Consider the following 55,618-nt stretch of genomic DNA (forward strand, 5'->3'; position numbering starts at 1 on the left):
CGGGCAACGATCCGGCAACCTTCCACCGGCTGGAGGACCGGCTCTCTGGCCTCGCACGGCAGATCGAGACACTGTCGGATCGCCGTGCGCCGCAGCACGATGCGTCTGACGAGATGGCAGAGCGGCTGGAGCTTTTGACGGCCCGGATCGAACAGCTCTCCGCCGAACAGGGCGCCGTTCGCATCGAAGAGCGTCTCGACCAGCTCTCCTATATGCTGGAAAAGGTTCAGAGGCCCGCTCCGGCCCCGGAACTCACCGGCTACCTCGCTGACATCTCGCGCAAGATCGACGCGCTGGACGGCGGCGCGGGCAATGATCGCCTTGCCGACCGCTTGGAAATCCTCGCCCAGCGGATCGAGGAGCTGGACGCCCCGGCGCCAGTCGCGATGATCGACGACAGTGCGCTGCGCAACCTGGAAGACCGGCTGAATGCCGTCGTTGACCGGCTGGAAGAGACGAGCTCGACAGGACCTGTCGGCGGCGAAAGCGCCAGCCTTAAGGGGCTCGAAGACCAGATTGCTCACCTCTCTGCCCTGATCAGCCAGCCTTCGCCTGCCGATCCGGAAGTTGCCGGACGCATCTCGGCGCTCGAGGACTATGTCGCGACCAGCGACGAATACATCATCGAGGCAGCCCGTCAGGCAGCCGAAACTGTCATGGCCAACTTTGCGCATCGGTTCCCGGCCGGAAGCCAGGCCGCTGCCGCCGACATCTCCGCCCTTTCGGCTCTCTCCGACCATCTGCGGCAGCTCGAAGACTATACCCGCCACTCGGAAGAGCGCACCCATCGCACCTTTGAAGCGCTGCACGACACGCTCGTCCAGATCGCCGGCCGCCTCGACGACCTGCATCACCCGGAGCCAGCGCCGCTCTTTGCCCAGGCGCCATTGCCCACCCCGCAGCCACTCCGGGCCGCCGAAAGCCCGGCTGCTGTGCAGCCTCCGCGCATGGTTGCCGAGCCGGCTCCTCAGTCCTCGCACCCGATCGACGAGGAACTGCTGGCAGCCGCCGACGACTTTGCCCAGACCATGACGGCGCTGCCTGTGATCGATGCGGCGCGCGAGAAGAAAGCTACCAAGCCGAGCCTGCTCGCCGGCCTCGGCAAGAAACTGATGCCGGCCAAGAAGGCGCCGAAGGCGACCGTCGAAGCACGGCCCGCCGTCGATCCCGCGCCGTCGGTCGATGCCGTCGACGTGCTGCCGCCTGACGATGCCAATGAACTGCTGGAGCCCGGTTCGGGTGCGCCTGATGTGCGCAAGATCCTTGAGCGCGTGCGCGCCAGCCAACAGGCTGCCAAGTCTGGCCCGTCGACCGACGAAAGCAATGACCGCACCGACTATATTGCCGCCGCACGGCGTGCCGCCCAGGCGGCCGCCATGGAGATGGACCGCGCCCAGAAGGTTGCACCGACCGGCAACAAGATGATGGCCGACGTGAAGGCGAAGTCGAAGGCTGGAGAGGCCTCGCTCTTTGCCCGTTATCGTCGCCCGATCCTGATGGCCGTCGGCGCCATCCTGCTCGCAGCCATGGCCATGCCGCTGGTCAACACCCTGACCCGCAGCGAAGCGCCTGTCGTGCTTGAGGAAGCCACTCCGGACCAGACGAGCGAGATCACCCCGACGGATCCTTTGCCGGCCGAGGAAGCCGGCAACAGCGTGGACGCAACCGCGCCGATCGAGAGCGCAGCGGTACCAGCCGCCGATTTGACCACAAGCGAACCGCCTGCGGAAACGGACGAGCAGGTCGCGGTGACGCCGGAGCCCGTCGTTGCTGCCGCTCCGGTTCAGGTCGGCAATACAGCACCGGTCAATGCCATGATGGCGCCCGCACAGACTGCGCCAGGCCAGACACTGGAAGCACCGGCTTCAGCTCCTGCGGCCGACACGCTTGCAGCAACACCCGCAGAACTGGCCGAGCCGGCAAAGGTCGTGGTCGCCGAAGAGATCCAGCTGGCCTCCACGCCCGCTGCCGAGATCGTCGTTCCCGCCGAAATCACGCCGCCGTCCCTCTCCATCGCCGCAAAGAACGGCGATCCGCTGGCGCTCTTCGAAATCGGCGCGCGCTATACGGAAGGCCGGGGCGTCGCGAATGACTTTGCCGAAGCCGCCAAGTGGTATCGCCTGGCTGCCGACAAGGGCTTTGCGCTTGCTCAGTATCGCCTTGCCAATTTTCTCGAAAAGGGCACCGGCGTCGCGCCGAACATTGCTGAAGCCAAGCGCTACTACGAAATGGCGGCGAATGCCGGCAATGCGAGCGCCATGCATAACCTCGCCGTCATCTATGCCTCCGGCAAGGACGGGGCGCAGGATTATGCCAAGGCTGTCGAATGGTTCGGCAAGGCCTCCGACTACGGCGTTTCCGACAGCCAGTTCAACCTCGCCATCCTCAGCGCGCGTGGCAATGGCACGGCGCAGGATCTGGTGACCTCCTACAAGTGGTTTGCGATTGCCGCAAAGGGCGGCGACACCGATGCCGCGCAGAAGCGGGACGAAGTGGCCAATGCCCTCAAGCCCGATCAGTTGGAGCGCGCCCGCGCCGAGGTGGATCTCTGGAAGGCCAAGGAGCTGAACCCGGACGCCAATTCGGCCAATACGCCCGACGAATGGGCCGGCAAGGGCCTGAAGACCGCCAGCGTCGACATGAAAAAGGCGATCCGCAACATTCAGGCCATTCTCAACAAGAACGGCTTCGATGCCGGCACACCCGACGGCGTGATGGGCGCAAAGACTGTCACCGCGATCAAGGCTTTCCAGACCTCGATCGGCGAACAGCCCACCGGCCAGGTGACAGACAAGCTGGTGACGGAACTGCTCGCCCGCAACAAATGATCGGCCTGTCATAAAAGACCGCGATTGAGGGTCTATGACGGGCTCGCGAATTGACTTGATTGGCCTTGAGGCGCAAGAAAGAATTCGAAAGGGAGCAAGCCCGATCAAGGACTTGCACCCGCCCAGCATGAGAAAGAGCAAGGGGCTGTAGACCCTGACGTGACCGCGCCATCGTGCGCGGCTACCTGCATTTGAGGTCCTGACGTGACGATCTATCTGCCGATCGCCGAATTGTCGGTCAATGTCTTCATCATCCTCGGCATGGGCGCGGCTGTTGGCTTCCTCTCGGGCATGTTCGGCGTGGGCGGCGGCTTCCTCATCACACCGCTCCTGATCTTCTACAACATCCCGCCCGTCGTCGCCGTCGCAACCGGTGCGAACCAGGTTGTCGCGTCCTCCGTCTCAGGCGCCATCTCGCATTTCCGGCGCGGGACGCTGGACATGAAGCTCGGCACGGTCCTCTTGATCGGAGGTCTCGCGGGGGCGACGCTGGGCGTGTGGATCTTCTCCTGGCTGAGACGTCTGGGTCAGCTCGACCTGATTATCTCGCTGCTCTACGTGGTTTTTCTCGGCACCGTTGGCGGCTTGATGCTGGCGGAAAGCCTGCGGGCGCTGCGCCGCGCGGCCCGCAATGAACCTGCCCCCCTGAAGCGCCCGGGTCAGCACAACTGGGTGCATCGCCTGCCCTTCAAGATGCGTTTCAAGAAATCGAAAATCTATCTGAGCGTGATCCCGATCCTGGCCCTCGGTTTCGGCATCGGTATCCTGACCTCGGTCATGGGTGTCGGCGGCGGCTTCATCATGGTGCCCGCCATGATCTATCTGCTCAGGATCCCGACCAATGTCGTCGTCGGCACGTCGCTGTTCCAGATCATCTTCACCACCGCCTACACAACGATCGTCCAGGCGGCGACCAACTATTCGGTCGATATCGTGCTCGCCTTCATCCTGATGGTGGCTGGCGTGATCGGCGCGCAATACGGCGTGCGGGTCGGGCAGAAACTGCGCGGCGAACAGTTGCGCGCGCTGCTCGGCCTTCTCGTGCTTGCCGTCGGCGTGCGTCTCGCGATCGAGCTGATCGTCACCCCTGATGACTTCTACTCGCTGGCGATCGGAGGCTGAGATGAGAGCGCACCTCCTCGCCCTTGCGCTTTTCGCCACGATCGGGATCTCGCTTCCGGCGTACGCTCAGGATCCGCTGACGTCGCAGCTTGCTGAAACCGAAGGTCTCGACATCGGCACTTCGACGAGCGAGATCGCGATCACCTCGGACTTTTCCGGTGCCGATCTCACCATTTTCGGAGCGCTTACCAATACCGACCAGCTACTGCTCGCCATCGGCCAGTATGATGTGGTGGTGACACTGGAGGGTCCGCGCGACTGGACCACCGTGCGCCGAAAGGAGCGGCTCTTCGGGATCTGGGTCAACCGCACATCGCTTACCTTCGAGCAGATGCCGATTTCCTATTCGCTCGCCAGCACGCGGCCGGTGGAGGAAATCGCAGCCGATGATGTGCTGACCTCGCTCGGCATCGGCATCGACCATGTGGCGCTCACGCCCACGGGCTTCATCAGCAATTCCGTCAATCTCGGCGAGTTCCGCGATGCCTTCCGCAGGCTGAAACAAACCGGCGGGCTCTATCAGCGCGATACGGGCGGCGTACGCTTCGTGTCATCAAGCCTCTTCAAGGCGACGCTCCGGCTCCCGGCCAACATCCCGAACGGGGTGCACATGGTGCATGCCTATCTGTTCAAGTCGGGCGAGTTCATCGCGGAAAAGGAATTGCCGCTGCGCGTCATCAAGACGGGCCTGGAAGAAGCGATCACGGAGGCAGCACACCAGCAGCCACTCGCCTACGGCACGTTTGCCGTTCTGCTCGCCCTGGTCACGGGCTGGGCTGCGAGCCTGATCTTCCGCAAGGACTGACGGCATCAGCCGGCATTCATCCGTGCCTTGACCTCAAGATAGGCTTCGGTCAGCTCGCGCAAGACGTCGCGGGCTCCGGCCTCACGCTCTGCGCCCAGATGGATCACCCTCAGCTCAGCCATGAAGGCCTCCCAGAGATCTGGGCCTCCACGCTCGAGAATTTCGGCGCGTATCGACAAATCTTCGCTGACCGGACGATGCCTCCTGCCCCAGGCGCCCATCGCAGCGAGCAGCGGGAAGAGTTGGATTGCAGGCTCCGTCAGGCTGTAGACACCCTTCTGCCTGTGCGTAGGGTCATCGGCGCGGGAGAGAAGCCCGTTGGCGACCAGGCGCTTCAAGCGGTCGGCCAGGATGTTCGAGGCAATGCCCTCTTCGGAATTCTGCAGCAATTCGCGGAAATGCCGGCGATTGCCGAACATCACGTCCCGGATGACGATCAGGCTCCAGCGATCGCCGAGCACCTCCAGCGTCAGATTGATCGGGCAGCCCGAACGCTGTGTCATGTCACCTCTCCCAAAACCGATTGCGTCTTGCCACCAGATGCGCTACCGATCAACCAGTTTCAATATGCAATCGGTTTTGGGAGGCTTTCGATGCGCAAATTGATCGGCTGGAACCTGATGTCGCTGGACGGCTATTTCGAGGGCGAGACGCCCTGGGACCTATCCTTCCACCTGACCGCCTGGGGAGATGACCTGCGTCAATACGCACTGTCGCTAGGCGAGGAGACCGACTTCATCGTCTTCGGGCGCAAGACCTATGAGGGGATGGCCGCCCATTGGCCGGAGAAGACGGAAGAGCTCGAGATCAAGGCCTATATGAACGCCAAGCCCAAGGGTGTTGCCAGCCGAAGCCTCAGCGAAGCGGAATGGAACAACACGCGCGTGCTTGCGGATGCCGTGTCGGAGTTGCGGGCAATGAAGGCGGAGCCGGGCAAGACCATCTTCGTCTTCGGCAGTGCGGAACTGCAGCATGCGCTGCTGGAAGCCGGGCTGATGGACGAGATCCGGGTCTGCCTCGCGCCCGTGCTGCTCGGAAAAGGCAATCCGTTGTTCAAGGCGGGTTCGGAGAAGAGGCTCGCGCTGCTTGAGGCCCGGCCTGTCGATACCGGCGCGGTCATCCTGCGCTATGCGCTCACTGCAAGCTGAAAGGCCGGATCAGCCGAGGAGATTGCCGTAGCGCACCGAGTAGATCCGGTCGCGGCCGAGAAGGTGCGCGATCAGGTCGGTGCGGGCAAAGAGGCCGGTGAAGGCCTTGTGGCGCAGATCGAGGCCGCCCGTTGTGACCCCAAAGGATGGCATGACCATGCGCAGGCCGTCGGTCGCAAAACAGGGACGGCGGACGGATTTTTCACGGCGACGGACGGTGGCGGAGGGATGGAGATGGCCGGAAACTTCGCCCTTGCCATGGGCGAGCGAAGGTTCGTGGCGGAAGGTGAGGCCCGCGAGCGAGAACTCATCCATCGACACCCCCGGCAGAGCCGTCGTGCCGTCCGGGTCATGGTTGCCGTTAATCCAGACGATGTCGCGTCCACCGGCGAGGCCGAGGATCATTTCGCGGAAGACCTGTGGCATCAGGGCCGAGCCGACACGGTCGTGGAAATTGTCGCCGAGGCTGACGATGGTCGCCGGCTGGTAGCGATTGACGACGCCTTCCAGCAAACGAAGGGTCGCGAGCGTGTCGTAGGGCGGCAGAAGCTGGCCGCGCCTTGCAAAGGCCGCGCCCTTTTCGAGATGCAGGTCGGAGACCACAAGTGTCCGATGATCCGGCAGGTACATGGCGCCGGTCAGATCACAGACGGCTTCCACGCCCGAGAGGGCGATCTCGGTCGTCGTCTCCACTGTCTCGATCGGCGCCAGGCGCCGGGCCGTCATACCCGTCATTTGCTCATTCCGCAGCATCCGGCCTCGTCATAGCCGGTCTGCCTGATTCACGCCATGGCTTCGGCGATCAGATCGTCTGCCGCCATCGAAAGCACATGCTCCTGGGCCTCGCCTGCCACAGGCTCCTTGCCGATCTCCAGCATGACCGGGACGGCGAGCGGCGAGATCTGCGCGAGGCGCTTGTGCAGGATGTGTCCCTTGATTCGCTCCAGCATATCGGCAAGGCGGGCAATGTCCAAAAGTCCGGCGGCGGCATCCTGTCGCGTTGCCTGCATGAGGATATGATAGGGCTCATGGCTGCGCAGCACGTCGTAGATGAGGTCGGAGGAGACGGTCACCTGGCGACCGGACTTTTCCTTGCCAGGATGCCGCTGTTCGATCAGCCCCGCAATGACGGCACAGTTGCGGAAGGTGCGCTTCAGCATGAAGCTCTCATCGAGCCAGGTTTCGAGATCATCGCCCAGCATGTCCTGGTCGAAGAGGTCTGCGAGGCTGAGTGCTCCGCGCGCGATCAGGGAGCCCATGTCCTCCAAGGCCCAGATCGCGAGGGCATAGTCGGTTGCGACGAAGCCCAGCGGCTTTGCCCGCATGCGCTCCAACCGGCGCGTGAGCAGCATGCCGAGCGTCTGATGCGCGAGCCTGCCTTCGAAGGCATAGATCACCATGTAGAAGCGCTCGCCGCGCGGGAAGGTCTCGATCAGGAGATCGCCGCGCTTCGGCAGAACCGACTTCTCCGCCTGCAGCGCAAGCCAGTCGCGCACCTGGTCCGGCAGCCCCGTGCGGCGGGCGGGATCATCCAGCATCGCGCGCACCTGTTCAGCGAGATAGGTCGAGAGTGGGAACTTGCCACCGGCATAAGCGGGGATCTTCGGGTCCATCGAAAAGGCATTGGACACGAGGCATTCGTTGTCTCGGATGCCTTCGAAGCGCAGCACCTTGCCCGAAAAGAGGAAGGTATCGCCCTGGGTCAGCTGCTCGAAGAAATACTCCTCGACCTTGCCGAGCGTCATGCCGCCGCGGCCGATCGAGCCTAAATGGTTGCGCTTGACGAGGCGAACGTTGAGCATCGGCATCTCGACGATGGTACCGAGGTTCAGGCGATACTGCTGGGCGACCTGCGGGTTCGAGACACGCCATAACCCGTCCTTGCGACGGCGGATGCGGGCGTAACGCTCATAGGTGCGCAGGGCATAGCCGCCGGTCGCGACGAAATCGACGATCCGAGCAAAGATCTCGCGCGGCAGGGCGGCATAGGGCAGCGCCGTCGTCACCTCGCGGAAGAGGTCCTCCTCGTCGAAGGCATCGGCGCAGGCCATGCCGAGCACATGCTGGGCCAGCACATCGAGCGAACCTTCGCCGACCGGCGGCGTATCCTGGGCGCCGATGTAGTTGGCATCGAGTGCCGCCTGACACTCCATCACCTCGAAACGGTTGGCCGGCACGAGAATGGCGCGCGAGGGCTCGTCCATGCGGTGGTTGGCGCGACCGATGCGCTGGGCAAGGCGCGAGGCGCCCTTTGGCGCACCAACATGGATGACGAGATCGACGTCTCCCCAGTCGATGCCGAGATCGAGGGTCGAGGTGGCGACGACCGCACGCAGCCGGTTCTCAGCCATGGCGGCCTCCACCTTGCGGCGCTGGGAGACGTCGAGCGAGCCGTGATGCAGCGCGATCGGCAGGTTGTCATCATTCACCGTCCAGAGCTCCTGGAAGAGCATCTCGGCCTGGGAGCGCGTGTTGACGAAAAGCAGCGTCGTCTGAAAGTCCTTGAGGACCTTGTAGACCTCGGGGATGGCATAGTGCGCCTTATGCCCGGACCAGGGAATGCGCTCATCGGTCTGAAGAATGGTAATGTTGGGTCTAGCACCACCTTCGACGGTGATCAGACCGGCCGCCGCCTCGCCGTCTTCTGGCTGCGCGACCAGCCAGCGGCGCAGGTCCATCGGCTGAGCAACGGTCGCAGAAAGACCGATGGCCTTCAGACCAGGAGCGAGTTTCCGCAGCCGCGTAAGACCAAGCGACAGCAGATGGCCGCGCTTGGAAGTCACCAGCGAATGCAGTTCGTCGAAGATGACGTAGCGCAGGTCCTTGAAGAAGCGCTCCGCGTCGGAGTGAGAGATGAGCAGCGCCACCTGCTCCGGTGTCGTCAGAAGGATATCCGGCGGATTGGTCTTCTGCCGCTGGCGCTTGTGGGCCGGCGTGTCGCCGGTTCGATTCTCGATGGTGATCGGAAGCCCCATCTCGGTGACCGGCTTCATCAGATTGCGCTCGATGTCGACGGCGAGCGCCTTCAGCGGCGAGATGTAGAGCGTGTGGATGCCTGTGAAAGCCTCACCGGGTTTCTTCCGTCCGCGCTCGGTCAGTTCTGTCAGAGACGGCAGGAAGCCGGCGAGCGTCTTGCCGGCACCGGTCGGGGCGATCAGCAGCAGGCTTTCGCCGCCGTTCTCGCCGGATCTCGCCCGGGCCAGCAGCTCCAGCTGATGGTCACGCGGCTGCCAGCCCTTTTCGCCGAACCAGCGGAGAAAGGGGGCAGGCAGAAGGGCAAGGGCGGAATCAGCTGTCGTCACTGCCCCAAGTTAGTGGACGGGCGGGGAAAGAGAAGGGGTGAAAGCGACCTCACCGCAGCGCGATATACCGATCCGAGCGGTGGTTGATCGCGAGGAAGAGGTTCAGCACCACGGCGCCGATTACCGAGTAGAGCACCACGGAGGGGCTAACGACGGCGAAGGCAAGCGCCATGACGCAGAGGTCGAATGCGAGCTGGACGAGGCCGGCGCGGATGCCGAAGCGGTCCTGGATGTAGACGGCGAGGATGCCGAGGCCACCAAGGCTGGCGCGGTGGCGATAGAGCGCGAGCAGGCCGAAGCCGAGCAGAAGGCCACCGAGGATGGCCGCCCAGACTGGCGCGATGCTCTGAATGACGAGGAAGCGGCTCTCGATTTCAACGATGAAGGAGGTGAGGCCGACAGCCAAGAAGGTCTTGATGGTGAAGTCGAGGCCGACGCGGCGCAGCGACAGGATGTAGAACGGCAAATTCAGCACGAAGAACAGGAGACCGAAGCTCCAGCCGCTCCAGTAATGCAGGACGAAGGCGAGGCCGGCCATGCCGCCTGTCAGAAGCCCGACCTGGGCGAGGAAATAGAGGCCAAGTGCTGCGATTAGGCTGCCGGCCACAAGGCCCTGGAGATCTTCCGCTGGTGTGTGGCGGGTCGGGTTCGAATTCCAGATTCCCAGCATGCTCGTCAACTGCGCCATGTCACGTCTCCAGAAAGCGATCTCGGAGCCCAAATGGTACTCGAGATCCCCTGGAAAACAAGGATGATAGGTCAGCAAAGCTGACCTATGAAGCAATTCGCAAGAAAGCTGCTTGTCAGGCCGTCCGGCTCGCAAGAAACAGAATGCCAAAGACCGGTTTTCCGCCATCCATGCGAATGGTGGTGCGGGTCAGAACGAGGACATCGAAGCCGTTTTCGGCAAGACGCTGCCGGACATGCCGTTCGGTGTGGGCGTAACGCAGGCTCGGGGCTAGCAGGAAACCGTCTCCCTCGCCCGCGTCTTCAACCGAGAATGCGAAAAGTGCACCAGGCATTACAACCCGCGCCGCCAGCGCAAAGGCATTGGCGAGATCACCGAGATACATCAGCACGTCGGCTGCGGAAACGAGGTCGGCACGGGCTTCGGCGAGACCCTCAACGAAAAGACCCGATCCATCAGGATCGAGCGAAAGATCGGCCTTGGCCAGAAGGTCATAGAGGCCCTTTTCCTCGGCCTTGGCCAGCATTTTGACCGAGAGATCGAAGCCCTCCAGCCGGGCGACCCGCTCGCGGATCTCGGCCCCGAAGAGACCCGTGCCACAGCCCAGGTCGATCGCGACTTCAAACCGCCTGTCGTCATGGTCAGCAATCAACCGGGCGAGCTTGGCCGGGACCGTGTAGTCAAGCCGTTCGACAAGTGCCGCATCGAAGCGATCGGCATAGTCGTCGAAGAGGGCCTCGACGTAACGCGAGGGTGGCTGATCCGGGACTTCTTCAGCGCCGAGAAGCGCGAGTTTCAGCCGCGCTCCGAAAATGTCCTCCGGGTCGAGTTCCAGCGCATGTCGCAAGGCATGAACGGCTTTTGACTGCAGATCCGCCTTCTCGGCGTAATCTGCCAGCCGAACCAGACCTGCCGGCCAGTCGGGAACCAGTTCCAGCGCCTGCTCCATCAATTCCACCGCTGCCTCATGTTCGCCATTCTCGGCAAGCATGCGGGCATAATCGGCGCGGCGGTCGGCGATCACGTCGCCGGAGGAGAACTGGGTGGGGTGCATCGAAGAGATCCTCACGCCTTCCAGCATGGAGTGGGCCAGCATGGAGACGGCTCGCGGTCTTGACCGATCGCCGGAAAAAACTCAAGTGCTATCGCAAGCCCTGCTTCGCCGGCTTGCAGGGCGGGTGGGCCGCGCCCATATCAGCGGATGACAACAGGAGATACGCATGGCTGATGGCATCAATCGATTTCTCGGCGACACCCCGGGCCGCACGCTCGTCAAGCTGATCGTCGTCTCGCTCATCGTCGGCTTCGTGATGTCGGTCTTCGGGCTCGATCCGGCCGACCTCCTGAATGGCGTCCGCTACTTCCTGATCGACCTCTGGTATACCGGCTTCGACGCCCTCGGACGGGTCGGGCAATACCTCTTGATCGGTGCGACGATTGTCATTCCGGCCTTCATCCTGCTGCGTCTCTTCGCCTCCAGGAACTGAGTGCCCATGTCGTACGCCACCCTACCCCGTCGCCGGCTGATCCTGATTTCGGCCGGCCTCCTGACAGCCGCGATCGCTGGCTGCCGTTCCACAGATATCCTCAATCCCGATGACGGTTCGTCACGGGCGGAGACGGCAGCCGCGCTGCCGATGGTCAACCGCTTGCGCCAATCGCGCGACCTCTCTTCCTTGTCGCGCAGCCGACCGGCGGAAGTGGCGGCCATCGCCCAGGCCAAGCGCATGGCACGCGCCGGCGAGATGTCGCACCTGATCGGCTTCAACGACAGTTTCGGCGCGCGCATGAAGGGCCATGACGTGCCCTTGCCCGCAGCCGAAAACATCGCGGCCGGACAGGACACGGTCGAGCGCGCGGTTCAGGCGTGGATCGATTCCAAGCGACATCTCGACAACATGCTCGGTGGTTTCAACGGCCTTGGCGTCGCCGTCGCCTGGGATTCCGCTTCCGGCAACCGCCCCTACTGGGCCATGGTGCTCTCGGCCTGAGTGATTCTCCTGCTCCGGTCCCGTCCGGAGCTTCCCATGCACAGCCCATCCGCTTTCTCATCCCGGCCGATCGAGGTCAGCCACCGCAGCGTGCTTGCAATCGCGGTGCCGATGACGCTCGGTTTCGTCACCACACCACTGCTCGGCCTCACTGACACTGCGGTCGTCGGGCGGAGCGGTGACGCGGCGCAATTGGCGGGACTTGCGATTGCAGCGGCCTTGTTCGACCTGCTGTTTGCCAGCCTGAATTTTCTTCGGGCTTCCACAACGGCACTTGTTGCACAGGCACAGGGACGCGGCGAGACGACGGAACTCTTCGCCGTCTTCTGGCGCTCGATCGTCTTGTCCGTGGGCTTCGGCCTTCTCATCCTCATCGCATCCCCCGCCATTGTCGGCTTCGGTCCGGCGATGATGGGTGCAGATGGCGGCGTGCAGGCGGCGGCTGCGACCTATATCGGCATCCGCATTCTCGCCGCCCCGGTGACGCTGTCGAACTTCACCCTGCTCGGTTTCGTGCTTGGGCGCGGGCTCGGCTCCGTCGGTCTTGCGCTGCAGATCCTGCTCAATGGCGTCAATATCGCCACGTCGATCCTGCTCGGCATCACCTTCGGCTTCGGCATCGCCGGCGTCGCCTGGGGCACTGTTATCGGCGAGGTCGTCGCCATGCTCGCCGGCTTTGCCTTCATCTTCTGGCGTTATGGGCCGGCCGCCGTTCCCCATGTCTCCATGGTCACGGACCGTGCGAAACTGATGGCGCTCTTCCGGCTCAACCGCGATATCCTGATCCGCACCTTTTCGCTGATCACGGCCTTTACGGTCATGACTCGGATCGGCGCCGGCTTTGGCGCGGTGACGCTGGCTGCCAACGCGGTTCTCATGAACTTCTTCATGATCGCGAGCTTCTATCTCGACGGCATGGCTACGGCAGCCGAACAGATCACCGGCGAGACGATAGGGGCACGGCAGCGGTCAGCCTTCGAGCGGGCGGTCAAGCTCACGGGGCTCTGGTCCTTCGGGCTGGCCTTGGCCAGCCTCGCCTTCTTCCTGATCTTCGGGAATGCGATCATCGGCTTCATCACAACAGCCGGCGATGTGCGGAGCGTTGCCGAGACCTACCTCATCTACGCGGCGCTGACGGCGCTGACAGGAGCGCTCGCCTTTCACATGGACGGCGTCTTCATCGGCGCGACCTGGTCATCGGAGATGCGCAACATGATGCTCGTGGCGCTCGCCGGTTATCTCGCCAGCGTAGCCGTGCTCGTGCCGCTGTTTTCCAATCACGGGCTTTGGATCGCGCTCAACGTGTTTCTCGGGTTGCGCGGGCTGCTGCTACTCGCAAGGTTGAAGCCGAAGACCGATCAGACCTTCACCGACAGCCAGTGATCGAGCCTAGAATCGCGCAGCTCGCGGATATTGGCGACCGTTTCGCGATCGAGAAGGCTCGACAGACCTTTCACGATGCGTCCCGGTAGCGCCGGCCCTTCATAGACCATGCAGGAATAGAGCTGCACGAGATCGGCGCCGGCGCGGATCTTCTCCAGCGCCGTTTCCGCGGAGGAGACACCGCCGACGCCGATGATCGGAAGGTTGGGTCCAACGCGCTTGCGCATCCGGGCAAGGACAGCGGTCGACTTGTCGAACAGCGGCGCGCCGGAGAGGCCTCCCGCCTCGCCCGCGAGCGTCGCATCAGCAAGGCCGTCGCGGGATAGCGTGGTGTTCGAGACAATCAGGCCGTCGAGATCATGGGCGGCTGCGACCTCGGCGATGTCGTCCATGCCCTCTTCGGTGAGATCCGGCGCGATCTTCAGAAAAACCGGCAGGCGCTTGCCGGCCTTCAGCCCCTCTTCCGAGCGAGCGGCGAGCACGGCCGACAGCAGAGCATCAAGGCTTTCCTTCGCCTGCAGGTCACGCAGGCCCGGCGTGTTGGGCGAGGAGATATTGGCCGTGAAATAGGTGGCCACCGAATAGAAGCGTCGGATGCCGGCGACGTAGTCGGCAATGCGGTCCGTTGCATCCTTGTTGGCGCCGATGTTGACGCCGACAATGCCGCAGCGATTGCCGCGCGCGGAGAGACGCGCCAGCGCTGCGGCATGGCCCTCGTTGTTGAAGCCCAGGCGGTTGATCACCGCGCGGTCGCGCTCCAGGCGGAAGATGCGCGGCTTCGGATTGCCGGCCTGCCCCTTCGGGGTCAGCGTGCCGACTTCGGCGAAACCGAAGCCGAGCCACAAGAGCGCATCCGGCACTTCGGCATTCTTGTCGTAACCGGCTGCCATGCCGAGCGGATTTGGAAAACGGATGCCGGCGACCGTCTGAGCCAGACGCGGATCGGCGGGTGTCTTGCAGGCCGGAACCAGGCCGGTCTTCAGCGCTGCGACAGAAAGACCATGGGCGGTTTCGGCATCAAAGAGAAACAGGCCGCGACGGCCGAGCGAGAAGAGGTCAAGCATCAGCGGTTCTCCTCGACGAGGCTTGGAAAGATATGCAGGCCATCATCCCCGAGGGCCAAGGGCTTTTCCCATATGACGGCATCGAGCGGCAGATCGGCATAGAGATGCGGGAACAGATCGCCGCCGCGTGACGCCTCCCACTTCAGGGCTTCGCCAAAGAGGGTGGCGTCGACAGCGACCAGCAAAAGATCGGCCTGACCGGCAAAATGCAGCCGTGCCGTCTCGATCGCCTGGGCAGCCGTCGAAAAATGGATGTAGCCATCTTTGAGATCGATCGACGCGCCTTTGAAAAGCCCGGCCGCGCGGGCCTCCTGCCATAATTCTCTCGGCACGATCTTGTATATGGTCTTGTCCAAGGTCCGGTCTCTCGCAGATCATGAGGGTCGAGGCGGTTTGCCGCAAACGCGGACAAATGTCCACGCCCGGCGAGACGGACGACAGGAGGAGGCATCCATGGCCATCACGCAGACAACAGTCCTGACATTCGCTTTTCTTGCGCTTTGCACTCCCTTCGCCATGGCGCAGGAGGCCGCGACCGACCGCTATACGCTGGAGAAATCGGAGAGTGGCTTCGTCCGGCTGGATCGCCAGACGGGCGCGGTCACGCTCTGCACAGAAGCGGAGGGCACGCTCACCTGCCGGATGGCGGCGGACGAACGGGCGGCCTATGACGAGGATCTCGCGCGGCTGGAAAAGCGGGTCGAGGCTCTGGAAAAACAGATCGCCGGCAGCACGGTTGCGCGAAGCGGCGAGCTTCCGAGTGATGCCGAGATCGATCGATCGATCGGGATCATGGAGCGCTTCATGCGGGCCTTTTTTGGCCTCGTACAGGAGTTCCAGGGCGAGGAGCAGGAAACGCAGCAGGGCGCCGTTCCAGATCGAACCTGACCTCGACAAAGCCTGCTTTCGCCCATTCGTTGCACGACCATTGTCTAGTGCCTCGGCAAGCGCTAAAAGAAGGGCACGCAATCGCGCGCAATATGACATCGCTCTTGGGAGGGGGCTGTGACATGGCTGCATCGACCTTTATCATCGCCGACGATCATCCGCTGTTCCGTGGCGCGTTGCGCCAGGCCGTGACCGGCATCGACGGAACACAAACCATCATCGAGGCCGGCGACTTCGAAGCGGCACGCAAGGCGGCCGCGGAACATTCGGACGCGGATCTCATGCTGCTCGATCTTGCCATGCCCGGCGTGTCCGGCTTCTCCGGCTTGATGTCGCTTCGCGCGGAATTTGCGAGCCTGCCGCTGGTGATTGTCTCCGCCACCGACGATGCCGTCACCATTCGCCGTGCGCTTGAGCTTGGAGCCTCCGGTTTCATCTCCAAATCGGCCGGCATCGACGAGATACGATCGAGCATCCAGTCCGTGCTGGAAGGCGACATCGCCACGCCCGCAAGCTATCAAGGCGGGCAGGAAACCGATCCCGATGTCGCAGATCTCATCAATCGCCTGAGAACCCTTACACCACAGCAAGGCCGCGTGCTCGGCATGCTGGGTGAAGGCCTGCTCAACAAGCAGATCGCCTATGAACTCGGCGTGTCGGAAGCAACGATCAAGGCACATGTTTCGGCCATCCTGTTGAAGCTCAAGGTAGACAGCCGTACACAGGCCGTCATCCAGCTCGGCAAGATCAACATGGCCATGGTTGCTTGAGCGGAACAGAGGATTTTATTCCTTTTCTGCTTTACTAACCATGTTCCATCCTCTAATATTCGCGTCAAAGCCGGAGAATGGAACTCGATGTTTCCGGCGCTGAAGAGGCGCGAACATGCTTTCGCATGACAGCATATGGGCCGCGATTGATCGGCTGGCGGAGCAGCATTCGCTGACGCCATCAGGTCTTGCGCGCCGGGCGGGCCTCGACCCTACCTCCTTCAACAAATCCAAGCGTGTCGGCGCCGATGGACGCATGCGCTGGCCCTCGACCGAATCCATCGCCAAGGTGCTGGAAGCGACAGGCGCCAGCCTCGACCAGTTCATGCGATACGTCTCTCCCGAAGCCTTGCGCGGCAGCCCCTTGCCCCAAGGGACATTTCCCCCTCAGGCAAGCTCGATCCCCCTGCTGGGCATGGCCCAGGCGGGTGCCGGTGGCTTCTTCGACGATGGCGGCTTTCCCGCCGGCCAGGGCTGGGATCTGGTCGAATTCCCGGCAGCGCCCGGCCGCAACAATGGCGTCTATGCGCTGGAGGTCCAGGGCGAGAGCATGAAGCCGCTCTACCGCGACGGTGACATCCTGATCGTCGAGCCCGGCGCCCAGGTCCGCCGTGGTGACCGCGTCGTGGTGAAGACCCGCGAAGGCGAAGTCATGGCGAAGATCCTCGCCCGCCAGAGCGCCAAGTCGATCGAGTTGCAGTCGCTCAACCCAGACCATCCGCCCCGCACTCTCGACATGAGCGATGTCGAATGGGTGGCGCGGATCATCTGGGCAAGCCAGTAGGAAAACGCACCTATGCGACGCATTGGCACCTTCATCGCAGGCGCGATCGGGCTCCTTCTCTGGGCCTATCTGGTCGTGCAGGCCGGCGAGAGCCTGCGGGAAGATCCCGTAGACTACAACATCGAGGATCTCGACGTGCCGGATCCCTCAGAGCTCGATCTGCCCGAAGTCGGGGCAGCGGATGAAGAGCTGATCGAGCCTAATCCTCAGGCGGAAGCGCGGCGCGCGGTCCGGGCGATCGAGCCAGAGACGTTTGGTTCCCCGGCCTTCACCGACAGCGGAGATCTGGAACGGGTGGCCGCACGCGCGCCCCTCTCGCCGGTCGAGGAACGGGCACGGCCAAAGGTCGTTCTCCTACATCGCCCGCTCAGTCTTTCGGCCGGTGTCGTTGCCTTCAATGCCGACCAGCGCATTCGCCTTGCCGATATTGCAGAGACAGATCCGGACCGGACCTGTCTTGCGGAAGATGGCACGTCCTGGCCCTGTGGGGTCATGGCCCGCACGCAGCAACGGCTTTTCCTGCGCAACCGGTCGCTCACCTGCGAAACAGGCTCTGCTGCATGGCAAGGGGAGATCCGCACGCGCTGCTGGGTCGGAGTTCAGGATGTCTCGTCGTGGCTTGCAAAATACGGATGGGCTGAGGCCGAGCCCGGCTCCGCCCTTGCCACACTCTCCGAGGAAGCCCGCGCCGCAAAACGCGGGCTTTTTGGTGACCCTGTGCGGTAATGCGAAGGACGCTACTCGGCACACCGAGACGACCTCCCTTGAAAGGCCTCACTGCGCCTCCTACTCTCTGGCGACTGCAACTGGAAAGCACCTTACATGAACAAGCCCGTATCTCCGGAAGAAGCCCTGATCTTCGTCATGGTCATGGCATCCGCCGTCGACAATGCCATGGCCGAAAAGGAACTCGTGCGCATCGGCCAGCTGATCGACATTCTTCCGGTCTTCGAGAATTTCGACAAGGAACACCTGATCGAGGTTTCGCAGCGCTGCGCCACCCTGCTCTCCGGGCCGGAAGGCCTCGATATCGTGCTTGAAACGATCCGCGACGCACTGCCGGACTGGCTGCATGAGACGGCCTATGCGCTGGCTGTCGAGATCGCAGCGGTCGATCTCTCGGTGCGTGCAGAAGAGTTGCGCCTGCTGCAGATGCTGCGCGACCGCCTGGGGCTCGACAAGCTGGTCTGCGCGGCGCTGGAACGCAGCGCCTCTGCCCGCTATCGCCGGATCTGACGGCTCAGCCGGTTCCCACTTCGAGGAACCCGCTTCAGAACAGGCCGGCCGGGAAATAGCGAAGATAGATCTCCTCCAGCCGGCCGTCCTTTGAAAGGGCTGCGAGCGCGCTTTCGAGCGCTGCCATGAGCGCGGCATCCTGGCCGCCCACCATGATCGTCATGCCTTCTCCCAGATGCCTCTCCGATAGGAAGGGGCCATCGAGGAACCGGCAGCAGCCGGCTGCCGCCGGGCTCATCATCCAGAAGGACAGCTGCAGGGCATCGGCAAAGACGGCCGGTACCTGCTTTTCCTTCAGGCCCTTCATCAGAGCGTCTTGGGTGTCGAAAGCGACGGCTTCGATATCGGGGAAGAAGCTGTTCAGCATCGCCGCGTGGGCGGTATCCTTGACCACGCCGACCTTGCGGCCGAAGAGCCCCTCGGCATCCTGGCGCGGCAGCACCGTGTCGCCCTGCATCAGGAAGCGCGCCGGCAGGAGGAGATAGGGCCGCGTGAAATTGAACCTCTGCCTGAGCTCCGGCGTCACCGCGACACCTGCCATCACCGCCTCCCCCTGCCCCGCTTCAAGCGCCGAGACTAGCTGGCCGTAGGGAAGAGCCTGGATCTGGCAACGCGCCTGCAGGCCGAGTTCCTCGCAGAGCGCTCTGGCAAGGTCGATGTGAAAGCCTGACAGACGACCGCTCTGGTCGGTGAAGTTGAAGGGCGGAAAATCGGTGGTCGTCAGAAAGCGAAGCCGCAACACGCTGCTGACATCGGGCCGCACCAGCCGCTCACGGGCGTCGAACAGAATCGGAAGATCCGTCGCTTGAGCCCGGGCTGTGGGTGCTGACAGAAGGAGGCACAGCAAAAGACCGAAAATCGTGGCCCACAACCCCATTAAATCTAGGGATGTAACTTTTGCGCGCATCTCTATCATCATCAACCGGGGTATGAGTGGGGCGTTATTCCGAGCGAATGACGTGTAGCAGCTTGGTGTGGACGAGGGAATATGGCCCGCGGATCGTCGCCGCGCGCCATGGGTCGACGCGAGAGCATGGCCAACGGAGCGTGAACCACGCGACCGGCCCCTCAAGGTTTGACCATCTGAAGACGGAAGCCGGTCTTCTGCATATCCTCGGGATTTCCAAGCCGCTGATTGCGCGCATGGCGCAGCGGGCGGCAACGAATGGCACCTCGATCGAAGTGGAACTGCTGGCGAGTGGCGCGATCGAAGAAGAGGCCTATTTCGCCGGCCTTGCGCGCATGTATGGCCTGCCCTTTCTCGCCGAGATCGATCCCTCCCTCCTTTCCGATCACGCCTATGGCGACACGCAGCTTGTCGAGCCGCGCATGCTGCGCTTGCATCACAAGGACAGGCCGCCGGTGGTCGCGGTGGCACCGCAGATCCTACATATGGAAGGCCTTGCCAGACGCTTCGGACGCCATGCAAACGGCGCCGGCAGTCTCGTCGTCACGACGCCATCCGCCATCCGGAGAGCCACCTGGAAAGTAGGGGAGACCCGTCGGGTTAGCCATGCCGTGCGCGGCTTGTTCGACAGCGTGCAGTCGCTGTCGGCGCGTCTGGTTGTCACCGGTGACCAGGGTTTCGTCGCCGGCGCGATCCTCTGTTTCATCAGCCTGCTTCTGGTCTTCGCGCCCCTGCTCGCTGTCGTCGCTGCCCATATGCTGCTGTCGTTCTTCCACACGGCGGCGCTCTTCCTGCGGATCATGGCGGTCTCGCATGGCAAACGTCACCCGAAGCCGGAAGTCTCGCTCGAAAGCGGCTCCGACGCCCTGCCGGTCTACACCGTGATGGTCGCGCTTTACCGTGAAGCTGCTGTCGTTCCGCAATTGATCGCGGCGCTCGACGCGCTGGATTGGCCCCGCAGCCTGCTCGACGTGAAGCTGGTCTGCGAGGCGGATGACCGCGAGACGCTGGAGGCAATCCGGCAGGCGCGACTCGGGCCGCATATCGAGGTGGTGGAAGTGCCTGATATGGCGCCGCGCACCAAGCCGAAGGCGCTCACCTATGCGCTTGCCGGGGCGCGTGGCGAGCTTCTCACCATCTACGACGCGGAGGACCGGCCGCATCCGCAACAGTTGCGAGAGGCCTTCCATGCCTTCCGGCTCGGCCCTTCAGAGCTTGCCTGCCTGCAGGCGCCACTGGTGATAGGCAACGCCGGAGAAAGCTGGATCAGCGCGATCTTTGCGCTCGAGTATTCCGCGCTTTTCCGCCGGCTGCTGCCGGCGCTTGGCTTCTACCGGCTGCCGCTGCCGCTTGGCGGCACGTCGAACCATTTTCGAACGGCCCTGCTCCGGGAAAGCGGCGGCTGGGACCCCTTCAATGTAACGGAGGATGCCGATCTCGGCATGCGTCTCTGTCGCATGGGTTACCGCTCTTCGACGCTGACGCTTCCGACCTATGAGGATGCGCCGACGGAGTTCCGCGTCTGGCTCGCCCAGCGCACCCGCTGGTACAAGGGGTGGTTACAGACCTGGTTGGTGCTGATGCGCCAGCCTCTGCGCACCGCCCGCGACATGGGCCCCCTCTCCTTCCTCGTCTTCCAGCTTCTCGTCGGCGGCATGCTGGTCGCGGCCTTGAGCCATCCGGGGCTGATCGTCTTCGTCACGCTGTCCGTCATGTCGCTGATGCAGATCCCCGCGCCGCAGCCGAATGTCTTCACAACGATGATGCTCGCGATGGACGTCTTCAACATCCTCGGCAGCTACGCGGTCTTCTTCGCGCTGGGCGCGACCCCGATGACCGACCGGGAGAAAAAGGGCATGGGCTGGAAATGGGCGATGATCCCGATCTACTGGATGGCCGTCTCGCTCGCCGCCTGGAAGGCGGTCCTCGAACTCAGGCTCAAGCCCTTCCACTGGAACAAGACACCGCACAGACCAAGCCGCAGCGGATCTCTGCCGCCCGGCCTCGTTCAACCGAACCAGTCCGCCGAGACGCTGACATCGGCATTCGACAAGGTGTGATCGCCAGTCACGGTTAGCAGTTCGACCGTGGCACCCCGCGCCTGGAGTTGTTCCGCCAGATCGGAGGCCTCCCCGGCTGCCGGATCGTCGGCGCCGGCGAGGATACGGATGCGGGTGCCCGCAAGATCGACATCCGGCGGATCGGCTAGCACCGGCACCGGACGCAGCAGCAGTGCATCCCGCACGAGGCCGGGAAACAGCATGATGGCTGCGGCGAGGAAATTCGCGCCATTGGAATAACCGGCGAAACGGACACGGATTTTGTCCAGACCATAAGCCTGTGTTGCCTCTTCGACGAAGGCGGCGAAAGCTTCCGCTTCCGCGCGGATATCCTTTTGATCGAAATCCCGGGGGCCGAAGCGGCGGAAGAAGCGTGCGATGCCTTCTTCCGTCGAGCGGCCTCTCAGACCAATCAGAGTGGCGGAAGGCGCCAGTTTGCGCCCGAAGGGCAGGAGGCTCGCCTCGTTGCCGCCCGTTCCATGCAGGAGCAGAAGCGTCGCGCCATCCGGTGTCTCCGGCTCATGGATCCGGTATACGAAGGGCAGGTCGCGATAGATGATGCGCGGCTCGCCCGGAAGCCCAAATTGCGGCAGCATCGGCACGATGTCTTCCGGACGCAGATGAAAGTGTTCGGGGATGAAGAGCCGGCTGCCGAGCGTGTCCGATGGCTCGTCGATCGCAAAGCCCGGACCATCCGAGGCGAGTTCGATCAGCCCACCGGCCGGCTCGCGGACATAAAGCGAGTAGAAGTATTTGCGGTCGTGCATGTTGATCGTGTCGTCACCGCGCGATCTGAGAGCGGCCGCCTGCATTTCGACGGCGGCGCGATCTGCCATGCGCAGGGCGATATGGTCGATGGCACCGGTTCCCGGAGCTGCCGGCCAGAAGCCTCCCGCATCGCGCACGTCGAGAGCCTGTCCGCTCATCGAGGTCAGCCGCGTGATCGTGCCTTCGGTCGCATCGACTTCAAAGCCGGCATGGCGGCAGAGGAAGTCGACGCTTTCTGCCGGCTTTTCCGACAACAAGGTCGCGGCGCGCAGCCGGGTGATTGCGTCGCGAGGCTCGATGCCGCGCACGGCCCAGGCCTCCCCTGGCTCGACCGCCATTGTGCCGACGAGCTTGACGATGATGCCATCCGGGTCGGTCAACCTCAGCACCGGTTCGCCGAATTCGGTTGCGGGACCTGTGGCTGCCACGCCGAACTGCAGCGCTCGGGTGAGCCAGAAGCCGATCGCTTCGGGGCGAATGGCAAAGGCGATCTCGCTTGCCGCACCATGGCCGACGCGCCCGGGGGAACCGTCTTCCCAGGCCAGGAACGTCACCAGCGAGCCGGGGCTTGCCACCGCATCGCCGTAAAACAGGTGAAGCTGGGCCGCATCCTCGAAACCGCCCGTGCGCTTGACGAGCCGCAAGCCCAGAAAGCCGCAATAGAAATCGACATTGGCCTGGATCTTCCGGGTGATCGCCGTGATGTGGTGCAGGCCGCTGGTCATGCTCATCTCCCTGTTCTACCCTCCCTTATAACAAATCGAGACAAGGAAAAGACCATGGTGACACTGCTCGGCATTTCAGGAAGCCTGCGCAAGGGCTCGCTCAACTCGGCACTCTTGAAGGCCGCAGCCGGCTTGCCGGCCGAGGGCTACGCTCTGCAGACAGCCGGCATTCATGGCATTCCGCTCTATGACGGAGACCTGGAAGAAGCCGAAGGCATCCCGGCGGCCGTCACGGCCCTGAAGGGAAAGATCATCGCGGCCGACGGCGTGATCCTGTTTACGCCCGAATACAACAACGGCATCCCCGGCACTTTCAAGAACGCCATCGACTGGCTGTCGCGCCCCTCTTCCGACATGGCCAAGGTCTTCGGCAACAAGCCCTTCGCCCTTGTCGGCGCTTCACCCGGCAATTTTGGCACGCTGCTGAGCCAGAATGCCTGGCTCCCGGTCCTGCACACACTCGGCTGCCGGACATTTTCAGAGAAGCGGCTGATGGTGTCGCGGGCACATACGCTGTTTGACGGAGACGGCAATCTCACCGACGAGGCGACGGCCAAGCGACTGGGGGATTTGCTGGCAGCGTTTGCGAAGTTTGCGGGAAAATAGCTGGGAAGTTGGAGCGGGTGAAGGGAATCGAACCCTCGTATTCAGCTTGGGAAGCTGCTGCTCTACCATTGAGCTACACCCGCGACGGGTTGAGAAATCCAACAGTTCGGCTGGAGTGTCAAGCCGGATGGGACGGAAAGCGGCACGAATGCTGCGCCCTCTTTTGTCAGGGCAGGCGGAAATGCTTGGAGAGCTTCAAGCCCTGTGCCTGGTAGTTGGAGCCGAGCCCCGTGCCGTAGAGGCCCTCCGGGCGCTCCTGCATGTGCTCGTATACCAGGCGGCCGATGACCTGGCCGTGTTCGAGGATGAAGGGCACTTCGTGGCTTCTCACTTCCAGAACCGCGCGGCTGCCTGAGCCACCGGCCGGGGCATGGCCGAAGCCCGGATCGAAGAAGCCGGCATAGTGCACGCGGAACTCGCCGACCAAGGGGTCATACGGCGTCATTTCGGCAGCATAGAGCGGCGGAACATGCACGGCCTCGTTGGAGACTAGGATATAGAATTCGTCCGGATCGAGGATCAGTTCGTCGCGGCCGCGGCTGTAGAGCGGCTCCCAGAAATCCAGCACCTCGTGGGCGCCCTTCAAATCGACGTCGATGACCGAGGTGTGGTGCTTGCCGCGATAACCGATCAGGCCTTGCGGACCGGACCCCTTCAGATCGATCGACAGCGCAATACCGCCACCGGAGACATTCGGCATGTCGCTTGCGACGAGAGTTTCCGCCTTGTGGAGATCGAAAAGCTCGGCCTCGCCCAGGAGGGCGTGGCCGACGCGGAAGCGGATCTGCGACAGGCGTGAACCGCGACGCACGATGATCGGGAAGGTGCGCGGCGATATCTCAAGATAGAGCTGGCCCTTGTAGCCGGCCGGTACCTTGTCGAATTCCTGGGCGTAATCGACCATCACGCGGGTGAAGATGTCGAGGCGGCCGGTCGAGCTCTTCGGATTGGCGGAGGCCGAGATCTCCGCCGGCAGGTCGAGGCTTTCCATCAAGGGCACGATGTAGACGCAGCCTGTTTCGAGCACGGCTCCGTTTTCGAGATCGATCTCGTGAAGGGTGAGCCGCTCCAGCTTTTCGGCCACGGTGTGGCCGCGGCCCGGCATGAAGCTGGCGCGAACGCGGATCGCCTTGCCGCCCAGACGCAGGTCGAGGCTTGCCGGCTGGATCTGGTCCTTGTCGAGCATGACCTCGCTCTTCAGCTGGCCGCCACCGAACAAGGCGCCGATCGCGCGATCGGACAAAATCCCGGGTTTCAAGGTCATGATCTCAATCCTGTTTGGGCCCGACAAAACCAAAGCCCACCAATTGACGCAAGGGCCGCGAAGGCGTAAGGCAGCCTTATCCCGTGGTGATTTGGCCGGTCGGCTTGCAGCCACGTTAAACAAGTGGCTAAATAGACCGGGTTTACGAAACCGGTCCGTTCACGCGACCGGTTTTTTTGTGTTCGAAAGGCACGTGCATGAGCAAGAACTGGCGCCCGGCCACCACCCTCGTCCATGGCGGCACGCTGCGCTCTCCTTATGGCGAGACGTCTGAAGCGATCTTCCTCACCCAGGGCTTCGTCTATGAAAGCTCGGAAGCGGCAGAAGCCCGCTTCAAGGGCGAGAACGACGGCTATATCTACGCCCGCTATGGCAGCCCGACCAATGACATGTTCGAAAAGCGCATGTGCATGATGGAAGGTGCCGAGGATGCCCGCGCCATGGCCTCGGGTATGGCCGCCGTCGCTGCCGCCGTGCTCTGCCAAGTCAAGGCCGGCGACCATATCGTCGCTGCCCGCGCGCTGTTCGGCTCCTGCCGCTATGTCGTCGAGACGCTGGCACCGCGCTATGGCGTCGAGTGCACGCTGGTCGATGGTCGCGACCTCGCCAATTGGGAAGCGGCCATCCGGCCGAACACCAAGGTGATGTTCCTCGAAAGCCCGACCAATCCGACGCTCGAAGTGATCGACGTCGCAGGCGTGGCCAAGCTCGCCGACCAGATCGGCGCAAAGCTGATCGTCGACAACGTCTTTGCGACCCCCCTCTTCCAGAAGCCGCTCGAACTCGGCGCGCATGTCGTCGTCTATTCCGCGACCAAGCATATCGACGGCCAGGGCCGCTGCCTCGGTGGTGTCGTCTTGTCTTCGAAGGAATGGATCAACGAGAACCTGCACGACTATTTCCGTCACACGGGTCCCGCCATGTCGCCGTTCAATGCCTGGACGCTGTTGAAGGGCATGGAAACGCTTCCGCTGCGCGTGAAGCAGCAGACGGAGAATGCAACGGCGATCGCCGATTTCTTGGCCGAGCAGTCTGCCGTGGGCAAGGTGATCTATCCGGGCCGCAAGGACCATCCGCAGGCCGATATCATCGCCAAGCAGATGACCGGCGGCTCGACGCTGGTCTGCTTCGAGATGAAGGGCGGCAAGGAAGCGGCCTTCAAGCTGCAGAACGCGCTAGAGATCATCAAGATCTCGAACAATCTCGGCGACGCCAAGAGCCTGATCACCCATCCGGCGACGACGACGCACAAGAACCTTTCCGACGAGGCCCGGGCAGAGCTCGGAATCTCAGGCGGCACCGTTCGGTTGTCCTGCGGCATCGAAGACACGCAGGACCTGCTGGAAGACTTTGCCAAGGCCATCAAAGGCCTCTGAGCACCGTTCAAAGCGCTTCATATTGCAACAATTTCAGCCGCGATAATCCTCGCGGCTGAGCAATTGCCCTTGACGGGTCCGGTTGCGTCGTTATCCCTTGAAAGCATCGTGACGTTCGGTGGCTGATCTTGTTACCGCCACAAAGAGCGCCATTTCTGTCATGATCGCAGGCAAGTTTTCGCAGGGTCCACGCATGTATCGCGCACTGACACGGGACATAGAGGTTCTGGTCGAACCTTACTATCTCGAGGAACAGTCGGACCCGGATGACAGCCGCTATGTCTGGGGCTACCGGATCGTGATCTCCAATCACTCTGCAAAAACCGTCCGCCTCACCCATCGCTATTGGCACATTACCGACCAGAACGGTCAGGTGGACGAGGTCAGCGGCCCCGGCGTGATCGGCGAGCAGCCGCGCCTCGATCCCGGCGACACCTACGAATACTCCTCCGGCTGCCCGCTCGATACGCCATCCGGCATGATGTACGGCACCTATCGGATGGAAACCGACGACGGTGAGAGCTTCGACGTCGAGATCCCAGCCTTCTCGCTCGACAGCCCAGGCATGGTGCGTACCCTCAATTGACGATTGGCAGTTGAGTTGACCGGCGGCTGCCGCTATCTGGAAGGCTCGATCAGCATCGTCAGCCAAAGGTCCCGCCCGGTATGAGCATTACCCATCTCGTCACCCATAGTGGCGGCTTTCATGCCGACGAACTGTTGTCGTCCGTGATCCTGACACGCCTTTTCCCGGATGCGACGATCGTGCGCAGCCGCGCGCCGGACTGGATCACGCCCGCAACAGACCGCATCATCTATGATGTCGGCGGCGCTTATGACGCGGATAGCAGGATCTTCGATCACCACCAGCGTGGCGCACCGCTGCGCGATGATGGCCAGCCTTACAGCTCCTTTGGCCTTATCTGGAAGCATTACGGCCGTGACTACCTCACCGCCGTCGGCATTCCCTCTGGGCATGTCGAGGCCATTCACAAGGGCTTCGACACCAAGTTCGTACTGCCGGTCGACCTCCTGGACAACGGGGCGCTCAGCCCTGCAACGGCCGGACCGCTCGCGGATCTGACCCTGCCGAGCCTGCTCGAAACGCTGAAGCCCGTCTTCGACGACAAGCAGCCCGGCGCCGATGATCGCGGCTTCCATGCGGCACTGTCGATCGCCCGCGCGATCGTCGAAGCCGGCATTGCGCAACGCGCCTCCAAACTGCGGGCCGAGAGCATGGTGCTCGACGCCATCGCCGCAACGGGTGATCGCCGCGTCCTCGAACTGCCGATGGGCATGCCTTTCCGCCCTGCCATCGTCAAAGCGGGTGCCGACCACCTGCTCTTTGTAGTACATCCGCGCGACAAAGACTGGTGCATCACCGGGATCCGCAAGGTGGAAGACAGCTTCGAGCAGCGGGCCGACCTGCCCGCCGCATGGGCGGGCTTGAGCAATGGTGACCTTGAGGCCGTCTGCGGCGTCAAGGGCGCCAGCTTCTGCCACAACGGCCGCTTCATCGCTGCGGCAAACTCGCGCGAGGCGATCCTCGCCATGGCAGATATCGCCGTTAAGGTCGCTCTCGAGACGGCATGACCGGACAGCTTCCCCCAGTCCCACCGTTGAGCGGCTAGCTCTGCGGCCTAAAGAGCGCGTCAGTGCTCAGGCCGCACTGCTGTCGGCGTCCTGCTGTTCGGCGCGCAGGAGAAGGCTCAGCACGTCGCGCTGCGACATCGGCCTACCGAAGAGGTAGCCCTGGATCAGCTGCGGCGACAGGGGTGCAAGGGTTGCCATCTCGCTTTCGGTCTCCACGCCCTCCAGGACGCATTTGAGATGGAGGTTGCGGCAAAGCGTGATGATGGCGGCCACCACCTCGCGGGAGGTAACGCTATCGGCCACCTTGCGCACAAAGCTCTTGTCGATCTTGACCTTGTTCAGCGGCAACTGGTCGATGTATTCGAAGCTGGAATAGCCCGAGCCGAAATCGTCGAGCGCGATCTTGAAGCCGGCGGAGGAGAGATCCTCCAGCAGAATGCGGGAGGTGGCGATATCCTTCATCACCGCCGTCTCGGTAATCTCGAACTCGATCCTTGCGGGGCTGATGCCGCGTGCATGGACCTGGGCAGCGAGGGAGAAGACGAAGGCACGGTCGGCCAGGTCCTGGGCTGAGAGATTGAACGAGACAGTGATCTCGTCCGGCCAGAGCTCCAGCGCATCAAGCGCCTTGCCGAAGAGAATGCGGGTGACCTGCTGGATGAGACCCGCCCGCTCGGCGGCCCGGATAAAACGGTCCGGCCGCACCGGACCGAGCGTCGGGCTTTGCCAGCGTGCAAGCGCTTCGAAGCTCACCACCCTTCGGGCGGCAATATCGAATTGCGGCTGGAAGAGGAGATGGAACTCATCCTCCATGCGCGCCTCTCGGAGCGCCCGTTCGAGCGCCAGGCTCTCGCGCATTTCCTTGTCCTGATCGACGGTAAAGATCGTCGACTGGTGGCGGGCAAACTGCTTGCCCCGATAGAGGGCGAAGTCCGCTTCCTCGTAGATCTGTCTTGCAGTGGTTCCCATGGCCGGAAACTGCGCAAAGCCGACCGTGCCGCTCACGGACAGTTGCAGCGGCTGGAAATCATAGTCCTGGGAGATGTCGTGGATCAGACTGTTGCCGAAGGCTTCGACCTCGATTTCACCGGGGTCGCCCTCGATCACGATGGCGAACTCGTCTCCGCCGATGCGACCGAACTCGAGGCCTTGTCGCTGGCGGAGCTTCAGCCGCTCGACGACCTCGCACAACAGGTGATCGCCCACGGCATGGCCGTAGATATCGTTGATCGACTTGAAGCCATCGAGATCGAGAATGCCGACCCAGAACGGCTTCTTCTCCTCGACCAGTTCATCGATGCGGGAAAAGACCGAACGGCGGTTGGCAATGCCTGTCAGGCTGTCGCGTGCCGCCAGCTGGTCGGCGAGCAGTCGGGCATCGATCTGTCGAAGGATCGCCTTGCGCAGGAGGCTCGCCATGCCGAAGGCGGCAAAGGAGGTGGCCAAGCCGATGAAGACGAACTGCTTGGCTATATCGGGGGAAGCCTGGGCGGAAAACCAGAACAGGCTGCCGATGGAGAGCACGACGCTGGCCAGCGTTGCGCGCAGGGTGACGCCCGAGGTGGAGAACACCACCGCCATCAGCACGAAATAGATGAGCTTCTGCTCCTCAAAATGCAAAAGCATGTAGGCGAGTACATTCGAATACATCAGAAGATTGGTGGCGAAGCCGACTGCTTCCAGCCGCGGCAACGAAGTCCGGCCGGCTGGCAGCAGCAGCCAACGGAAGGCCGTGTAGGAAACGGCTGTGAGCAAACTGATGCCGCCGAGGATCAGAAGACTGAACCCGCTTTCGTCCTGCCAATGGAGCCAAGTGACCAGGAAGTAATAAGCGGCGCCCGGCAGGAGAAATCCGCGCACGATGGGCCGATAGGCTTCGGCCATGGCCCTTCGTCTGGTGGCACTCGTCCATACCCGGTATTGGCGCTTCGCGGAGGTGCTCAGCTGGGCCAGAGACCAAGCATGAGCCTGAGGGTCCTTCCCTGCGACCAATTCCCCGCGACGTCCAGCCGCGTCCTGTGACGAATGCATTCCCGGTGTCCCCAAAGCGCTAAGGCCACCCTAGGAGACATTCATTTAGAATAGCTGAATAGTATAGAAAGAATGTGTGGCAAACAAATCTGCAGTGATCGCGGACACAATCTTCGTACAAAGGGCCCGTCTTTGAGCCCTTTGCCATCGCCTGTCTTTGTTAGACAGCGGTGAGTTCGTCGGGAGAGAACTCGTAGTTCGTCGAGCAGAACTCGCAGCTGACGGTGATCTTGCCGTCTTCGGTGCTTGCTTCGATCTCCTCTGCATTGAAGCCCTGGAGAACACCCTTGAGGCGCTCTCTCGAGCAGCTGCAGCGATCATGCACGGCCTGCGGCTCGTAGGCACGCACACCGCGTTCGTGGAACAGGCGGAAGAGCAGCCGTTCAATGCCGACCTGGGGATCGGTGAGCTCGTCGGCGTCGATGGTCTCGACCAGCATGCGCGCCTCATCCCAGGCGTCATCGCCGTGCAGATCCGTATCGCGATCGTCGCCGTCACCGCCGTGCAGGTCGGGCTGGCGCATCCGCTCGGGCGCTTCCGGCAGGAACTGCGCGATCAGACCGCCGGCCCGCCATGTCCGGCGCGGCTTGCCGTTTTCGTCACGATCGAAGAGTTCGGCTGCACCGAGGCGCACCCGCGTCGGGATCTGCTCCGACTGGCGGAAATAGACGCCGGCGATATCCTCGAGCGAGGTTCCGTCGAGCGGCACGATGCCCTGGTACGGCTGCATGTAGGAGCCCTGGTCGATGGTGAAGGCCAGCACGCCATCGCCGAGCAGCTGCTCCGGTGAAGCCCGGCCCTCGGCCACGGCATCGGCAACCGCCTGCTCGTCGAAACGGGCATAGGCGCGCACGCTTTCGGGCGAGCTGAAATCGGCGACCAGCAGATCCACCGGGCCGTTGCCCTTGGTCTGGACCGTGAACTTGCCTTCGAACTTCAGCGACGTGCCGATCAGCACCGTCAGCACGATCGCTTCGGCGAGAAGACGGGCCACTGGCGCCGGATAGGCGTGGCGATCGAGGATGGTGTTGATCAGCGGACCGAGCTGCACGGCGCGACCGCGCACGTCGAGACCCTCCACCTGGAAGGGGACCACACGATCGTCACCGGCGAAACCGAATTCGCCGAGTTCTGCTTGTTTCATCGCCATGAATGTACTCCCGGCACACGGGGCGCCATACGCTAGGCCTGAGAGGCCCGATCAGAAAGGGCACAGATGGGATCACCTGCGCGAAACGTCAAGTCACCCGACAGGCGCCCGAAATCCGACCTCAGATGGCGCCGAGGCACCAGGCGAGGATCGACTTCTGCGCGTGCAGACGGTTCTCGGCTTCGTCGAAGACCACAGACTGTACGCCGTCGATTACCTCGTCTGTCACTTCCTCGCCGCGATGGGCCGGCAGGCAGTGCAGGAAGAGCGCCTCGTCATTGGCCTTCTTCATCAGCTCCGCATTGACCTGGAAAGGCTGGAAGACATTATGGCCGCGGGCCTTGTGCTCCTGGTTCATCGACACCCAGGTATCGGTGATGACGGCATCGGCACCGGTCACTGCACGGTCGGCATCATGGCAGAGCATGATCTCGCCGCCATTATTGCGGGCCCAGTTGAGGATCTTGTCATCCGGCTCGGAGCCGAGCGGCACGGCCATGTTCATCTTGTAGCCAAAGCGGGCCGACCCTTCGACCAGCGAATGCAACACGTTGTTGCCGTCGCCCGTCCAGGCAAGCGTCTTGCCCGTGACCGGGCCACGATGCTCTTCGATGGTCATGATGTCTGCCATGATCTGGCAGGGATGGGTGAGATCCGTCAGCGCGTTGATCACGGGGACCGTCGCATGCTCGGCCATTTCCAGGAGGCGGGCATGATCGGTGGTGCGGATCATGATCGCATCGACATAGCGGGACAGAACCTTGGCGGTGTCACCAATCGTTTCGGCACGACCAAGCTGCATTTCGGTGCCGGAGAGGAACAGCGTCTCGCCGCCCAGCTGGCGCATGCCGACGTCGAAGGAAACGCGCGTACGGGTCGAAGGCTTCTCGAAAATCATCGCGAGCATCTTGCCGGCAAGCGGCTTGTCGGCGGTGCCGGCCTTGGTCGCCTGCTTGCGGGACTTTGCGTCTTCGAGAATACCGCGGAGGTCCCCAGCCGTGACAGCGGAGAGATCGAGAAAATGCTTGGGAGATGCCATGAAAGAGGGTCCTGTCTTAGGCAGACGCTGCGACTGCGGCCTTGGCGCGGATATGTTCGGCGGCCTGTTCGATACGGGCGATGCCGTCACGGGCCTCTTCTGCCGTGACCGTCAGCGGCGGCAGAAGACGGATGACGTTGTCGCCTGCGGGAACGCCGAGCAGGTGCTCGTCACGCATCGCCATCAAGAGTTCGGTGTTCGGAACCTTGGCCTTGAGGCCGAGCATCAGGCCTTCGCCACGCACGTCCTCGATCACGTCCGGGAACCGGTCCTTCAGCGAAGCCAGACCCTGGCGGAAGACGAGTGCGGTGTCGCGCACGTTCTCAAGGAAGCCGTCTTCCAGCACGACATCAAGAACAGCATTACCGACGGCCATGCCAAGCGGGTTGCCGCCATAGGTCGAGCCATGCGTACCGGCCTTCATGCCATAGGCCGCCTCTTCCGTGGCAAGGCAGGCGCCGAGCGGGAAGCCGCCACCGATGCCCTTGGCGACAGCCATGAGATCCGGCGTGATGCCTGCCCATTCATGAGCAAAGAGCTTGCCGGTCCGGCCGACGCCGCACTGGACTTCATCCAGGATCAGGAGCAGGCCATGCTCGTCGCAGAGGTCGCGCAAGGCGCGCAGCATTTCCACCGGGATCGGACGGATGCCGCCCTCACCCTGAACGGGCTCAACGAGGATTGCAGCCGTCGCATCGCTGATGGCTGCCTTGACTGCTTCCAGATCGCCGAAGGGCACCTGGTCGAAACCGGGGGCCTTCGGGCCGAAGCCTTCGAGATACTTTTCCTGACCACCGGCGGCGATCGTCGCGATGGTGCGGCCGTGGAAGGCGCCTTCCATCGTGATGATGTGGAACTTCTCAGGATGCCCCTTGGCAAAGTGATAGCGGCGCGCCGTCTTGATCGCGCATTCCAGCGCTTCCGCACCCGAATTGGTGAAGAAGACGCGATCGGCAAAGGTGACGTCCGTCAGGCGCTTGGCCAGAACTTCCTGGCCCGGCACTTCATAGAGGTTCGACAGATGCCAGACCTTGTCGGCCTGATCCTTCAGCGCGCCGACGACATGCGGATGGCCGTGACCGACAGAAGTTACTGCCACACCGGCTGCAAAATCGAGATATCGCTCGCCACTCTCCGTTACAAGCCAGACGCCCTCGCCTCGCTCGAAACGCAGCGGCGCCCGATTGTAGGTCTGGTAGAGCGGCGTAGCTTCGGCCATGGCTGTCACAATCCTTCTCGACGATCCGTCCGGGGACGGCGGGACGCCTCAGAGGTCCCGGAAAAATTAAAAATGCCGCCTCGCGGCGGCGGGGGCACTATCCGCATTCGCCCCTGCGATGTCAACGTTTTCTGCAGGAATCGCAGGAGTAGGCACGGATTCGGCCGACACGCGCAGCACGAGCGTCGGGGAAGATTCCACCTGTTGCATACTTGACTCACTCGGGAAGCAAGTTGGGGAAAACCGCGAAATCGATTCCAGATGATTCCTGCGACTCTTGTCACGGAGTCAGCCGACCTCTAGGTTAAATTTCATTAATAGATTGCATGCGGCGGAAGTGCTCACCGACAGTATCGAGGCGGCTTTGTTTCGGATTCGTTCGAAGCAACGGTGACGGATTCTGCCATCACAGACGCGAGCGGCGGAGAGAATTGGCATGACGACTATGCAATGGACTGATGATCGGGTCGAGAGACTGAAGCGGCTGTGGGCTGAAGGCCTCAGCGCGAGCCAGATTGCAGCACAACTCGGTGGCGTAAGCCGCAATGCCGTTATCGGCAAGGTGCACCGCCTTAACCTTCCCGGCCGCGCAAAGGCTGGCGGCAGCTCGTCTGCGGCCCGTCCGGCAAAGCGCCCGGCACAGACCCAGCGTCCGGCCACTTTCCAGAACCGTCCGGCGGCTAACACGACCACTCGCACGGTAACCCGCGCTGCCGGCGCAACCATGCTGAAGGAAGAGGTCGAAGTCGAAGCCTACGAGGAAGTCGAAGTTCGTCGTTCCCTCAACGTGGTTGTCCCGATCTCGCGTCGTCTGGCGCTGACGGAACTGACCGAGCGCACGTGCAAGTGGCCGATCGGCGATCCGATGAAGGACGACTTCCACTTCTGCGGCTGCGAAATCGCCGATAGCGCGCCTTATTGCACCTATCACGCGAAGCTCGCCTATCAGCCGGTCAGCGAACGCCGCAAGGCCGCCCGCTGATCCATCGGCAAGATCAAGACATGCAACGGGTCCTTCGGGGCCCGTTTTCTTTTTGGGCTCTTGCCTGAAACGAAAAGGGCCGCAGCGGATGATCCGTGCAGCCCCTCAATCGAAATAATTGGCTTACTCAGGCTTCCATGGAATAACCCGCGCCGCGCACGGTGCGGATGACATCCTGCATGTTGGAGAAGTTCAGCGCCTTGCGCAGGCGCCCGACATGCACGTCAACGGTGCGTTCGTCTACATAGATGTCGTGACCCCAGACACCGTCCAGCAGTTGGGAGCGCGAGAAGACGCGGCCCGGCGATGCCATCAGGAATTCCAGCAGCCGGAACTCGGTCGGCCCAAGGCGAACCTCGCGGCTCTTGCGATGCACGCGGTGCGTCTCGCGGTCGAGCTCGATATCGCCGCAGCGCAGGACGCTGGAGAGAACCTCGGGTTTGGCGCGGCGGAGCATGGCCTTGACGCGGGCCATCAGCTCCGGCGTCGAGAAGGGCTTGACGACATAGTCGTCGGCACCCGTTGCCAGGCCACGTACCCGCTCACTTTCCTCGCCACGAGCCGTCAGCATGATGATCGGCAGGCGCTCGGTCTCGGGGCGGACCCGAAGCCTGCGGCAGAGTTCGATGCCGGACACGCCGGGCAGCATCCAGTCGAGGATCAGAAGGTCCGGAACCCGCTCCTGCAAGCGGATTTCAGCCTCGTCACCCCTGAGGATCGTCTCGACTTCATAGCCCTCGGCTTCAAGATTGTAGCGAAGGAGGACCGAGAGGGCCTCCTCGTCTTCCACCACGGCGATTTTCGGCTGCATCAGGCATTAACCCCGCTGGACAACGTCACTCGGTGAGCGCGCCGACGGAAGAGGTCAGGTCTTCCTTCGGACGTTCACCTTCCGGCTGCGCACCGGTCGTCATATAGTAGATCGTCTCGGCGATGTTGGTCGCGTGGTCGCCGATGCGCTCGATGTTCTTGGCGCAGAAGAGAAGATGGGTGCAGCTGGTGATGTTGCGCGGATCTTCCATCATGTAGGTCAGCAGCTCGCGGAATAGCGAGGTGTAGATGGCATCGATCTCCTCGTCGCGGTCACGGATCGACTTGGCCTTTTCGGCCGAGCGCGTCGTGTAGACGTCGAGGACTTCCTTGAGCTGGGCCAGCGCCAGATCCGAGAGATGCTCGAGACCGCGGGCGAGCTTGCGCGGCACACCGGTCGCCTGGACGGCGACGACGCGCTTGGAGTTGCTCTTGCCGAGATCGCCGACGCGCTCGAGGTCGGCGGCGATGCGAAGAGCGCCGATGATCTCGCGCAGGTCGGAGGCAACCGGCTGACGCTTGGCGATGGTGATCACCGCCTTGTCGCCAATCTCGCGCTCCATGGCGTCCATCAGGACGTCATCGGAGATCACCTTCTGGGCAAGCGCCGCATCGGAATTCACCAGAGAACGTACGCTTTCGGCGACCATCTGTTCTGCCAGACCGCCCATTTCGGAGATGCGGCGCATCAGGAACTTCAGTTCCTCGTCGAAGGCCGAGTAGATGTGAGAGGAGCCCATTTGAAACGTCCTTGAAATTGAGTTCAACCGTGGATGACGTCGAGGCTCAGCCGAAGCGGCCCATGATGTAATCCTGGGTGCGCTGGTCATCCGGATTGGTGAACATCTTGTCGGTGTCGTTCTCTTCGACCAGTTCGCCGAGGTGGAACATCGCCGTGCGCTGGGAAACGCGTGCGGCCTGCTGCATCGAGTGCGTCACGATGACGATCGTGAAGTTTTCGCGCAGTTCGTGGATCAGTTCCTCGACCTTGGCGGTCGCGATCGGGTCGAGCGCAGAGCAAGGTTCGTCCATGAGGATGACTTCGGGGCTGACGGCCACGGCGCGTGCGATGCACAGACGCTGCTGCTGACCACCGGAGAGGCCGGTACCAGCCGAGTCCAGACGATCCTTGACCTCGTTCCAGAGACCGGCCTTCTGCAGGGCGGTCGCAACGATCTCGTCCAGGTCGGACTTGTTGCGGGCGAGACCGTGGATGCGGGGACCGTAGGCAACGTTCTCGTAGATCGACTTCGGGAACGGGTTCGGCTTCTGGAACACCATGCCGACCTTGGCGCGCAGCTGCACCGGATCGACCTTGGCGTCGTAGATGTTTTCCGCGTCGATCATGATGTTGCCTTCGACGCGGCAGCTCGCGATCGTATCGTTCATGCGGTTGATGCAGCGCAGGAAGGTCGACTTGCCGCAGCCCGACGGGCCGATGAAGGCCGTGACGGAACGGGGGCGGATGTCGATGTTGACATCCTTCAGGGCGTGCTTGTCACCGTAGAAGACCTGCACATTGCGGGCGGTGATCTTGGTTTCAGTCATAGGTGGCGCTTTCGTCGTGGTCATCTTAGTCGCGAGATTGTTCATCATGATACAGCTCCTTACCAGCGACGCTCGAAACGGCGACGAAGAATGATTGCGATCAGGTTCATCAGGATCAGGAACACCAGGAGGACGATGATGGCACCGGAGGCGCGCTCCACGAAGGCCGGGTCGCCACGCTGTGTCCAGTTATAAACCTGGACCGGCAGAGCTGAAGCCGGCTGGAAGAAGCCGTCCGGCGGACCTGCCGGGTATTCGCGTACGAAGGCGACCATGCCGATCAGCAGCAGGGGCGCCGTTTCACCGAGCGCGCGGGCGAGACCGATGATCGCACCCGTCAGGATGCCCGGCATGGCGAGCGGCAGGACGTGGTGGAAGATCGACTGCATCTTGGAGGCGCCGACGCCGAGGGCCGCATCGCGGATCGACGGAGGCACGGCCTTGAGTGCCGAACGGGTGGCAATGATGATCGTGGGCAGTGTCATCAGCGTCAGGACGAGACCGCCGACGATCGGCGCCGACTGCGGCAGGCCGACGAAGTTGATCAGCACGGCGAGGCCAAGGATACCGAAGACGATCGAGGGAACGGCCGCGAGATTGGCGATATTGACCTCGATCAGGTCAGTGAACCAGTTCTGCGGTGCAAACTCCTCGAGATAGATCGAGGTGGCGACACCGAGCGGCAACGCCAGCACCAGGACGATCAGCATCATGTAAGCCGAGCCGATGACCGCAATGCCGAGGCCTGCCGCCTCCGGACGCGTGTCGGATGCGTCGGGCGCGGTGAAGAAGCCCCAGTTGAATTTCGTCACCAGAATGCCGGCTTCCTTCAGCTGGTCTGCGAGGACGAGCTGTTCCGGCGAGACATTGCGATCGAGAGCAGCGCTCTCCATCGTCACGCGACCCTTGTAGTAACCATCGATACGGCCACCAGCGAGAAAGTCGAATGGATAGGTCTGGCCGATGACAGAGGGATCGGCGAGGACGAAGCGGCGAAGATCGGCGGCCGCTTCCTTCGAAATGAGCTCTGCTGCAGCCTTGGGCGTGAGACCGTCGGCAACAAGTCCCTTGTCTTCAAGAGCCTTGGCGACAGCCTGCTCGATGAGCGGCGCATAGCCAAAGGTACTGACCTTGGCGATCTCCGCTGGATCGCGGTTGCCAGCCTTGTCGAGCCTCGCCGGGTCCATGTAGACGTCGAGCGTGATGAAGGTCTGCTGGAACGACGACAAGCCGTTCGACATGATGGAGAGCAGCAGTCCGATGAGGGCAACGATCCCGAAGGTGACGGCAGCCTTGCCCCACATGCGGAAGCGGACTTCCTCCTTATTGCGACGGCGCGTGCGATCATCGACCGTCAGAATGGACTTCTTTTCCGTAGGCATGGGGGCGCCGATGGCGGTGATATCGGTCATTCGTACTGCTCCCGGTACTTGCGGACAATGTAGAGGGCTACGACGTTGAGGCCGAGCGTGATGACGAAGAGGGTAAGGCCGAGGGCGAAGGCGACCAGAGTCTCGGGGCTGGCGAACTCGGTATCCCCGGTCAGCTGGCTGACGATCTTGACCGTCACCGTGGTCATGGCCTCGAAGGGATTGATATCGAGTTTGGCAGAGGCGCCGGCGCCGAGGACCACGATCATGGTCTCACCGATGGCACGGCTTGCGGCGAGCAGGATCGCACCGACGATACCCGGAAGGGCTGCTGGCAGCACGACCTGCTTGATGGTTTCCGACTGCGTGGAACCCAGCGCGTAGGAGCCATCGCGCAGAGCCTGCGGCACGGCGTTGATGATGTCGTCCGACAGGGACGAGACGAAGGGGATGATCATCACACCCATCACGAGACCTGCGGTCAGGACGGATGAAGACGAGGTGCCGAGGCCGAGCGGCTCTGCGAAGTAGTCACGCAGGAACGGACCGACGGTCACCAGCGCGAACAGACCGTAGACGATGGTCGGGATGCCCGCCAGGACCTCGATCGCCGGCTTGACGATACCGCGGGTGTTCGGACCAGCATATTCCGACAGATACACCGCGATCATGAGACCGATCGGAACAGCGACGATCAGCGAGATGATCGAAACGTAGAAGGTACCCCAGAGCAGCGGAAGAATGCCGAGTTCGGAGCCACCACGGAACTGCGGGTTCCAGACGGTCGAGAAGAAGAACTCGCTCGCCGGATACATGGTGAAAAAGACATAGGTCTCGAAGACCAGCGATCCGACAATGCCGACCGTGGTCAGAATGGCGACCAGCGAAGAGAGCATGAGCACCGTCTTGACGAAGCTTTCGCTCAGATTGCGTGCGCGCAGTTCTGGGTTGACGCGAACATAGGCCAGCGGCAAGGCCGCAACGGCAAGCGCCAGCACAGCAATCGTCATCAGCAGATGGCCAAAGTCCGACTGGCTGCGATAGGCCTTGGCGGCTTCGAAGACTTCCACTGGAACTTCGGCACCGAGAGCCACGCCAACATCGGCGAGCCGGGCACGGACATTGCCGGCATCGAGCGCCTCGACGTCGACATCGGCACCTGCTTCTGCGGCACGCGCTTCGACGGCAGTGAGACCGTCGGCAATGCGGCGGACATCTGCCATAACGAGGCTTTGGGCGCCACCTTCAGGCACGACGCTGTCAGGAATGGTCGCACTGATGCGGCTTTCGACGATGGCAGGCTGAATGAAAAGCCAGGCCATGAGCAGCAGCAACGCCGGGACGGCAGTGACCAGAGCCACCACCTGGCCATAGTAGCCGGGCAGAGAGTGAAGCTTCGTGCCGCGCGCGGCCGAAACCGAAAGAGCCTGCCGTCGGCCGAGAACGAAGCCGAGTGCCGCAAGCACTAGTATACAGAGGACGATGATGCTCGCGTTCATGTTACCCGCCATTTCCCCAACAGAAAGAAACCGGCGGCACAAAACGTGCCGCCGGTCGCTTGATCAGATTAGTTCAGGGGCGCCATCGGCGTGCGAGCCTTGACGGCTGCCTGCGTTGCAGCCAGTTCCGGGTCGGAAACCAGGCCGTAAGCAGCAAGCGGACCATCCGGGCCAGCCATTTCGTCAGAAACGAAGAACTCTACGTATTCCTGGAGGCCAGGGATGACGTCGAGGTGTGCGTTCTTGACGTAGAAGTACAGCGGACGCGAAACCGGGTACTCGCCCTTGGCGATGGTTTCAACCGAAGGAACAACGCCGCCCATGGTGGCTACGCGCAGCTTGTCGGTGTTGTTCTGGTAGAAAGACAGGCCGAATACGCCGATGCCGTTCTTGTTGGCGTCAACGCGAGCGAGCGTCTCGGTGTAGTCGCCGTCGATGTCAACAGACGTGCCGTCGGTGCGGAGCGCCATGCAACCTTCTTCAGCCTTGTCTTCGTCGCCACCGGCGGCGGTCTTCAGGGCTTCGAACGTGCCGTTTTCTTCGCAACCAGCAACGATCACCTTGGTGTCGAACACTTCGCGGGTGCCGTGCTTGGTGCCCGGAACGAAAGCGAGGATCGGCTGAGCCGGCAGGTCGGCGCGGATTTCATTCCAGGCCTTGTAGGGGTTGTCGACCAGCTGGCCGTCCTTGAGGACCTTGGCAGCGAGAGCATTGTGCCAATCCGACGGGGTGAATGCAAATTCCGGACCAGCGATATCCGAGGCAAAGACGATGCCATCGTAACCGATGCGAACTTCCTGGATGTCGGCTACGCCGTTGGTCTTGCAGAGCTCGATGTCGGACTTGCTGATGCGCGACGAAGAGTTGGCGATGTCGATGGTGTTCTCGCCCACGCCTTCGCAGAGCTTCTTACGGCCGGCGCCAGAACCGCCCGATTCAACGACCGGAGTTCCGAAGTCGGTGTTTTCGCCGAAGGCTTCGGCAACGATAGAGGCATAAGGCAGAACCGTGGAGGAACCAGCAATCTGGATCTGGTCGCGGGCAATGGCAGCGCCGGCGAAGGCCACAGAGGCCGCCAAGGCAGCTACGGAAAGTTTCAGAGCGTTCATGATCATCTCCCAGAATGGGCTTGTGTGTCTTTGCGGCCGTCGCGGCATCTGCCAAGCGTCGGCAGGTGCGTTCTAGCGGCTCTAGGCTCACGCTTTTATGTCAGTTCAGTGAAACATTTGTGACAATTAAAACCATTGAGAAACAATGGGATGCAAAACCAGTCCGTTTGAAGATTGCGGTTTTATGTCAGAAACGGACGGTAAACTCGCTCCCGGCACCGAGCTCGGACTTCACGATCAGGCGGGCGCGGTGGCGGGTGAGGATGTGCTTGACGATTGCAAGGCCGAGACCGGTCCCTTTTTTCGACCGGCTGTCCTCGACATTGACCCGGTAGAAGCGCTCGGTGAGGCGCGGCACATGCTCCGTCGGGATGCCCGGCCCGTGGTCGCGCACGCTGACCTCCGTCGCACCGCCCGGCTCCTGCCTGAGCGACACCTCAACCACCTTGCCGTCCTGGCCATACTTGCAGGCGTTCTCGATCAGGTTTTCGAAGACCTGCACCAGTTCGTCGCGTTCGCCCATCACCTCGACCTTCGCCTCCGGCAAATCGAGCGTGATCTCCACACCCAGATCAGCGGCAAGCGGTGCGAGACTGTCGCGCACATGCCCGAGGATTGGCGCCAGCTCCACCTTCTGGTCGGGCGGCAGATGCGCCTTGAGCTCGAGCCGCGACAGCGACAGGAGATCGTCCACGAGACGGCTCATGCGGTTCGCCTGATCGAGCATGATGGCGAGGAAGCGATCCTTGGCCTTCGCATCGTCGCGGGCCGGGCCCTGCATGGTCTCGATGAAACCGCGCAGCGAAGCGAGCGGCGTGCGCAGTTCGTGGCTGGCATTGGCGACGAAGTCGCTGCGCATTCGGTCCAGGCGGCGCAGTTCGGAGATATCACGGAAGGACAGGAGGAAATAGGGCGTCGCATTCGTCTCGTCCGACAGGACGCGGGCGACGCGGACGATATAGACCCTTTCCGAGGGCAGACGTTCGGAGTGCTCGATCTGGTTGGGTGCACCCGTTTCGATCGTCTCGCGGATCATGTCGAGGATGCCGGGCGAACGCCAGCGGGTCGAGACATGCAGCCCGATCGGCGGCTCGCCGAAAACCTTATCCGCCTCGTTATTTCCGGCGATCAACTCAGCCTCTGCGTTGAGCACGAAGATCGGCATGTCGAGAGCATCAAGCGAGGCCAGGATCAGCGGCAGCGGCTCCTGGGGCAGCTCGGACGCGACCTGGACGGCCGCGATGATGGCCTGATCCGCCTCGGCCGGAAGCTGCCGGAAGACCACCAGGAGAAACAAAAGCACGAAAAGCGTGACGGCATAGCCGGTGGCAGCACCGGTTGCCCAGGCACCGAGCGCCAGCACGGCCGCAGAGAGAATGTAGACCCAAGCCGACAGAACCCGCCGAAGATCGCCGCGCCAACCCTCGCCTGTTTCGCCTGCGCCTGCGTGGTCTGCCCCGGTATCGTTTGTCATTGCGCGCCGCGCGCTCCGCTTCGTCATCATCGATGCCTGATAACCGTGATTCATGACAGAAGTTACACCACAGGGCCATTGTGCCCCCTTGCTTATCCCCGGCGGTTATCCCCGCCGCATGCATCGGCCCGAGCGGGAACCGGGAGGCTTGAACTTCATTTCGGCTTAGGCTCAAGTAGCGAAACAAGATCAGACACTGGACAGGGGGAAGATGATGGACGCGAAGACGGAAAGCCGGGCAGTCACCTTGACGGTCGGCGGCAAACAACGGGTTTACGACATCGACCTGCCGGACCTGCCGGACTGGATCGAAGACGAGGCCCTGAGATCCGGTGGCTTTCCCTATGACAAGAAGCTTTCCCAAAAGGACTATGATGCCGAGCTGACGGCGCTGCAGATCGAACTGGTGAAGGTGCAGTTCTGGATGCAGAAGACCGGCGAGCGGGTCATGGCGCTGTTCGAAGGGCGCGATGCGGCCGGCAAGGGCGGCGCGATCCATGCGACACTCTCCTATATGAACCCGCGCTCTGCCCGCGTCGTCGCGCTGACCAAGCCAACTGAAACGGAACGCGGCCAGTGGTATTTCCAGCGCTACATCTCGCATTTTCCGACGGCTGGGGAATTCGTCCTGTTCGACCGCTCCTGGTACAACCGGGCCGGTGTCGAGCCAGTCATGAACTTCTGCACCCCGGAGCAATATGAGGGCTTTCTCGAACAGGTGCCGCGCTTCGAGAAGCTGATCGACCGGGAGGGCATCCGCTTCTTCAAGTTCTGGCTGGACACCGGGCAGGAAATGCAGCTCAAGCGCTTCCACGACCGCCGGCACGATCCGCTGAAATGCTGGAAGCTGTCGCCGATGGATATCGCGGCGCTCCACAAATGGGACGACTACACGCAGAAGCGCGACCGCATGCTCCGAGAGACGCATACGGATCGTGCGCCCTGGACGGTGATCCATGCCAATGACAAGCGGCGGGCACGGGTCAATCTGATCCGCCACATGCTTCTGTCATTGGACTATGAGGGCAAGGATCTGGAAAAGATCGGCAAGCTCGACAAGAAGATCATCGGCAGCGGGCCGGACTTCCTGAAGTGAGCGAGCGGGCGCGGGAGAACACCCTGCGCCCGCTAAACTTCACTGTCCCGGCAGAATGCGGATGGCGTAAAGGTTTACGCCTCGTCCGCCGCCTGCGAGATCCGCATTGATCAAAAGCCGGCCTGGTGTCGACGGTGCCATGCCATTGTCGAAAGAGACACGGAAGAGTGCATCGAGCTTTTGCGGGTTCACCGTGAAGCGATGACGCGGGCAATCGCCCATGCGCGGGAAATCGCATTCGACCGAGATCTGGACGGGCTTGTCATCGGTGGACTGCACCGTGAGTGCGATGGTCGAGGTGCGGCCTGCCATTTCACGCAGGATCTCCGTCGGCACGGTCACTTCCACCGCACCCGCGGCATCACCGCTGCGCGACACGATCTGCGCGGCACTTCCGTCGCTTGCCGTCACGATATCGACCAGCGCATTGGCTCGTGGGCGAAGGGCGGAGACCTGCTGGGGCTCGAAAACTTCAACCCAATCATCAGAGAACCCACCACGGGCATCGATGGCCTGCGGCCCGGTCGGCGCAGCCGGAGCGGTCGCTTCCGGTGTTCCAGAGAAATCCTCCGATTCCACGCGTGGCGGCGGATTGGGAACAGACGTGTCGCGCTCCGCCTCGGACAGGAGCAGACCGGAGGAATAGACCCACCAGGCACCGATGCCGAGCGTTGCCACGAAGATCGACATGATCAGAAGGCGCGCCACAATACCTCGGCGACGACGGGGCGCCTTCAAGGGGCGCTCGGAGCGCATGTCCGGCATAGGGCCTTCATCATCGACATGGGTGTCGCGGTCGACGCGCGGAGATGCCTGGAAGTCCTCGTCGAAACCAGGTTCCCGCGCCGGTTCAGGCGCGCGGCTCGCGGGTTCGACAGACGCAAATCCCGGCTCAACGCGACCGGTGCGGCGCTCTGCCTGCGAGGACACGTCCGGCTCGGCTGCGACCGGAGCAGGTGCCACAGCCCGGGGTGATGCCACGGGCGCTAACGGCTCTGCCGGCGGATCCGGCCTCACCTCGAGGCGGGCACGCTCTTCCAGCTCGATTTCATGAATGAGCGCCTCCAGCCGACGGCGCTGGTAGTTGATTGCTTCCGGATCATCGATATTCTGCTTGCGCAGCCCGGTCTCGAGAGCCTGGCGCGCCGACTGATAGACGCGTGCGCGTGCTTCCGCATTTGTACGCTCGGAGCGCTCCAGGGCGTTTCTGATGGCCGTTTCCAATCCGCTCATTGGCCGCCATACTCCTTTTGGGGTCGCCCCAGCCACATCGTCATCATAGTTCAGATTCGGTAAACGCTCGATTTTTCCAGCACAAGCCCGGAAGATCGCTATGGAGCGCAATAAACACAGGAATGAGGCCGGACGCTTTGGCCATACAGAGGAACTGCGTCGGATCCCTCAGCCCGGCACATAGGCCAAGCACCCGCTTTCCTCGCGGCGAAGGATCTGATATTTGACGTTTGCGTAAACGTAAACTTCATGGGAGGTGAAGTCATGGCCCTGCCGTCGATCCTGAAAGACAATCTGAGGCTCCCCGTCGTCGCCTCGCCGCTCTTCATCATATCGCATCCGAAGCTGACGCTTGCCCAGTGCAAGGCCGGCATCGTCGGCTCCTTCCCGGCGCTCAATGCGCGTCCGGAAGCGCAGTTGGACGAGTGGCTCGCCGAGATCACCGAAGAGCTCTCATCCCACAACGCCAAGAACCCGGACCGGCCGGCCGCCCCCTTTGCCGTCAACCAGATCGTGCACATGTCGAACAAGCGGCTCGAACACGACCTGATGATGTGCGTCAAATACAAGGTGCCGATCGTGATTTCCTCGCTCGGCGCCGTGCCGGAGGTAAATGCCGCGGTACATTCCTATGGCGGCATCGTGCTGCATGACGTGATCAACAACCGCCACGCCAATTCGGCGATCCGCAAGGGCGCAGACGGTCTGATCGCGGTTGCCACCGGCGCCGGCGGCCATGCCGGCACGCTGTCTCCCTTCGCGCTGGTCCAGGAAATCCGCGAATGGTTCGACGGTCCGCTGCTGCTTGCCGGCGCGATCGCCAATGGCGGTGCGGTGCTTGCGGCCCAGGCGATGGGTGCTGACATGGCCTATATCGGCTCGCCCTTCATCGCGACGGAAGAGGCGCGTGCCTCTGACGAATACAAGCAGGCGATCGTCGATGCTCATGCCAATGACATTGTCTATTCCAACTACTTCACCGGCATCCATGGCAACTATCTGAAGCCGTCGATCATTGCTGCCGGCATGGATCCCGACAATCTGCCCGTGGCCGATCCCTCTAAGATGGACTTCGACAAGGCAACCACAGGCGCCAAGGCCTGGAAAGATATCTGGGGCTGCGGCCAGGGCATCGGCGCCGTCAAGGCGGTCGAGCCGGTGGCAGCCGTCGTCGACCGGCTGGAGCGCGAATATTTAGACGCAAAAAAGGCGATTTGCGGCTGAAGCCACCCCTGCTAGCGTCCCCGCAGAATCGTTTTGCGGGGACTTCGTCATGCATCTCAAACTTACTCTTTCGCTCGCTGTCATCATGGGCAGCGGAGCGCTCGCCTTTGCCGGCGACGGTGCCTTCAAGGAATTCAAGTCCTGGCAAGTCTCCTGCAGCCAGACACAAACCTGCAGCATGCGGCAATACCTGTCGGACAATCCCCTCTCCAACTTCGAACTGCAACGACGCGGCGGGCCGGAAAGCCCCGTCTCCCTCGTGTTTGCACCGAGCGAGAGCGCCATTCTGGAGACCGGCAGCCTCGAGGTCAGCATTTCGATCGATGGCGGTGCGCCGCTTCCGATCAGCGCCAAGGACGTGGCCGTCGACACCGGCAGCGGGACAGTCTCCCTGAGCGGTGACTTTATCGGCAACGGCCTGATCGATGACTTGAAGAACGGGACCACTGTTACGGTCGAGATCAAGGCCGGAACGTCCAGCCTCTCCGCCGACGTACCACTTGCGGGTGCCGCTGCCAGCCTCCTGTTCATCGACGAATATCAGAAGCGTATCGGCCATACCGATGCACTCAGCGCCAAAGGCGACAAGGCGCCCAATCCGCCGCTGCCGATCCAGGAGCTTCGCAGCATCGCGGAACTGCCGGAGGCGGTTCGAGCGCATTTCCAGGAAGGCGGAGCCTGCGCTGATACGGATCCGCTGATGTTCGACGGCAATTCGATGTCTCATAAGCTGGATGAGAACACGACCATCTATGTGACACCCTGCGGAATGAGCGGAGCGTACAACGTCCCCTTCCAGGCCTTCGTCGATTCCTTCGGCATGGTCACGACACTTGCCTTCCCGGTGATGCTGGACGGCGCGCCGAGTGCCACGGCCCAGGCTTACAACCTTGGCTATGATTACGAAGACAAAAGCTTCGCGTCATTCTTCAAGGGACGCGGGATCGGAGATTGCGGCACATTCAGCGAATGGAAGCTTTCCGAGGGCGCCATGGCACCACAGCTGGTGCTCGTCGAGGAAGCCTTCCGCGACTGCCCATCCGAAATCAGCGAAAACGAAACCATCGACCCCGCCGAATGGCCGAAGACCTGGCCGCTGAAATAGGATCTGATATCGCGCAGTGGGCGGGGAAATTTTCCACGCCCACTGAAATGCGTCTTGAAATCAGCAGGCAATCCCTGTATCAGCCCCTCACCAAACGCGGCAGGGATATTCCTTGTCCAGCGTAGGCCGCTTTAGCTCAGGTGGTAGAGCACATCATTCGTAATGATGGGGTCGCAGGTTCGAGTCCTGCAAGCGGCACCATTTTTCCAACCAAGTTTCGCGAAGCTCCCCTTCCCCCTCAGGGCTTTCTGTGCCAAGAGCGCCGTCGGGCGCGAGTGCCGTAAACTTTAGTACGGGCTCGGGCGGGTTGATTGACGTCTCTCCTGCTGCAGCGCGATTACGCTGCCGTCCACTTTCCCATTCTCTTCATCCCGCGCATGAAAAAGGGCCCCGCATTGCGAGGCCCTTCGATCATCTATGGATCACCGGAACGGTCAGATCCAGTAGGGTGGGACGCCATAGTAGTCGTAGACCGAGCGACCGTTGTTCCGGTACCAGTCTTCGCTGTCGTCCTTGTAGCGGGGCGCTGCTTCCACCTGTTCCTTTGTGAGATCGATGCGATAGCCGTCGAGGCTTTCGTCATAGGTCAGCTTTTCCCAGGGGAGCGGGTAGTAGTCGTCGCCGATGCCCCAGAAGCCGCCGAAGCTCAGGACTGCATAGGCGACGCGGCCGCCGCGCTTTTCAAGAATAATGCGCTGGATGGAGCCGATGCGCTCGCCGTCGCGGCCATAGACCGCCGTACCTTCGACTTTGTCGCTGGCAATCAGGCTTGCCGTGTCCTTGACATAGGGATCCTGGCCGCTGGTCGCTGTTCGATTTTCCTGCAACATGGGGATATCCTCCTTCTGGTTGTGGATGAAAGGGTAACGGCGAAACGCGAAGCATGGTTCCTTTCGAGACGGGGCAAAGCCCGGACAGGATTGTTGACGTTTACGTCAAGGTTAGATAGCGTTTGTGCGAGTTGCACTGTCGGCGCGGAAACGCGTAAGCTTTCGGGGACCTGAGGAGGAATCGGCCCCGAGACGGGCATGCAGACAACGAAGGTTTCGGGAGGAACATGATGACGGAAACTTTGAGCCGCCTGAGCGGCCGCGCCGCCGACAAGATCTGGGTCCAGTCTTACCCGGCTGCGGTGCCGGCCGAGATCGCGCCACATGCCCACCAGTCTCTGGGCGCCCTCTTCGAAGCGAGCTGCGCAAAATTCGCCGACCGGCTGGCTTTTTCCAGCATGGGCCGGTCCATGACCTTCCGCGAGCTTGAGCAGCAATCCCGCAAGGTCGGCGCCTGGCTGCAGTCGAAGGGGCTTGTCAAAGGTGACCGCGTTGCGGTCATGACGCCGAACATCCTGCAGAACCCGGTTGCCGTCTATGGCATCCTGCGCGCGGGCATGATCGTGGTGAACGTCAATCCGCTCTACACACCCCGCGAACTCGAGCATCAGCTCAAGGATTCGGGCGCGAAGGCGATCGTCGTTCTGGAAAACTTCGCCCACACGGTCGAGCAGGTGGTTGCGCGCACCGACGTCAAACATGTCGTGGTCTGCGCCATGGGCGACATGCTGGGGCTGAAGGGCCATATCGTCAATCTGGTCGTGCGCAAGGTAAAGAAGTTGGTGCCGGCCTGGTCGATCCCTGGCCATACGAACTTCAAGGCCATGCTCTCCGAGGGCGAAAAGCTGCAGCTGAAGCCTGTCGACGTGATCTCGAGCGACGTTGCCTTCCTGCAGTATACGGGTGGAACGACCGGCGTTTCCAAGGGCGCGACACTTACCCATGCCAATCTGCTCGCCAACAAGCAGCAGATTGCGCTTTGGCTGGAAGCAGCCTTTGCCGGCCAGTCGCGTCCGGATGTCCTCAACTTCGTCTGCGCGCTGCCGCTCTACCACATCTTCGCACTGACGGTGAATTCGCTGATGGGCGTGGCGCTCGGTGGGCATAACCTCCTGATCGCCAATCCGCGCGATATCCCGGCCTTCATCAAGGAGCTGCAGAGCTTCAAGGCGCATGTCTTCCCGGGCCTCAACACGCTGTTCAACGCGATGATGAACAACCCGGAATTCAAGAAGATCGACTTCTCCTCGCTGATGCTGGTGCTCGGCGGCGGCATGGCGATCCAGCGGCCGGTGGCCGAACGCTGGCTGGAGATGACGGGTCGTCCGATCACCGAGGGTTACGGCCTGTCGGAGACGTCGCCGGTTGCCACCGTCAATCGTCTCGATGCGCGTGAATTCTCCGGCATGATCGGCCTGCCGCTGCCTTCCACCGACATCGAGATTCGCGACGAGGACGGCAATACACTGCCGATCGGTGACGTGGGCGAGATCTGCATCCGCGGACCGCAGGTCATGGCCGGCTACTGGCAGCGCCCGGAAGAGACGGCGAAGGTCATGAGCGAGGATAGCTTCTTCCGCTCGGGCGACATGGGCCTGATGGACGAACGCGGCTATGTTAAGATCGTCGATCGCAAGAAGGACATGATCCTCGTCTCCGGCTTCAACGTCTATCCGAACGAGATCGAGGAAGTGGCCGTGATGCATGCGGGCGTGCTGGAATGCGCGGCCGTCGGCGTGCCGGACGAGCATTCGGGCGAAGCGGTGAAGCTCTTCGTCGTCAAGAAGGACGAGAACCTCACCATCGACGAGCTGAAGGCCCATTGCGCCGCCAACCTCACCAATTACAAGCGGCCGCGCTATATCGAGTTCCGCACCGAGCTGCCGAAAACCAATGTCGGCAAGATCCTGCGGCGCGAGTTGCGAGACGGAAAATAAATCGATTTAAATTTGGGGAGGCTTCGGCCTCCCCTTCGTCTTGATCCCGTCTCAACTCGCTAATAAGGTCCCCGGCATTCATCGTCGAACCAGGGACATTCCGATGCAATCCATCATCGACACGCTGACGAGCACGGTCGCGGCCACCCATGCCGAAGACCTGCGCGCATCCTTTGCCGCCGATCCGCAGCGCTTCAGCCGCTTTTCCGCCTCGCTCGACGACCTGCTGATGGATTATTCCAAATGCGCCGTGAATGACGAGGTTCTCGACCAGCTCGAGCAGCTCATCACGGTCGCAGGTGTTGCCGAGAAGCGTGACGAAATGTTCTCGGGCGCACCGATCAACTTCACCGAAGGCCGCGCCGTTCTCCACACAGCCTTGCGCAACCGCTCGAACCGCCCTGTCATGGTGGATGGCCGCGACGTCATGCCTGACGTGAACGGCGTGCTCGACGCCATGGGCGCCTTTGCCGACGGGATCCGCTCCGGCGAGATGAAGGGCGCCACGGGCAAGGCAATCACCGATGTCGTCAATATCGGTATCGGCGGTTCGGATCTTGGCCCCGTCATGGCAACGCTTGCGCTCGCCCCCTTCCATGACGGCCCGCGGCTGCATTTCGTCTCCAATATCGACGGCGCCCATATTGCCGACACGCTGAAGACGCTTGTCCCCGAGACCACCCTCTTCATCGTCGCATCGAAGACCTTCACCACCATCGAGACGATGACGAACGCCCAGACGGCGCGCGGCTTCATCGCAAATGCGCTCGGGGAAGCTGCCGTCGGCCACCATTTCTGCGCCGTCTCCACAGCACTCGACAAGGTCGCGGCCTTCGGCATTGATCCCACCCGCGTCTTCGGCTTCTGGGATTGGGTAGGCGGTCGCTATTCTATCTGGTCGGCGATCGGCCTGCCGCTGATGATCGCGATCGGGCCTGACAATTTCGGCGACTTCCTTGCCGGCGGCCACGCGATGGACGAGCATTTCCGCAATGCCCCCTTCCGCCAGAACCTGCCGATGCTGCTCGGTGCGCTCGGCGTCTATCACCGCAATGTCCTGAACTATGCGACGCGGGCGATCCTGCCCTATGACCAGCGCCTGTCGCGCTTCCCGGCTTATCTGCAGCAACTCGATATGGAATCGAACGGCAAGAGCGTGACGATCGACGGCAAGCCGGTCCAGGGTGCGTCCGGTCCCGTCGTCTGGGGCGAACCGGGCACCAATGGCCAGCACGCCTTTTACCAGCTCATCCACCAGGGCACGAGCGTCATCCCGGCCGAGTTCCTGATCGCCGCCAACGGCTTCGAGCCGGAGTTGCGCCACCAGCACGAATTGCTGGTCGCCAATTGCCTGGCACAGTCGGAAGCGCTGATGAAAGGCCGCACACTTGCCGAAGCCAAGAGCCAGCTGACCGCCAAGGGCGTTGCCGACGAAGAGGCCGATTTCCTCGCCCCGCACCGCGTCTTCTCCGGCAACCGCCCGTCGATCACCTTCGTCTACGAGCAGCTGACCCCCTTTACGCTGGGACGCTTGATCGCGCTCTACGAACACCGCGTCTTCGTCGAAGGCGTGATCTTCCGCATCAACTCCTTCGACCAGTGGGGCGTGGAGCTCGGCAAGGAGCTTGCGACGGGCCTATTGCCGGTGGTGCAGGGCAAGGTCGCGGCCACGGGGCACGACAGCTCGACGGTTGGGCTGGTCTCGGCGCTGGCGGAGCGGCGCCAGGGGTAAATTGGGAATTGAACTGGGCTGAGGACAACGCAATCCAGACTGCGGAGTAAGCGGCCCGTGCACGATGACCAACTGACCATCACCGAGGCTCAAGCCCGCTCCCTGATCGCGGCTCAGTTTCCGCGGTTTCGGGGCCAGGAAATCCGTGGGCTTGAGACCGCTGGCACGGTCAATGCGATCTTCCGGATTGGCGAGAGATATGCGGCCCGCTTTCCCGTCGGCTGACATGGCCTACCGACGATAGGTCGTCACAGAAAAGTCCCGCTCGGCGTCGGATATCTGTCTGAAAATCGGCTGCCCAGAATTCTGCTTGATGCCTCACCGGCTTGCCAGCATCTTGTCCAGCGCATCCTGTAACCTGTCGACGGACGCATCGTCGAAATGAGACTGGTAGAACTCGATGCCCTGCCGCGCCTTCTCGGTGAAATCGATGCGGGAGGTATCGGTCGCCAAATCCGCCTGCTCGCCGGTGACCGCAGAGATCTTCAGGGTCATGCCGAGAAAGGCTGAGCTTTCGTCAAACGTCATCTCGCCGTCGCGCAGTTGTCCATTCATCCAGTCGAACAGTTCCTGCCGGGTCATGCTGGTGAAATCGAGCGCGTCATCTTCGGCACCGCTATCGACGGGTTCACTCGTGTCAGCCGTGTGCCCGGACAGGATAGCCTCGAACTGCTGATCATCGACGCGAGACCCTGCAACGTTGCGCGACCCCGAAAACAGATAGCTGGACCCGTATCGACCTTCATGATTGCCTTCCCTTTTGCTTGGAGCAAATTGGCAATCGTGTCTTGCGTAAGGCTGTAACGACACTAAGGAGCAGCAGAGAACCTCGCGGTCGCAGCACAATGGCACGCGGCCTTCTTGGAACGGCTGATCGAACGCCCGCCGTAAAGCGGGTTCACCCCGGCGTCGTTTCCGGCGAAAACCGTTGCCACTCTATCTCCGGCTCGCGGCGCTTCGACCTGCCCGCAGCCTGCAGCAGCGAGATACCGCGTCGCAGTTCGATTTCCATCTTCAGGGCAAAGTTCCGCGCCTTGCTTGACGGGCGAAAGACGCGGGGCTCGGCGGACCTGACAAAGGCTGGCGTCTCCGGTGCGTCCGGCAGGAAGCGCATCTGCACCACCTGGGCCGGCTCGATCATCTGGCCCTGCAGCCACGGGCGCTGCCAGAGATAGGAATCGATCAGGCGGTAGTGCAGTGTTTCCGACAGCATGCGCGCTGCAGCCTCCGGGCCGATGACATAGCCTGCCAGACCGATGCGGTTGCGGTAGATGCGGCTCGCGCTCAATCCGCCGCTCGCATCGTGCCAGGTTCGGCGCTCGGCGATGATGTGCGGTTCCGGCGTGAATTCCAGGTGGTAGACGTGACGCCAGTCCCGGTGCTGTTGCTCTATAACCGCCAGTGCGGAGGCGATCGTATCGGCAAGAACAGCGTCATCCTCCAATACCAGGCCGAGAGCCTTGTCCTCGACAATCTGGCTCCATGCCTTCCGATGCGAGTGGAAGCAGGCGACATCCTGCGGCAGCGTCGCTCCCGGCCAGGTCTGCGCGGCCTCCAGGCATGACGCGTCGGTCAGATCCGTCGCTTCGACGGCGTCGACGAAGGAAAACGGCAGGCCGAGCCGCTGAATCTGTGCGGCCTGAAAGGTGCGCCGGCTTTCGGCGCCAATCCTGCTGATGATCCTGATCTTCAAGCGTGCTGGCCTTCGAGATTATAAACGTTCGGAGCGCGGACCCGGCTCTCAGAAGCCGATCTCGGCCGCCGTCGGCGGGTTGGCCCCTGCCCGCGACACGGTAACAGCGGCGGCCTTCGCCCCAACGGTCAGCGCCTCGCGCACAGCATCTTCCGAGAGAGTCGCAACCTTTTCCTTGGTCAGCAATCCCTGACGCTTCAGGGAGGCGAGGATGCCCGCGTCAAAGGTGTCACCGGCGCCGACGGTGTCGATAACCTCGACCTTGTTGGAGGGCACGGAAACCTTGAAGTTCGCGGTGTAGCCGGTCGCGCCTTCTGCACCCTTGGTCAGCACCACGAGCTTGGCGCCGCGCGTAAGCCAATAGGCGGCGCGTTCGTCCTGGGTACCAGGCAGATCGAACCAGTCGAGGTCCTCGTCGGAGAATTTCAGGATGTCGGACATGTCGGCCATCCGGGCGATGCGGGCCTGATGGGCTTCCTTGTCCTTGATGAAGCCGGGGCGGATGTTCGGGTCGAGCGAGATGACGCGGGTCTTGTGCTCGCGGGTCATCAGCGCCTCGTAGGTCGAGCCGCAGGGTTCCGGGATCAGGCTGATCGCGCCGAAATGCAGAGCCTCACAGCTGTCGTCCAGGGTGGGCAGGTCGGCTTCTGATATCATCCGGCCCGCGGTGTTTTCGTCATAGAAGGCGTAGGATGCCTGGCCGTTGGTGAGCTTGACCAGAGCGATCGTGCAGGGGCGCGAGAGCGTCGCACAATAGCTGAAATCAACGCCCGAGGATTTCAGCGTGTCACGCAGGATATCACCCAGCATGTCGTCGGAGAGGCCGGTGAAGAAGCCTGTGTCGATGCCCAGGCGGCCGAGCGCAATCGCCGTGTTGAAGATCGCGCCGCCGGCATAGGGCGAGAAGGCCCGCTCGCCGAGCGTGGTTTCGCGTGGCAACATGTCGATCAGCGCTTCGCCGCAACACAGGATCATCTCGACCTCCCAAGGATTCCGTTTCAATCGATTTAAACCAAGCCGCTCCGATTTTCCAGTGCGACTTTGGGCATTTACTCAGGCGAGCGACGAAATCCCACCATTGCGACCCGACCATGCGAGCGGTGCATCGAGGAAGGCCTCGACCTCCGACAATGTCTTCTCATCGAAGAGCTTCTGCTCGCGGGCGACGGCGAGAACGTTGCGCCAAGTGGCGATGTAGTGGAGCTTCACCTTGCCATCATCGAAGCGCTGCTGAGCTTCGGGGAAGATGCCGTAGAAGAACAGCGCAATGCCGTGATCGACGACGCCGCCGGCGGCTCTGATCGCGTCGATGAACTTGAACATGCTGCCGCCGGCCGTCGTCAGGTCCTCGATGACAAGAACACGCGATCCCTCCGGCATATGCCCTTCGATCTGGGCATTGCGGCCATGGCCCTTCGGCGCCTTGCGCACATAGATCATCGGCAGGCCGAGGCGATCGGCGAGAAGTGCGGCGAAGGGGATGCCCGCCGTCTCGCCGCCGGCGATGCAGTCGAACTGCTCGAAGCCGGCATTGCGCATCAGGGTGGCTGCGGCGAAATCCATGACGGCCGAGCGAACGCGCGGATAGGATAGAAGCTTGCGGCAGTCGATGTAGACAGGGCTCTTCATGCCTGACGACAGCTTGTAGGGCTCGGTCGCATTGAAATGCACCGCCTTGATCTCCCAGAGCATCTTCGCCACGAGTTCGGCCATTACGGCGGGGTCGGTGAAGGGGGTCTGGATCATGGCGCTCTCCTGTCTGATACGGTCAAAAGCGCAATAGCAGCAAGCAGCCCTGCCCGCCAGATGCAGGCCCCATGGAACAATCGTCCTCAGCAAATCTTTAGTGGTCACCAACCCACAAAGGATCCTGAAGACATGGACAACGCCCTCCTCATCCAGCCGCTCGTCGCCCTGATCGCGGGCATCCTCATCCTGATCATGCCCCGCCTCCTCAACTATGTCGTGGCGATCTACCTGATCGTTGTCGGTGTCCTCGGCCTCTGGCCGCAGCTCGCGACGATGGGAAGCTGATCCTAAGGACTGCCAGCCCTGATAGACCCGATCAAGAGCCTCGTGCGCCCGCACGAGGCTCTTGATGTATTAGACAACATCCCAATGGATCGGGGACATAGGGTCGAACACCGTGACCGGCCCCGCGCCGGTAAAGATCTTACCCGGAAACTCCACGGGCATGTCACGCTTCACCAGCGTGATCGTCTCTTCATTCGCAGGGAGGCCATACCAGGCCGGGCCATTCAGCGAGGTGAAGGCCTCCAGCTTGTCGAGTGCGTTTTCCTGCTCGAAGACATGGGCAAGGCAGCTCATCGTGTTGATCGACGTGTAGATGCCGGCGCAGCCGCAGCCGCATTCCTTGAGCGGGTCGACATGCGGTGCGGAATCCGTGCCGAGGAAGAAGCGCGCGTCGCCCGAGATCGCGGCCTTGCGCAGCGCCTGGCGGTGGTTCTCGCGCTTGGCGACGGGCAAGCAGTAATAATGCGGGCGAATGCCGCCAACGAGGATGTCGTTTCGGTTGATGATCAGGTGATGGGTGGTGATCGAGCCGGCAAGGTTGCGCTCGGCGCTGCGGATATACTGCACGCCATCCTCGGTCGTCACATGCTCCATGGTAATCTTGAGATCCGGCAGGCGCTTGCGCAGCGGATCGAGAACCGTGTCGATGAAGACCTTCTCGCGGTCGAAGATATCGACTTCGGGTGTCGTCACCTCGCCATGGACGCAGAGCGGCAGGCCGATCTTGGCCATGCGCTCGAGCACGGGCATCGCCTTTTCCATATCGCGCACGCCACCATGGGAATTGGTGGTCGCACCCGCGGGATAGAGCTTCACCGCCGTGATCAGGCCGGAGCGCTTGCCCTCTTCGACGTCGTCAGGGTTGGTGTGCTCGGTGAGATAGAGCGTCATCAGCGGCTCGAAGCGGTCGCCTGCAGGCACCGCCTTCAAGATGCGGTCGCGATAGGCGCGCGCGTCTTCCGTTGTCACCACCGGCGGCACGAGGTTCGGCATGATGATTGCGCGGGCGAAGTGGCGGCTGGTGTCGCCGATCACGCCTTCCAGCATCGCGCCGTCGCGCAGATGCAGATGCCAGTCGTCGGGGCGGCGGATGGTGAGGGATGACATGGGCGGGGCCTCCGGCTTGACGAGAACTCGCCGCCCTTAGCATGTCCGCCCAGCCGGATCAAAGGATCAGGCGACCCGTTCGTTCGCC

The 55,618-nt window shown here is 62.3% G+C and carries 54 protein-coding genes, 2 tRNA genes and 1 riboswitch (2 of these 57 only partly in view); of the genes, 26 read left to right on the plus strand and 30 right to left on the minus strand.

Translation table 11 applies throughout. The annotated features are described in order from the left end of the window. The 3 genes from AC02Y0_RS16215 to AC02Y0_RS16225 all read left to right on the plus strand — a co-directional run. Positions 1–2,828, plus strand: partial view of a peptidoglycan-binding protein gene (locus AC02Y0_RS16215; protein ID WP_476379894.1) — the 3' portion only. The gene continues 946 nt to the left of window position 1, outside the view; the window shows 2,828 of its 3,774 coding nt (coding positions 947–3,774); its start codon lies beyond the left edge, outside the window; its stop codon occupies positions 2,826–2,828. A gap of 204 nt (positions 2,829–3,032) precedes the next feature. Beyond that, positions 3,033–3,950, plus strand: a complete 918-nt coding sequence (locus AC02Y0_RS16220; RefSeq protein WP_444559296.1) for a sulfite exporter TauE/SafE family protein — start codon at positions 3,033–3,035, stop codon at positions 3,948–3,950. A gap of 1 nt (position 3,951) precedes the next feature. After that, positions 3,952–4,755: a TIGR02186 family protein gene (locus AC02Y0_RS16225; RefSeq protein WP_476379897.1), complete on the plus strand. Its 804-nt coding sequence runs from the start codon at positions 3,952–3,954 to the stop codon at positions 4,753–4,755. Between the two features lie 5 nt (positions 4,756–4,760). Here the strand turns inward: AC02Y0_RS16225 and AC02Y0_RS16230 are convergent, their stop codons facing one another. Next, positions 4,761–5,258: a winged helix-turn-helix transcriptional regulator gene (locus AC02Y0_RS16230; protein WP_476379898.1), complete on the minus strand. Its 498-nt coding sequence runs from the start codon at positions 5,256–5,258 to the stop codon at positions 4,761–4,763. A gap of 90 nt (positions 5,259–5,348) precedes the next feature. Between AC02Y0_RS16230 and AC02Y0_RS16235 the strand changes: the two genes are divergently transcribed. Then, complete coding sequence (locus tag AC02Y0_RS16235; protein ID WP_476379900.1) at positions 5,349–5,903, plus strand: dihydrofolate reductase family protein; 555 nt, start codon at positions 5,349–5,351, stop codon at positions 5,901–5,903. A 9-nt stretch (positions 5,904–5,912) separates the two neighbouring features. Here the strand turns inward: AC02Y0_RS16235 and pdeM are convergent, their stop codons facing one another. The 4 genes from pdeM to AC02Y0_RS16255 form a co-directional block, all read right to left on the minus strand. Beyond that, entirely contained in the window at positions 5,913–6,629 is a 717-nt protein-coding gene (gene pdeM / locus AC02Y0_RS16240; protein WP_476384058.1) for a ligase-associated DNA damage response endonuclease PdeM, read from the minus strand. A gap of 56 nt (positions 6,630–6,685) precedes the next feature. Further along, positions 6,686–9,205 (minus strand): ligase-associated DNA damage response DEXH box helicase, encoded by a 2,520-nt coding sequence (locus tag AC02Y0_RS16245; RefSeq protein ID WP_476379902.1) that lies wholly within the window; start codon positions 9,203–9,205, stop codon positions 6,686–6,688. Between the two features lie 49 nt (positions 9,206–9,254). Next, positions 9,255–9,893, minus strand: a complete 639-nt coding sequence (locus tag AC02Y0_RS16250) for a YitT family protein (protein WP_476379904.1) — start codon at positions 9,891–9,893, stop codon at positions 9,255–9,257. Between the two features lie 115 nt (positions 9,894–10,008). Further along, positions 10,009–10,947 (minus strand): class I SAM-dependent DNA methyltransferase, encoded by a 939-nt coding sequence (locus AC02Y0_RS16255; RefSeq protein WP_476384059.1) that lies wholly within the window; start codon positions 10,945–10,947, stop codon positions 10,009–10,011. Between the two features lie 166 nt (positions 10,948–11,113). On the opposite strand from AC02Y0_RS16255, the gene AC02Y0_RS16260 reads away from it, so the two are divergent. Genes AC02Y0_RS16260 through AC02Y0_RS16270 form a run of 3 tightly spaced genes read left to right on the plus strand, consistent with a single transcriptional unit; the run spans position 11,114 to position 13,267 of the window. Next, complete coding sequence (locus AC02Y0_RS16260; protein WP_102019003.1) at positions 11,114–11,380, plus strand: DUF6460 domain-containing protein; 267 nt, start codon at positions 11,114–11,116, stop codon at positions 11,378–11,380. Positions 11,381–11,386: 6 nt separating this feature from the next. Beyond that, positions 11,387–11,884 (plus strand): CAP domain-containing protein, encoded by a 498-nt coding sequence (locus tag AC02Y0_RS16265; protein WP_476379906.1) that lies wholly within the window; start codon positions 11,387–11,389, stop codon positions 11,882–11,884. A gap of 36 nt (positions 11,885–11,920) precedes the next feature. Continuing rightward, positions 11,921–13,267, plus strand: a complete 1,347-nt coding sequence (locus AC02Y0_RS16270; RefSeq protein ID WP_476379908.1) for an MATE family efflux transporter — start codon at positions 11,921–11,923, stop codon at positions 13,265–13,267. Here AC02Y0_RS16270 and AC02Y0_RS16275 read toward each other — a convergent pair. Continuing rightward, on the minus strand, positions 13,243–14,331 hold the full coding sequence (locus AC02Y0_RS16275) for a quinone-dependent dihydroorotate dehydrogenase (protein ID WP_476379910.1): 1,089 nt from the start codon (positions 14,329–14,331) through the stop codon (positions 13,243–13,245). The genes AC02Y0_RS16270 and AC02Y0_RS16275 overlap by 25 nt on opposite strands. Beyond that, the gene (locus AC02Y0_RS16280) at positions 14,331–14,687 is read right to left on the minus strand and encodes a DUF952 domain-containing protein (RefSeq protein WP_476379912.1); all 357 of its coding nucleotides are present in this window, start codon (positions 14,685–14,687) and stop codon (positions 14,331–14,333) included. The genes AC02Y0_RS16275 and AC02Y0_RS16280 overlap by 1 nt, the downstream gene beginning before the upstream one ends. Before the next feature lie 97 nt (positions 14,688–14,784). On the opposite strand from AC02Y0_RS16280, the gene AC02Y0_RS16285 reads away from it, so the two are divergent. The 5 genes from AC02Y0_RS16285 to AC02Y0_RS16305 all read left to right on the plus strand — a co-directional run bounded on the left by AC02Y0_RS16285 (position 14,785) and on the right by AC02Y0_RS16305 (position 18,009). Next, a complete protein-coding gene (locus AC02Y0_RS16285; RefSeq protein ID WP_476379914.1) occupies positions 14,785–15,219 on the plus strand; it encodes a hypothetical protein in 435 nt (144 codons plus the stop codon). A gap of 122 nt (positions 15,220–15,341) precedes the next feature. Beyond that, positions 15,342–15,989 (plus strand): response regulator, encoded by a 648-nt coding sequence (locus AC02Y0_RS16290; RefSeq protein WP_476379916.1) that lies wholly within the window; start codon positions 15,342–15,344, stop codon positions 15,987–15,989. A 115-nt stretch (positions 15,990–16,104) separates the two neighbouring features. Continuing rightward, positions 16,105–16,773, plus strand: a complete 669-nt coding sequence (locus AC02Y0_RS16295) for a S24 family peptidase (RefSeq protein ID WP_102018996.1) — start codon at positions 16,105–16,107, stop codon at positions 16,771–16,773. Between the two features lie 12 nt (positions 16,774–16,785). Next, complete coding sequence (locus AC02Y0_RS16300; RefSeq protein WP_476379917.1) at positions 16,786–17,499, plus strand: thermonuclease family protein; 714 nt, start codon at positions 16,786–16,788, stop codon at positions 17,497–17,499. A gap of 96 nt (positions 17,500–17,595) precedes the next feature. After that, a complete protein-coding gene (locus tag AC02Y0_RS16305; RefSeq protein ID WP_476379918.1) occupies positions 17,596–18,009 on the plus strand; it encodes a tellurite resistance TerB family protein in 414 nt (137 codons plus the stop codon). A gap of 34 nt (positions 18,010–18,043) precedes the next feature. Here the strand turns inward: AC02Y0_RS16305 and AC02Y0_RS16310 are convergent, their stop codons facing one another. Beyond that, positions 18,044–18,916 (minus strand): transporter substrate-binding domain-containing protein, encoded by an 873-nt coding sequence (locus tag AC02Y0_RS16310; RefSeq protein ID WP_476379919.1) that lies wholly within the window; start codon positions 18,914–18,916, stop codon positions 18,044–18,046. Positions 18,917–19,056: 140 nt separating this feature from the next. Between AC02Y0_RS16310 and AC02Y0_RS16315 the strand changes: the two genes are divergently transcribed. Next, positions 19,057–20,976, plus strand: a complete 1,920-nt coding sequence (locus AC02Y0_RS16315) for a glycosyltransferase family 2 protein (RefSeq protein ID WP_476379920.1) — start codon at positions 19,057–19,059, stop codon at positions 20,974–20,976. On the opposite strand, the gene AC02Y0_RS16320 is transcribed toward AC02Y0_RS16315, so the two are convergent. Next, the gene (locus tag AC02Y0_RS16320; protein WP_476379922.1) at positions 20,925–22,469 is read right to left on the minus strand and encodes a VOC family protein; all 1,545 of its coding nucleotides are present in this window, start codon (positions 22,467–22,469) and stop codon (positions 20,925–20,927) included. The genes AC02Y0_RS16315 and AC02Y0_RS16320 overlap by 52 nt on opposite strands. Positions 22,470–22,523: 54 nt before the next feature. On the opposite strand from AC02Y0_RS16320, the gene AC02Y0_RS16325 reads away from it, so the two are divergent. Continuing rightward, positions 22,524–23,075, plus strand: a complete 552-nt coding sequence (locus tag AC02Y0_RS16325; protein ID WP_476379923.1) for an NADPH-dependent FMN reductase — start codon at positions 22,524–22,526, stop codon at positions 23,073–23,075. Between the two features lie 9 nt (positions 23,076–23,084). Here the strand turns inward: AC02Y0_RS16325 and AC02Y0_RS16330 are convergent. Together AC02Y0_RS16330 and AC02Y0_RS16335 are read right to left on the minus strand one after the other, a co-directional pair. Next, a tRNA-Gly gene (locus tag AC02Y0_RS16330) sits at positions 23,085–23,158 on the minus strand. 83 nt (positions 23,159–23,241) lie between these two features. Then, entirely contained in the window at positions 23,242–24,339 is a 1,098-nt protein-coding gene (locus tag AC02Y0_RS16335; RefSeq protein WP_476379924.1) for a 2'-deoxycytidine 5'-triphosphate deaminase, read from the minus strand. Positions 24,340–24,412: 73 nt separating this feature from the next. Next, a riboswitch (SAM riboswitch) is annotated at positions 24,413–24,491 on the plus strand. 45 nt (positions 24,492–24,536) lie between these two features. Between AC02Y0_RS16335 and AC02Y0_RS16340 the strand changes: the two genes are divergently transcribed. The 3 genes from AC02Y0_RS16340 to AC02Y0_RS16350 all read left to right on the plus strand — a co-directional run bounded on the left by AC02Y0_RS16340 (position 24,537) and on the right by AC02Y0_RS16350 (position 27,308). Continuing rightward, positions 24,537–25,715: an O-succinylhomoserine sulfhydrylase gene (locus tag AC02Y0_RS16340; protein WP_444559277.1), complete on the plus strand. Its 1,179-nt coding sequence runs from the start codon at positions 24,537–24,539 to the stop codon at positions 25,713–25,715. A 193-nt stretch (positions 25,716–25,908) separates the two neighbouring features. Then, positions 25,909–26,301, plus strand: a complete 393-nt coding sequence (gene apaG, locus AC02Y0_RS16345; RefSeq protein WP_476379926.1) for a Co2+/Mg2+ efflux protein ApaG — start codon at positions 25,909–25,911, stop codon at positions 26,299–26,301. A gap of 80 nt (positions 26,302–26,381) precedes the next feature. After that, positions 26,382–27,308 (plus strand): MYG1 family protein, encoded by a 927-nt coding sequence (locus AC02Y0_RS16350; RefSeq protein ID WP_476379927.1) that lies wholly within the window; start codon positions 26,382–26,384, stop codon positions 27,306–27,308. 66 nt (positions 27,309–27,374) lie between these two features. On the opposite strand, the gene AC02Y0_RS16355 is transcribed toward AC02Y0_RS16350, so the two are convergent. The 4 genes from AC02Y0_RS16355 to AC02Y0_RS16370 all read right to left on the minus strand — a co-directional run bounded on the left by AC02Y0_RS16355 (position 27,375) and on the right by AC02Y0_RS16370 (position 32,747). Continuing rightward, entirely contained in the window at positions 27,375–29,192 is a 1,818-nt protein-coding gene (locus AC02Y0_RS16355; RefSeq protein WP_476379928.1) for a putative bifunctional diguanylate cyclase/phosphodiesterase, read from the minus strand. Positions 29,193–29,499: 307 nt separating this feature from the next. After that, entirely contained in the window at positions 29,500–30,489 is a 990-nt protein-coding gene (locus tag AC02Y0_RS16360) for an Hsp33 family molecular chaperone (RefSeq protein WP_476379929.1), read from the minus strand. Positions 30,490–30,610: 121 nt separating this feature from the next. Next, positions 30,611–31,528 carry an ornithine carbamoyltransferase gene (gene argF / locus AC02Y0_RS16365; RefSeq protein ID WP_102018985.1) on the minus strand — a complete coding sequence of 306 codons (918 nt, stop codon included), beginning with the start codon at positions 31,526–31,528 and terminating at the stop codon, positions 30,611–30,613. A gap of 16 nt (positions 31,529–31,544) precedes the next feature. Further along, positions 31,545–32,747, minus strand: coding sequence for an acetylornithine transaminase (locus AC02Y0_RS16370; protein WP_476379930.1), 1,203 nt, complete (start codon positions 32,745–32,747; stop codon positions 31,545–31,547). A gap of 445 nt (positions 32,748–33,192) precedes the next feature. On the opposite strand from AC02Y0_RS16370, the gene AC02Y0_RS16375 reads away from it, so the two are divergent. Beyond that, positions 33,193–33,729, plus strand: coding sequence for a GcrA family cell cycle regulator (locus tag AC02Y0_RS16375; RefSeq protein ID WP_476384060.1), 537 nt, complete (start codon positions 33,193–33,195; stop codon positions 33,727–33,729). Positions 33,730–33,856: 127 nt separating this feature from the next. Here the strand turns inward: AC02Y0_RS16375 and phoB are convergent, their stop codons facing one another. The 7 genes from phoB to phoR form a co-directional block, all read right to left on the minus strand. Beyond that, positions 33,857–34,540 (minus strand): phosphate regulon transcriptional regulator PhoB, encoded by a 684-nt coding sequence (phoB, locus tag AC02Y0_RS16380; RefSeq protein ID WP_006727960.1) that lies wholly within the window; start codon positions 34,538–34,540, stop codon positions 33,857–33,859. 25 nt (positions 34,541–34,565) lie between these two features. Next, a complete protein-coding gene (phoU, locus tag AC02Y0_RS16385) occupies positions 34,566–35,279 on the minus strand; it encodes a phosphate signaling complex protein PhoU (protein ID WP_476379931.1) in 714 nt (237 codons plus the stop codon). 46 nt (positions 35,280–35,325) lie between these two features. Then, a complete protein-coding gene (gene pstB / locus AC02Y0_RS16390; RefSeq protein ID WP_245407916.1) occupies positions 35,326–36,111 on the minus strand; it encodes a phosphate ABC transporter ATP-binding protein PstB in 786 nt (261 codons plus the stop codon). A 35-nt stretch (positions 36,112–36,146) separates the two neighbouring features. Further along, complete coding sequence (gene pstA / locus AC02Y0_RS16395; RefSeq protein ID WP_476379932.1) at positions 36,147–37,499, minus strand: phosphate ABC transporter permease PstA; 1,353 nt, start codon at positions 37,497–37,499, stop codon at positions 36,147–36,149. Continuing rightward, positions 37,496–38,956, minus strand: coding sequence for a phosphate ABC transporter permease subunit PstC (pstC, locus tag AC02Y0_RS16400; RefSeq protein WP_476379933.1), 1,461 nt, complete (start codon positions 38,954–38,956; stop codon positions 37,496–37,498). Before pstC ends, pstA begins: the two co-directional genes overlap by 4 nt. Before the next feature lie 68 nt (positions 38,957–39,024). Continuing rightward, positions 39,025–40,065 carry a substrate-binding domain-containing protein gene (locus tag AC02Y0_RS16405; RefSeq protein ID WP_476379935.1) on the minus strand — a complete coding sequence of 347 codons (1,041 nt, stop codon included), beginning with the start codon at positions 40,063–40,065 and terminating at the stop codon, positions 39,025–39,027. A 187-nt stretch (positions 40,066–40,252) separates the two neighbouring features. Next, positions 40,253–41,539: a phosphate regulon sensor histidine kinase PhoR gene (phoR, locus tag AC02Y0_RS16410; RefSeq protein WP_476379936.1), complete on the minus strand. Its 1,287-nt coding sequence runs from the start codon at positions 41,537–41,539 to the stop codon at positions 40,253–40,255. Positions 41,540–41,753: 214 nt separating this feature from the next. On the opposite strand from phoR, the gene ppk2 reads away from it, so the two are divergent. Beyond that, positions 41,754–42,635 (plus strand): polyphosphate kinase 2, encoded by an 882-nt coding sequence (ppk2, locus tag AC02Y0_RS16415; RefSeq protein ID WP_444559271.1) that lies wholly within the window; start codon positions 41,754–41,756, stop codon positions 42,633–42,635. Positions 42,636–42,674: 39 nt separating this feature from the next. Here ppk2 and AC02Y0_RS16420 read toward each other — a convergent pair whose 3' ends face one another. Continuing rightward, positions 42,675–43,868: a hypothetical protein gene (locus tag AC02Y0_RS16420; RefSeq protein ID WP_476379937.1), complete on the minus strand. Its 1,194-nt coding sequence runs from the start codon at positions 43,866–43,868 to the stop codon at positions 42,675–42,677. Positions 43,869–44,132: 264 nt separating this feature from the next. Between AC02Y0_RS16420 and AC02Y0_RS16425 the strand changes: the two genes are divergently transcribed. The 3 genes from AC02Y0_RS16425 (at position 44,133) to AC02Y0_RS16435 (ending at position 46,398) form a co-directional block, all read left to right on the plus strand. Beyond that, positions 44,133–45,092 (plus strand): NAD(P)H-dependent flavin oxidoreductase, encoded by a 960-nt coding sequence (locus tag AC02Y0_RS16425; protein WP_476379939.1) that lies wholly within the window; start codon positions 44,133–44,135, stop codon positions 45,090–45,092. 49 nt (positions 45,093–45,141) lie between these two features. Beyond that, positions 45,142–46,197, plus strand: coding sequence for a DUF1176 domain-containing protein (locus AC02Y0_RS16430; RefSeq protein ID WP_476379941.1), 1,056 nt, complete (start codon positions 45,142–45,144; stop codon positions 46,195–46,197). Between the two features lie 125 nt (positions 46,198–46,322). Beyond that, positions 46,323–46,398, plus strand: a tRNA-Thr gene (locus AC02Y0_RS16435). A 233-nt stretch (positions 46,399–46,631) separates the two neighbouring features. Here the strand turns inward: AC02Y0_RS16435 and AC02Y0_RS16440 are convergent. Then, a complete protein-coding gene (locus tag AC02Y0_RS16440) occupies positions 46,632–47,027 on the minus strand; it encodes a PRC-barrel domain-containing protein (protein ID WP_444559267.1) in 396 nt (131 codons plus the stop codon). Positions 47,028–47,257: 230 nt separating this feature from the next. On the opposite strand from AC02Y0_RS16440, the gene AC02Y0_RS16445 reads away from it, so the two are divergent. The 3 genes from AC02Y0_RS16445 (at position 47,258) to AC02Y0_RS16455 (ending at position 50,921) form a co-directional block, all read left to right on the plus strand. Then, a complete protein-coding gene (locus AC02Y0_RS16445; RefSeq protein ID WP_476379944.1) occupies positions 47,258–48,964 on the plus strand; it encodes a long-chain-fatty-acid--CoA ligase in 1,707 nt (568 codons plus the stop codon). Between the two features lie 103 nt (positions 48,965–49,067). Further along, the gene (pgi, locus tag AC02Y0_RS16450) at positions 49,068–50,696 is read left to right on the plus strand and encodes a glucose-6-phosphate isomerase (RefSeq protein WP_476379946.1); all 1,629 of its coding nucleotides are present in this window, start codon (positions 49,068–49,070) and stop codon (positions 50,694–50,696) included. Between the two features lie 57 nt (positions 50,697–50,753). Continuing rightward, positions 50,754–50,921, plus strand: coding sequence for a hypothetical protein (locus AC02Y0_RS16455; RefSeq protein ID WP_476379949.1), 168 nt, complete (start codon positions 50,754–50,756; stop codon positions 50,919–50,921). Between the two features lie 93 nt (positions 50,922–51,014). Here AC02Y0_RS16455 and AC02Y0_RS16460 read toward each other — a convergent pair whose 3' ends face one another. The 4 genes from AC02Y0_RS16460 to AC02Y0_RS16475 form a co-directional block, all read right to left on the minus strand. Continuing rightward, positions 51,015–51,542 (minus strand): hypothetical protein, encoded by a 528-nt coding sequence (locus AC02Y0_RS16460; RefSeq protein WP_476379951.1) that lies wholly within the window; start codon positions 51,540–51,542, stop codon positions 51,015–51,017. A 52-nt stretch (positions 51,543–51,594) separates the two neighbouring features. Further along, positions 51,595–52,389, minus strand: coding sequence for a glycosyltransferase family 25 protein (locus AC02Y0_RS16465; protein ID WP_476379953.1), 795 nt, complete (start codon positions 52,387–52,389; stop codon positions 51,595–51,597). A 48-nt stretch (positions 52,390–52,437) separates the two neighbouring features. Then, positions 52,438–53,364 (minus strand): carbohydrate kinase family protein, encoded by a 927-nt coding sequence (locus AC02Y0_RS16470; RefSeq protein ID WP_476379955.1) that lies wholly within the window; start codon positions 53,362–53,364, stop codon positions 52,438–52,440. A 78-nt stretch (positions 53,365–53,442) separates the two neighbouring features. Beyond that, the gene (locus AC02Y0_RS16475; protein ID WP_476379957.1) at positions 53,443–54,135 is read right to left on the minus strand and encodes an orotate phosphoribosyltransferase; all 693 of its coding nucleotides are present in this window, start codon (positions 54,133–54,135) and stop codon (positions 53,443–53,445) included. A gap of 132 nt (positions 54,136–54,267) precedes the next feature. Here AC02Y0_RS16475 and AC02Y0_RS16480 point away from each other — a divergent pair, with 132 nt between their 5' ends. Continuing rightward, entirely contained in the window at positions 54,268–54,423 is a 156-nt protein-coding gene (locus AC02Y0_RS16480; protein ID WP_476379958.1) for a DUF3096 domain-containing protein, read from the plus strand. A 69-nt stretch (positions 54,424–54,492) separates the two neighbouring features. Here AC02Y0_RS16480 and pyrC read toward each other — a convergent pair whose 3' ends face one another. Beyond that, complete coding sequence (pyrC, locus tag AC02Y0_RS16485; protein ID WP_476379959.1) at positions 54,493–55,530, minus strand: dihydroorotase; 1,038 nt, start codon at positions 55,528–55,530, stop codon at positions 54,493–54,495. A 66-nt stretch (positions 55,531–55,596) separates the two neighbouring features. After that, on the minus strand, positions 55,597–55,618 hold the 3' portion of the coding sequence (locus AC02Y0_RS16490) for an HD domain-containing phosphohydrolase (protein WP_444559258.1). 1,064 nt of this gene lie beyond the right edge of the window; 22 of the gene's 1,086 nt are visible here — the last part of the coding sequence; its start codon lies off the right edge, out of view; it ends in the stop codon at positions 55,597–55,599.

It is taken from the genome of Allorhizobium sp. nf9_anc, from assembly GCF_056323085.1.

Excerpts from the sequence above, each read along its gene's own strand:
- AC02Y0_RS16225 (WP_476379897.1), top strand. The coding sequence starts at position 3,952 with ATGAGAGCGCACCTCCTCGCCCTTGCGCTTTTCGCCACGATCGGGATC.
- AC02Y0_RS16335 (WP_476379924.1), bottom strand. The coding sequence starts at position 24,339 with ATGACCTTGAAACCCGGGATTTTGTCCGATCGCGCGATCGGCGCCTTG.
- AC02Y0_RS16430 (WP_476379941.1), top strand. The coding sequence starts at position 45,142 with ATGCATCTCAAACTTACTCTTTCGCTCGCTGTCATCATGGGCAGCGGA.
- AC02Y0_RS16270 (WP_476379908.1), top strand. The coding sequence starts at position 11,921 with ATGCACAGCCCATCCGCTTTCTCATCCCGGCCGATCGAGGTCAGCCAC.
- AC02Y0_RS16250 (WP_476379904.1), bottom strand. The coding sequence starts at position 9,893 with ATGGCGCAGTTGACGAGCATGCTGGGAATCTGGAATTCGAACCCGACC.
- pstA (WP_476379932.1), bottom strand. The coding sequence starts at position 37,499 with ATGACCGATATCACCGCCATCGGCGCCCCCATGCCTACGGAAAAGAAG.
- pstC (WP_476379933.1), bottom strand. The coding sequence starts at position 38,956 with ATGAACGCGAGCATCATCGTCCTCTGTATACTAGTGCTTGCGGCACTC.
- AC02Y0_RS16260 (WP_102019003.1), top strand. The coding sequence starts at position 11,114 with ATGGCTGATGGCATCAATCGATTTCTCGGCGACACCCCGGGCCGCACG.
- AC02Y0_RS16310 (WP_476379919.1), bottom strand. The coding sequence starts at position 18,916 with ATGCGCGCAAAAGTTACATCCCTAGATTTAATGGGGTTGTGGGCCACG.
- AC02Y0_RS16285 (WP_476379914.1), top strand. The coding sequence starts at position 14,785 with ATGGCCATCACGCAGACAACAGTCCTGACATTCGCTTTTCTTGCGCTT.
- pdeM (WP_476384058.1), bottom strand. The coding sequence starts at position 6,629 with ATGACGGCCCGGCGCCTGGCGCCGATCGAGACAGTGGAGACGACGACC.
- AC02Y0_RS16265 (WP_476379906.1), top strand. The coding sequence starts at position 11,387 with ATGTCGTACGCCACCCTACCCCGTCGCCGGCTGATCCTGATTTCGGCC.
- AC02Y0_RS16375 (WP_476384060.1), top strand. The coding sequence starts at position 33,193 with ATGCAATGGACTGATGATCGGGTCGAGAGACTGAAGCGGCTGTGGGCT.
- AC02Y0_RS16475 (WP_476379957.1), bottom strand. The coding sequence starts at position 54,135 with ATGATCCAGACCCCCTTCACCGACCCCGCCGTAATGGCCGAACTCGTG.
- AC02Y0_RS16405 (WP_476379935.1), bottom strand. The coding sequence starts at position 40,065 with ATGAACGCTCTGAAACTTTCCGTAGCTGCCTTGGCGGCCTCTGTGGCC.
- AC02Y0_RS16370 (WP_476379930.1), bottom strand. The coding sequence starts at position 32,747 with ATGGCCGAAGCTACGCCGCTCTACCAGACCTACAATCGGGCGCCGCTG.
- AC02Y0_RS16360 (WP_476379929.1), bottom strand. The coding sequence starts at position 30,489 with ATGGCGATGAAACAAGCAGAACTCGGCGAATTCGGTTTCGCCGGTGAC.
- AC02Y0_RS16275 (WP_476379910.1), bottom strand. The coding sequence starts at position 14,331 with ATGCTTGACCTCTTCTCGCTCGGCCGTCGCGGCCTGTTTCTCTTTGAT.
- pstB (WP_245407916.1), bottom strand. The coding sequence starts at position 36,111 with ATGACCACGACGAAAGCGCCACCTATGACTGAAACCAAGATCACCGCC.
- pgi (WP_476379946.1), top strand. The coding sequence starts at position 49,068 with ATGCAATCCATCATCGACACGCTGACGAGCACGGTCGCGGCCACCCAT.
- argF (WP_102018985.1), bottom strand. The coding sequence starts at position 31,528 with ATGGCATCTCCCAAGCATTTTCTCGATCTCTCCGCTGTCACGGCTGGG.
- AC02Y0_RS16255 (WP_476384059.1), bottom strand. The coding sequence starts at position 10,947 with ATGCACCCCACCCAGTTCTCCTCCGGCGACGTGATCGCCGACCGCCGC.
- phoR (WP_476379936.1), bottom strand. The coding sequence starts at position 41,539 with ATGACAAACGATACCGGGGCAGACCACGCAGGCGCAGGCGAAACAGGC.
- ppk2 (WP_444559271.1), top strand. The coding sequence starts at position 41,754 with ATGGACGCGAAGACGGAAAGCCGGGCAGTCACCTTGACGGTCGGCGGC.
- AC02Y0_RS16470 (WP_476379955.1), bottom strand. The coding sequence starts at position 53,364 with ATGATCCTGTGTTGCGGCGAAGCGCTGATCGACATGTTGCCACGCGAA.
- AC02Y0_RS16290 (WP_476379916.1), top strand. The coding sequence starts at position 15,342 with ATGGCTGCATCGACCTTTATCATCGCCGACGATCATCCGCTGTTCCGT.
- phoB (WP_006727960.1), bottom strand. The coding sequence starts at position 34,540 with ATGCAGCCGAAAATCGCCGTGGTGGAAGACGAGGAGGCCCTCTCGGTC.
- AC02Y0_RS16445 (WP_476379944.1), top strand. The coding sequence starts at position 47,258 with ATGACGGAAACTTTGAGCCGCCTGAGCGGCCGCGCCGCCGACAAGATC.
- AC02Y0_RS16300 (WP_476379917.1), top strand. The coding sequence starts at position 16,786 with ATGCGACGCATTGGCACCTTCATCGCAGGCGCGATCGGGCTCCTTCTC.
- AC02Y0_RS16425 (WP_476379939.1), top strand. The coding sequence starts at position 44,133 with ATGGCCCTGCCGTCGATCCTGAAAGACAATCTGAGGCTCCCCGTCGTC.
- AC02Y0_RS16305 (WP_476379918.1), top strand. The coding sequence starts at position 17,596 with ATGAACAAGCCCGTATCTCCGGAAGAAGCCCTGATCTTCGTCATGGTC.
- AC02Y0_RS16440 (WP_444559267.1), bottom strand. The coding sequence starts at position 47,027 with ATGTTGCAGGAAAATCGAACAGCGACCAGCGGCCAGGATCCCTATGTC.
- AC02Y0_RS16325 (WP_476379923.1), top strand. The coding sequence starts at position 22,524 with ATGGTGACACTGCTCGGCATTTCAGGAAGCCTGCGCAAGGGCTCGCTC.
- AC02Y0_RS16340 (WP_444559277.1), top strand. The coding sequence starts at position 24,537 with ATGAGCAAGAACTGGCGCCCGGCCACCACCCTCGTCCATGGCGGCACG.
- AC02Y0_RS16480 (WP_476379958.1), top strand. The coding sequence starts at position 54,268 with ATGGACAACGCCCTCCTCATCCAGCCGCTCGTCGCCCTGATCGCGGGC.
- AC02Y0_RS16420 (WP_476379937.1), bottom strand. The coding sequence starts at position 43,868 with ATGAGCGGATTGGAAACGGCCATCAGAAACGCCCTGGAGCGCTCCGAG.
- AC02Y0_RS16355 (WP_476379928.1), bottom strand. The coding sequence starts at position 29,192 with ATGGCCGAAGCCTATCGGCCCATCGTGCGCGGATTTCTCCTGCCGGGC.
- pyrC (WP_476379959.1), bottom strand. The coding sequence starts at position 55,530 with ATGTCATCCCTCACCATCCGCCGCCCCGACGACTGGCATCTGCATCTG.
- AC02Y0_RS16295 (WP_102018996.1), top strand. The coding sequence starts at position 16,105 with ATGCTTTCGCATGACAGCATATGGGCCGCGATTGATCGGCTGGCGGAG.
- AC02Y0_RS16235 (WP_476379900.1), top strand. The coding sequence starts at position 5,349 with ATGCGCAAATTGATCGGCTGGAACCTGATGTCGCTGGACGGCTATTTC.
- AC02Y0_RS16350 (WP_476379927.1), top strand. The coding sequence starts at position 26,382 with ATGAGCATTACCCATCTCGTCACCCATAGTGGCGGCTTTCATGCCGAC.
- phoU (WP_476379931.1), bottom strand. The coding sequence starts at position 35,279 with ATGGGCTCCTCTCACATCTACTCGGCCTTCGACGAGGAACTGAAGTTC.
- apaG (WP_476379926.1), top strand. The coding sequence starts at position 25,909 with ATGTATCGCGCACTGACACGGGACATAGAGGTTCTGGTCGAACCTTAC.
- AC02Y0_RS16230 (WP_476379898.1), bottom strand. The coding sequence starts at position 5,258 with ATGACACAGCGTTCGGGCTGCCCGATCAATCTGACGCTGGAGGTGCTC.
- AC02Y0_RS16320 (WP_476379922.1), bottom strand. The coding sequence starts at position 22,469 with ATGACCAGCGGCCTGCACCACATCACGGCGATCACCCGGAAGATCCAG.